Consider the following 56,728-nt stretch of genomic DNA (forward strand, 5'->3'; position numbering starts at 1 on the left):
TTACTCAAGCCTTGGCCGATGAATGGAGTAAAGATGCAATCAGAGTTAATTGCATCAACCCCGAAAGAACACAGACTCCTATGCGCATCACAAACTTTGGCTTGGAAGATCCCGCCACGCTACTGAAAGCAGAAGAAGTTGCTGAGACAAGCCTACTACTCACTTTGACACGCAAAACAGGGATGATTGTCGACATCAAAAAAGAAAGCGCATTACTCATATAATTCTATTGAAAGCGGCCCTCTCACCTACAGGCGGCCACCCATTGCACCTCAAGAGGAAACTCCCATGCTTCCTTGCAAAACATACATATATATAGATTCAAAAATCACTGGCGCCATTCACCAGTTGGCAAACTTGTTTCACACTTGCGTTTTTGACAAAAACACAATAGTTCTCATAAAAAAATACAAGGAAATCAGTAAAAAATTTTCTGCCACCTTAGAGCATCTTGGCATTCCATATCAATGGATGGAAAAAAACAGCCAAATAGACTCATTAAAAGATGGAATTATATTTTATCCATTTAACGCGCAATCCAATTGTCGAGTTGTTGCCAATAGAAGCATGATACATATTTTTATAACGCATGGAGAGAGCAACAAAAAATCATCAATCAAACCAATCACAAGAATTTACGACTACATTATTGTCGCCGGAGAAGCCGGCATTGATCGTTATCTGCACAGCGGTATCTTCTCTTCACACGACAAGATGCAAGGACGCTTGATCAAACTGGGAGATACATTCTCGGGCCGTATAAATGCTTGCTTCACACTACCAAAGGATGGCGGCATGTTATTTTATGCGCCGACATGGGAGGGAGGGCTGGAGTCCGAGAACTATTCCAGCCTAAGCAATATAGATAATTTCATTAAATTAAAAAACCTAGCCAACAAGCTAGAGGTGAAGCGTATCGTTATCCAAATTCACCCGAATTTAGGGCATAGAAGAAAAAATCATATAAACAATCTATGGATTGGCATTTTCAAACTACTTCAGGCAGGTATAGAGGTAAGGTTAATCAATCCATTTTGCTCAACAAAGCTACCTATCAGGCTTTTTAATATTTTCGATAAATTCAAAATACTGCCAAGAGAGGAGAAGCTTGAAATTTCCATGGCGATTACTGATGTCTCCGCGATGGAAATACAATGCTTAGCCGCCGGCATTCCCGTCTGCGTACTGATTAAAAACGAACTCCGACCTGAGCCATTTTCCACACAACAAGAAAAGCATTACGCCACTTACGGAGTGAATAAAGAAGACGAAATCCCCTCCATCATCTCTCAAAAACCCCATACAAAAAATACGCTTGACATGAAAAATTACTATATCTCGTACGAGCATGATTTTTTAGCGGAAATGCCCATACCCTATAGAATGAGCTGGCTTAGAAAAGTAGTACGATCCAATATTGCAAGCGCCAGATTTCTAAATTATTCAATTCCAAACAAGCACCTATAAAAACATTGAATCATTAAAAGCACGTCAAGAAGAATAAAATTTCTAACTTATTCAATTGATTGATCTTGATGGCGCGCCAGGCGAGCAAGCATCACCCTAATTTAAACCACAACCCAGAAAGACAATCATGACCATTGCGTGCTCCCCTAGCCTCTATCGCCTTCCTCATCTCCCTCAACTCCTTGGCCGCGCCATCGTTTCTATCCCCGTTCGGGCGCCAAAGACAGTCAATGCCGTAGCGGTTTGGGGTCATCGTCCAAGCGCTCGCTACGGTGAAGATTTGGCCATGCGGCTCAATATCCCCGTTCTACGGTTGGAAGACGGCTTCATCCGCTCGCTCGGACTGGGTGTAAAGGGACATCCGCCTTTATCGGTCGTCATGGACAACACCGGCATCTACTATGACTCGACCCGCCCATCTCAGCTGGAACAGCTGATCCTCGGCAGCGTCCTCTCCCCGACAGAACAAACCCGCGCCGCGCTTGGACTATCGTGGATAAGGCAGCATCGCCTGTCCAAATACAACCATGCGCCGGCTCTGGCCCTGCCTCCGAAAAACGGACGCGCGCGCGCGCTGGTGCTGGACCAAACCTCAGACGACGCGTCGGTACGGTTGGGCGGCGCGGACGCACACACTTTTCAGGCCATGCTGGAAGCCGCCAGTCGAGAGCATCCAATGGCGGAAATCTGGGTGAAAACCCATCCCGACGTACTCGCCGGCAAAAAACGAGGTTTTCTGCCGCACCCGCCTCCCAACGTCAAATTGATCGCCGAAGACGCCTGCCCCCAATCGCTGCTGGCCCAAGTGGACGTGGTTTACACCGCCACCTCCCATATGGGCTTCGAAGCCTTGATCGCCGGCTGCCAAGTGGTCTGTTTCGGCATGCCCTGGTATGCGGGCTGGGGACTGACCGTTGATCGCCATCCGGAAATGCCGACATTAAAGTTGCGCCGAAGCCGCCGGCGGACCTTGGAAGAACTGTTTCACGCTGCCTACCTGCGCTATGCCCGCTACATTCAGCCGGAAAGCGGCGAACCCGGCACCTTCTTCGACGTGGCCGAGTGGATTCATCTGAACCGGAGCTTGCGACAGCAGACCAACGGCGTATTGTGGTGCATCGGCATGAGCTGGTGGAAACGCGCGGTGGTGTGGCCCTTCCTGAAGCACCCCGACAACCAGGTCCGATTTATCTCCCAGCCAGGCAAGCTGCCGCAGCAGCCTCCTCCCAACAGCAAGCTGGTGGCCTGGGGCATGGCGCAGGACGCCGCCGCCCTGGCGGCGCGGCGCGGCCTGCCCTTGCTCAGGATGGAAGACGGCTTTGTGCGCTCGTTGGGACTGGGCTCCGATCTGCTGCCCCCCATATCCGTGGTGGTGGACGATGCCGGCCTCTATTACGCGCCGACGCCCCGCTCGCGCCTGGAACGATTGCTCGGAGAACTCCGGCTGGAGCCGCAGCAGATCCTCCGCGCCCAGCGCCTCAGACAACGGCTGCTTGAGCTGCGAATCAGCAAATACAATGTGGGCGACGCATTCGAGCTCGCCGCCGGGGCCGCCGGGAAAACCATTGTTCTGGTTCCCGGCCAAGTGGAAAACGACGCCTCCCTCCGTGAAGGCTCCCCCCGGCTAAAAGACAATCTGTCGCTGTTGCGCGAAGTGCGCCGACTACGGCCGCATGCCTGGTTGGTCTACAAACCGCACCCCGACGTCGCGTCCGGCAACCGTCGGGGCGCCGTCGCCGACCGGGAGATCGCGCGCTTGGCGGACCAAGTGGCGAACAACGCCGACATCCTCGCCTGCCTGGCCGTTGCCGATGAAGTCCACACCATGACCTCCCAGACCGGATTCGAAGCGCTGTTGCGCGGCAAGCCGGTGCACTGCTACGGCATGCCCTTCTATGCAGGCTGGGGCCTGACCTGCGACCATTCGCCCCTGCCCGGCAAGCAGCGACGGCTCACACTGGAACAACTGGTCTATGGGACGTTGATAGCTTACCCGCGCTATGTGATTCCGGGCCAAGCGGGATTCGCCAGGGCCGAGGCCGCGATCGAGCACTTGTGGCGGCACAAACAGCAGTTCAAGCCAAGCCAGACCCGCTCGCACTGGCTGGCGAGACAGTGGCGCAAGGGCCTGGGCCTGTTGCGCACACTGCGTTGAGCACGCGTCCATGCTCGCCGCTCAAGCCCTGCTCTCCCATCACCGCCTGCTGCTATTGCAAGGACCAATGGGTCACTTCTTCAACCAACTGGCAGCTTGGTTGCGCCGCCATGGCGCTCACGTGGCCAAGATCAATTTCAACGGCGGGGATCGGCTATATCACCGGCATCTGGACGCCACCGACTACCGTGGACGCCCTGAGGATTTCACCCCTTGGCTGCGAGCGTTTCTACAGGCTCATCGCATCGACGCCGTCGTCTGCTTTGGCGATTGCCGCCATTACCACCGCGCGGCGGCCCAAGTCTGCAAGGAACAGGCCATGGCTTTCTATGCCTTCGAGGAAGGCTATCTGCGGCCCGACTACATCACCCTGGAGCAAAACGGGGTCAATGCCCATTCCCGCTTGGCCTCCGATCCAGCCGCCATGCTGCGTTATGAGGCCGACAAGCTCCCCACCCCCATCCCCACCAGAGCCTCTTTTCGCCGGATGGCTTGCAGCGCCGCTGCCTATTATGCCGCGGGCTGGTTTTGGCGCACGCGCTACCCGCACTATCGTCATCACAAGGACTTTTCGCCTTTTCGCGAGTGCTTCTGCTGGCTGCGCGCCGGTTGGCGCAAAGCGCTGTATCACGCGCTAGAGCACAAGCTGCGCCGCCGTATCCTGCGGGAATGGAACCAACGCTATTTTCTAGTGCCTTTGCAAGTCTTCAACGATAGCCAGGTACTGCATCACAGCCCTTATCGGGATGTGCGCGACTTCATCGCGGAAGTGATCTTTTCTTTTTCGCAATACGCTCCCGAGCATGCAGCTCTGGTGCTGAAACACCATCCTTTGGACCGCGGACACAGAAACTACGCCACCTATATCCGTGGGCTGGCCCGTCAAAATCATGTCGGATCCCGCGTGTTCTACATCCACGACGGCCATTTGCCCAGCCTGCTGAAACATAGCCTGGGCGTGGTCACCATCAATAGCACCGTCGGCTTGTCCTCCTTGCATCACGACAAGCCTTTGATCACCATGGGACGAGCGCTATACGATATTCCGGGCCTGACTTGCCAAACCGAGCTGCATCGATTCTGGCGCAAGCCAACGCCTCCCCAAGCCCGGCTGTACCGGAAACTGCGTTCCTACCTCGTCAAACATACCCAGTTGAACGGCGCTTACTTTGGCCATTCGCCCTGGCTGAAGCAACGTTTTTCCCCTGACCCGCTCGCGGCAGTGAATCAAACCGTCCGCTAGCGCCGCCCAAGGCTTGGCGGTGTAAACGCCGCTTATTCATACCCCGCCCCAAACCGCTGCCTTTTACAAATCGTCGGCCGGCTTTGCCCACACAGCGCATCACAGAAAACGTATTGAACTCCAGGGGCTTTAAACTCAGAATTGGCAGTTGAGGGACGATAAGGTCAAAAACGCTACCCGGCCTTACAAACAGCCGCCCTCTCTAATATTTATTTTTGAGCACGCAGCAATACTGAAAGAACAATATGAGCATTTTGGTAACCGGCGGCGCCGGCTTCATCGGCGGCAATTTCGTGCTGGACTGGCTGGCACAGAGCGATGAACGCATCATCAACCTCGACGCGCTGACCTACGCCGGCAATCTCGACACTCTGAAAACGCTTGAACAGGACTCGCGCCACGTCTTCGTGCGCGGAGACATCGGCGACCACGCGCTGGTCAGCGCCCTGCTGGCAGAGCACCAGCCGCGGGCGGTGATCAATTTCGCCGCGGAAAGCCATGTCGACCGCTCCATCCACGGGCCGGGCGACTTCATCCAGACCAATGTGGTGGGCACCTTCAATCTGCTGGAGAGCGTGCGCGGCTACTGGACAGGGCTGGCGGACGCGGACCGCACCGCCTTCCGCCTGCTGCACGTGTCCACCGACGAAGTCTACGGCACGCTGGGACCCGACGACGCGCCCTTCTCCGAGCGCCACCGCTATGAGCCCAACAGCCCCTACTCGGCGTCCAAGGCCGCGTCCGACCACCTGGTGCGCGCCTGGCACCACACCTACGGCCTGCCGGTGCTGACCACCAATTGCAGTAACAACTACGGCCCCTATCATTTCCCGGAAAAGTTGATTCCGCTGGTGATCCTCAACGCCCTGGCCGGCAAGCCGCTGCCCATCTACGGCGACGGCTGCCAGGTGCGCGACTGGCTCTACGTCAGAGACCATTGCTCCGCCATACGCCGCGTGCTGGAAGCCGGCGCGCCGGGCGAAACCTATAACGTCGGCGGCTGGAACGAAAAAACCAATCTGGACGTAGTGAAGACCATCTGCGCGCTGCTGGACGAACTGGCGCCGCACGCCAACCCGGCTCGCCGCTACGCCGAGCAGATCGCCTTCGTCGCCGATCGCCCCGGCCACGACCGCCGCTACGCGATAGACGCGCGCAAGCTGGAGCGTGAATTGGGCTGGAAACCACAGGAAACCTTCGATAGCGGCATTCGCAAAACCGTAGCCTGGTATCTGCAACATCAAGACTGGGTGGCCAACGTCAGCAGCGGCGCCTATCGCGACTGGGTGAACCAGCACTATGGCTGAACGCGCTCCCACCATACTGCTGACCGGGGTCAACGGCCAGCTCGGTCATCAGCTGCGGACCGCGCTGGCGCCGCTGGGCAATATCGTCGCGTTGAACCGGACCGAACTGGACCTGAGCCAGGCCGCCAGCATCCTCCAGGCACTGGAGCGCCACCAGCCCGACATCATCGTCAACCCCGCCGCTTACACCGCAGTGGACCGCGCCGAGAGCGAGGTGGAGCAAGCGCATGCGGTCAACGCCGCCGCGCCGGGGCTGCTGGCGCAGTGGGCGGCGCGGCGACAAGCGCTCTTGCTGCATTACTCCACTGACTATGTGTTCGACGGCGCTGGCGAACGGCCTTGGCGCGAGGACGACCCGGCCCGGCCGCGCTCGGTCTACGGCCAGAGCAAATGGGAGGGCGAGGAGGCGGTGCGCGCCGCCGCGCCTCGGCATTTGATCCTCCGCACCAGTTGGGTATTCGGCGCCCATGGCGGCAATTTCCTGAAGACCATTCTGCGCCTGGCCCGGGAGCGCGACAGCTTGCGGGTGGTCGCCGATCAGATCGGCGCGCCCACCTCCACCGCGCTGATCGCCGACGTGACCGTGGCGCTGCTGCGCGACTATCTGCGCAAGCCGGCCGACTTCGCCTACGGCAGCTACCACCTGGCGGCGCAGGGCGAAACCAGCTGGCACGGCTATGCCCGCTTCCTGGTCGCCGAGGCGGAAAAACTGGGCTGCACGCTGCGGCTGTCGCCCGCCGACATCGCACCCATCGCCACCGCCGACTACCCATTGCCGGCTCCCCGCCCCGCCAACTCCCGGCTCGACTGCGCCAAGCTGCAGCGGACCTTCGGCCTCGCGCTGCCATGCTGGGAAAGCGGCGTCGAACAAGTGCTGGCCGAACTCGCCGCCCAGCCGCAACAGAAAGAGATCCAATGACTCAGGCACGCAAAGGCATCATCCTGGCCGGCGGCTCCGGCACCCGGCTCTACCCGGCCACCATTTCGGTCAGCAAGCAATTGCTGCCCATCTACGACAAGCCGATGATCTACTATCCGCTGACCACGCTGATGCTGGCCGGCATCCGCGAGATCCTGATCATCTCCACCCCACAGGACACGCCGCGCTTCGAACAGCTGCTGGGCGACGGCGGCCAATGGGGCATCCAGCTGCAATACGCGGTGCAGCCCAGCCCGGACGGCCTGGCCCAGGCCTTCATCATCGGCGAGGATTTCCTGGCCGGCGCGCCGTCCGCGTTGGTGCTGGGCGACAACATCTATTACGGCCACGACTTTTCCGCCTTGCTGCAGGACGCCAACGCCAAGCGTAGCGGCGCCAGCGTGTTCGCCTATCGCGTCAACGACCCGGAGCGCTACGGCGTAGTGGCCTTCGACGCCGACGGCCAGGCCCTGTCCATCGAGGAAAAGCCGGCGCAGCCCAAATCCAATTACGCGGTAACCGGCTTGTACTTCTACGACGAGCAGGTAGTCGACATCGCCAAGTCCATCAAACCCTCGCCGCGCGGCGAACTGGAGATCACCGACGTCAACAACGTCTATTTGCAACAGGGACAGCTATCGGTGCAAACCATGGGCCGCGGCTACGCCTGGCTGGACACCGGCACGCATGAATCGATGCTGGAAGCCAGCCAGTTCATCGCCACCATCGAAAGTCGCCAAGGCCTGAAAGTGGCCTGCCCGGAAGAAGTGGCTTACCGCTCCGGCTGGATAGGCGACGAACAGGTACGCCAGCTAGCCAAACCGCTGCAGAAAACCGGCTACGGCCGTTATCTGTTGGCGATGCTGGATCAGCCAGTCTATTGATACCGACGAGCAACGCATGAATATCATCAACACCGTCATTTCCGACGTCAAAATCATCGAGCCCACCGTGTTCGGCGACGAGCGCGGCTTCTTCTTCGAAAGCTTCAATCAGCAGCGCTTCGAAGCCGCCGTCGGCTGCTCAGTCCACTTCGTTCAGGACAATCACAGCCGTTCGGCCAAAGGCGTGCTGCGCGGCCTGCACTATCAATTGGCGCCGCACGCTCAAGGCAAGCTGGTTCGGGTGATCGAAGGCGAGGTCTTCGACGTCGCCGTCGACATCCGCCGCGGCTCGGCCAGTTTCGGCCAATGGGTGGGCGCGCGCCTGTCCGCCGCCAACAAGCGTCAGTTATGGGTGCCGCCGGGCTTCGCCCACGGCTTTCTCACCCTGTCGGACAGCGCCGAGTTTCTGTACAAGACCACGGATTATTGGTTCAAGGATCTGGAACGCGCCATTGCCTGGAACGACCCGGAGCTGGGCATCGCCTGGCCGCTGGACGAAGAGCCCCAACTGTCGCCTAAGGACGGCGCCGCGCCTGGCCTGCGCCAGGCCGAACTGGGCTGAGCTGGATCCAAGCCCGGAAATGAAAACAGCGCCGCTTGCGGCGCTGTTTCTCTATCAAACGGCAAGACGCTAATGTTTGCGGCCGATCGCGCGCGCGCCTATGTCGCGGCGCAACTGCTTGCCGGCGAACTGAATCTGGTCGGCCAACACGTAAGCCTTGCCCTGCGCCATCTTGACGCTGTCGCCCAGGCCTACCGCGCACAGCACGCGCCCGCCGTTGCTGCGCAGCTGCTTGCCCGCGTCCAGGCTGACGCCGGCGTGGAACACCATGCCGTCCTCGCTCTCCGGCGGAAGACCGCTGATCAGATCGCCCTTGCGCGGCGCTTCCGGATAGCCTTCGGCCGCCAGCACCACGCCCAGCGCCACGCGCCGGTCCCATTCCGCCTCCACCTGGTTCAGGCGGCCGTTGACGCCGGCTTCCAGCAGCACGGTAAAATCAGACTTCAGCCGCGCCATGATGGGCTGGGTTTCAGGATCGCCGAAGCGGCAATTGAACTCGATGGTATAAGGATTGCCCTGGGCATCTATCATCAGCCCGGCATAGAGAAAACCGGTATAGCTGTGGCCGTCCTTCTTCATGCCCAGCACCGTGGGCAGGATGATTTCGCGCATCACCCGGTTGTGCACCGCCGGCGTCACCACCGGCGCCGGGCTGTACGCGCCCATGCCGCCGGTGTTCGGGCCCTGATCATTGTCCAGCAGCCGCTTGTGGTCCTGGCTGGTGGCCATGGGCAGCACGTGGTCGCCGTCCACCATCACGATGAAGCTGGCCTCCTCGCCTTGCAGGAAGTCCTCGATCACCACGCGCGCGCCGGCGCTGCCCATCTTGTTGCCCACCAGCATGTCGTCGATGGCCGCGTGCGCCTCGTCCAGCGTCAAGGCCACCACCACGCCCTTGCCTGCGGCCAGGCCGTCGGCTTTGATCACGATGGGCGCGCCCTTGGCGTCGACATAAGCATGGGCGGCGGCAGCGTCGCTGAAGGTTTCATAAGCGGCGGTGGGGATGCCGTGGCGCTTCATGAAGGCCTTGGCGAAATCCTTGGAGCTTTCCAACTGCGCGCAGTATTGAGTGGGGCCGAATATCCGCAGCCCCTCGGCGCGGAAGGCGTCCACCACGCCGGCCGCCAACGGCGCTTCCGGGCCCACCACGGTCAGCTCGATTTTCTCCTGCTTGGCGAAAGCCACCCATTCCGCCACGCTGCCGAGCTCGACGTTGGTCAGATTGGGGTCCAGCGCGGTGCCGGCGTTGCCGGGCGCGACGAAGACCTTGGACACCCGGCGCGACTTGGCGATGCGCCAGGCCAGCGCGTGCTCGCGCCCGCCGGAGCCGATTACCAGTACTTTCATGTGCAATGCTCCACTCGTTTTTGCGGCGCGCCTCGGCGCACCGGATTTCTCATTCGATCACAATTGCCAACGCAACCAGGCAAACAGGACATTGCCGTTGTTATGCCCGCCCGGGATATAAGTGGCCTGCAAGGCCAGGCGGCGGTATTCCACCGACACCAGCGGCAGCACCGCCGGCAGCGGCGCATAACTGTAGTCCGAGCGCGCGGTGACGCCGGCGGTAAAGCCCGCGCCCAAGCGCCAGCCATCCAGCGGACGCCACATTTTTTGGAAGGCGTAGCCCACGAAGGGCTCCACATCCTTATGCGAATCAAGGAAGGCCATCGCGTACACCGCGTGCCAATCGCCGTCGGCGTCGTAGCGATAACGTCCCGCACCCAAGCCCCACGGCCGTTCGTTGAACTGCTTGATCTTCTCTCTATCGTAGAAGGCCCGGTTGTGCCACGTCACCGCCGGCACGTACAGCTCGTACTGGTCGGAACGCCAGGCCGCCTCGATATTAGCGCGGCCGCGTTGCCAGAAACCTTGCGATTCGGCGGCCGGCTCTTCGGCCCGCGCCGCCAGGCTGCAGGACGCCAACAAGCCGGCGCCCAGCCAACAGACAATTGCTCTCATCAGAAAAACAACAAATCCATGCAAAGAAGCCGGCATGCCGGCCTCCTCCGGTTAATCGGAAAAACTCAGTGGCGGAAGTGACGCACTCCGGTCAGCACCATCGCGATGCCATGCTCGTCGGCGGCGGCGAAGACTTCTTCGTCGCGCATCGAACCACCCGGCTGGATGATGGCCTTGATTCCCTGTTCGGCGATGACGTCGATGCCGTCGCGGAAGGGGAAGAAGGCGTCGGACGACGCCACCGCGCCCTGCAGGCTCAAGCCGGCGTCCGCCGCCTTGCGCGCCGCGATGCGGGTGGAGTCCACGCGGCTCATCTGACCGGCGCCGATACCGGCAGTCTGACCATTTTTACAGAAAACAATTGCATTCGACTTCACATATTTCGCCACGCGCCAGGCAAACAACAGGTCGGACAGCTCCTGCGGCGTCGGTTGACGTTGGGTCACCACGCGCAACTCGTCCAGGCCCACATTGCGGATGTCCGGCGTCTGCACCAGCACGCCGCCGCCAACGCGCTTCAGTTCGAAGCGGTTGGAGCCGGCTTCCAACGGAATTTCCAGCACGCGCACATTCTTCTTGGCGGCGATGACGGCCTTGGCTTCCTCGGTGAAAGCCGGCGCGATCAACACTTCCAGGAACTGGCCGGTCACCGCTTCCACCGTGGGGGCGTCCACCGGGCGGTTGAAGGCGATGATGCCGCCGAAAGCGCTGGTGGTGTCGGTGGCGAAAGCCAGCCGATAGGCGCTTAGCGTGTCGCCCGCCACCGCCACGCCGCAGGGGTTGGCGTGCTTCACGATGACGCAGGCGGTATCCTCGAAGGTCTTCACTGCCTCCCAGGCGGCGTCGGCGTCGGCGATATTGTTGTAGGACAGTTCCTTGCCTTGCAGCTGGCGGTAATTGGCGATGGAGCCGGCGGCCGGGTCCAGATCGCGGTAGAAGGCGGCCGCCTGGTGCGGGTTCTCTCCGTAACGCATGCCCTGAACTTTGACGAACTGAGCGTTGAGGCGTTTGGGGAAGGCCACGCGTTCCGGCTTGCCCGCCAGCGCGCCGTCGGCCAGGCTGGTCAGATAGTTGGAAATGGCGCCGTCGTAGGCCGCGGTGTGAGTGAAGGCCTTCTTGGCCAACTCAAAGCGAGTGGCCTTGGACAGCGCGCCGCCGTTGGCGCGCATTTCCTCGGCCAGCGCCGCGTAATCGGCGGCGTCGGTGACGATGGCCACGTGCGCCCAGTTCTTGGCGGCGGAACGCACCATGGTCGGCCCGCCGATGTCGATGTTCTCAATCGCGTCTTCCAGCTCGCAGTCCGGATTGGCGATGGTGGCTTCAAACGGGTAGAGGTTGACGCAGACCAGATCGATGTTGCCGATATCGTGCTCGGCCATCTTGGCCACGTGTTCCGGCAGATCACGGCGGCCCAGGATGCCGCCGTGCACTTTCGGATGCAAGGTCTTGACCCGGCCGTCCAGCATTTCCGGGAAGCCGGTGTAGTCGGACACCTCGGTCACCGACACGCCGGCGTCGGCCAGCAGTTTGGCGGTGCCGCCGGTGGACAGGATGTGCACGCCTTGGGAGGCCAGGGCCTGGGCGAATTCCAGAATGCCGCTCTTGTCGGAGACGCTGATCAGCGCGCGTTCGATTTTGCTCATGGTTCTCTACCGCGTTAACTAAAAAGGAACACAAAAAAAACCGGCCACCCTATTCGGTATGGCCGGTTTGTCTTCATATCAAATCATAAGACTTCATCTTTTTGCGCAGGGTGTTGCGGTTCAATCCCAGCAACTCCGCCGCCCGGGTCTGATTGCCCTGGGTGTGTATCAGCACCACCTCGAGCAATGGCTTTTCCACGCAAGCCAACACCATGTCGTAGATGGCGGAGGGGTTCTCGCCATCCAGGTCCCTGAAATACTGTTCCATCGCCAGCCGCACCGACTGCGAGATATGGTCATTGTTCTGCATGGTTATTATTCTGTCCAAGTCTGATTGGAATTAGCCATCCACCACCGTCTCCAGGTCGTGGTCCAACGCTTCCCCAGCGCCATCCAAATACACCAGCCGTTCGGAGTCCCCCGCCAAACGGTCGAAGTAAGCCGCCACGGCCAAGCGCTGTTCCGCCGTGGACTCGAGTTGGTACATCTGCTGGCGGAACGCATTTCCGCCCTGCAGTCCCTTGGTGTACCAGGCGATGTGCTTGCGGGCGATGCGGCAGCCCGAGTATTCGCCGTAAAACTGGTATAGCTCATCCAGATGCCCCAGCAAGAGCTGGCGGATCTCGCTCACCTCCGGCGGCGGCAGGCATTCGCCGCTATCCAGAAAATGCTGAATTTCGCGGAAAATCCACGGCCGGCCCTGGGCCGCCCGTCCTATCATGATGGCATCGGCGCCGGTATGTTCCAGCACCCACTGTGCTTTCTGCGGGGTATCGATGTCGCCGTTGGCGATCAACGGAATCCGGATCTGCCGCTTCACCTCGCGTATCGTGTCGTACTCGGCCGCGCCGCGATACATATCCTCGCGGGTGCGGCCGTGCAAGGCCAGCGCGGCAATGCCGCAATCCTCCGCCAGCCTGGCCACCCTCAAGGCGTTACGGTGCTCAGGGCTCCAACCGGTACGCGTCTTCAGCGTCACCGGCACGTCCACCGCCTTGACCACCGCCTCCAGGATGCGGCCCACCAGCGCCTCGTCGCGCAGCAGCGCCGAACCAGCGGCCACATTGCACACCTTTTTGGCCGGACAGCCCATATTGATGTCGATGATCTGCGCGCCGCGCTCCACGTTGAGCCGCGCCGCCTCGGCCATTTGCGCCGGATCGGAACCGGCGATCTGCACCGAGATCGGCTCCACCTCGCCGGCGTGATCGGCGCGGCGCAAGGTCTTGGCCGTGGTCCACAGCGCCTTGTTGGAGGTGATCATTTCCGATACCGCCATGCCGGCGCCCAATTGCTTGCACAGCATGCGGAACGGTCTATCCGTCACCCCGGCCATGGGCGCCACGATCAGCCGGTTTTTCAATGTGTACGAACCAATGCGCATGCTTGCAAAACTCTGGGATAGCTGACTGAAGGGCCGGTATTGTAAAGCTTTTTCCCTGGGACGTGGATTTTTTTTGCTTATTTTTTGAGCAAACCCCATAGCGTCAAGCCATGGGATCGCGGGGATGAGGTGGAAGTTGGCCGATAAGCCGGGTCTTGTCGTTGGACAGTCATTCCTCTAGGCCTGCCGTTACCGACAGGCTCAAGCGACCTACCCGGGGATATACGCGAGCAACGTCAATTCCCCCTATTTGGTCTTGCTCCGGATGGGGTTTTGCCTGCCGTCCGTGTTACCACGTCCGCGGTGCGCTCTTACCGCAGAATAGGGCACCACACCCTACCTGTCCAACCGGACTCTCGCCCGGCCAGTACACCTTTTCACCCTTGCCTGATCCGTCCCGCCGCTTGCGCGGCGAAATAAAGAATCCACGCCCTTGCGGGCGCTTCTTCCGGCCATCGGCGGTTCAGCTCTCTGCGCCACTTTCCATCGCCTCACGGCGTCCGGCCGTTAACCGGCATCCTGCTCTACGGAGCCCGGACTTTCCTCCCCGCTCCTTCTTGCGAATTCGCGCGGCGACTGTCTGGCCAACTTCCGGCCGCCATTCTACCCGATTCCGCCCCGGCCGGCCCGACATTTTGCCATGACAAACGCGATAATCCCTTATACTGGCGGGTCCACCGAGCGATAACGACAAAAACATGGAGCTGAATCAGGCCAAGCTGTCCCGTCTGCAATTGTTTGGCACGCTCGCCATTGTGTTCATGCTGGCGCTGACCTTGTCCAGCTACTTCCTGCTGAGCAGCTGGAACGACTTCCAGACCCGCCAGCACACCATACGCCAGGACGCTTACGCCCGCGCGCGCGACTACCTGCGCTCCTACGCCGACCACGCCGCTCAAACCCTGTCCGCGCTGCGCGAACGCACCAACGACACCCTGAAGCAAAGGCTGCGCGAACAGGTGGACCAGGCCTGGAACCTGGCCGACGCCATCTGGCGCCAGGAACGCCTGCACCGCCCGCCTCATCAGGTGCAGCGGCTGATCGCGGAGGCGCTGCGGCCGCTGCGCTATTTCGACGGTCGCGGCTACTTCTTCATCGACGGCCTGGACGGGCGCTGCGTGCTGCTGCCCACCGCGCCGCAGTTGGAAGGCGGCTCGCTCCTGGCCAACCGCGACGACCAAGGCCGCTATATCATGCGCGCGCTGATCGAATCCGTGGACAACCCTCAACAGCGCGGCTTCAGCTCTTACCGCTGGTACCAGCCGGGCCGAGGCGAGATGAGCGAGAAAGTCGCCTACGCCCGCCGTTTCGGGCCCTACAACTGGCTGATAGGCAGCGGCGAGTATCTGAACAACGTCGAAACCGATATGCAGAAGCAAGGCCTGGAGATGCTGGCGCGGATGCGCTTCGGCCACGACAGCGGCGACTTCATGATCATAGACCGCCACGGAGTGATCTTGCTGGACCCGTCCAATCCGACGATGAACGGCAAGCACTACTCCGCCCTGCCCGGCGCCGACCGCGGCCGCATTGCTGAACTGATCCGCCGCGGCAAGCAAGGCGGTTTCATGGAATACCTGATCAGCAGCCTGGACGCGCCGCAAGGCGAGCGCTATCTGTCCTACGCGCGCCAACTGCCGGGCTGGGACTGGACCCTGGTCACCAGCCTGCGCGTGCAGTCCATCGAAGACAGCAGCCAACGGGCGCGACAGGAACTGGAGCGCAGTCTGCGCGAACGCATCGTCGCCACCTTGCTGCTGACCCTGGCCGCCCTCTTGGTCGCCGCGGCTTTCTGCTGGTTCTTCCTGCGCTGGCTCAACGCGCTGGTGCAGCGCTACCGCCAGGACCTGCAGCAAAGCCACCTCTCGCTGGAACAGCGCTCGCGCGACCTGCGCCTCAGCCACTTCATGGTGGACAACGCCACCGATCTGATCGCGTTGCGCAACGCCGCCGGCGACATCGTCTACTGCAATCAAGCGGCGCGCCAACGATTGGATTGCGGTTGTGACGCCGCAACGCTGACCCGCGCGCTGTTCCGTCCGGCCACGGACGCCCTGCCCCGCACCTTCGACACCCGGCTGCAGTGCTGCGGCGAAGAGCAATGGCTGGAGGTTACCGTCAGCCCGCTCAACTACCAGGGCGAAGACTATCTGTGCGCCACCGGCCGCGACATCACCGCCCGCCGCCAGACCGACCGCCAACTGCGGCTGGCCGCCAAGGTGTTCGAATCCAGCAACGAGGCCATCCTGGTCACCGACCCGGACAACCACATCCTGGCGGTCAACCGCGCCTTCTGCGCGATCACCGGCTACGAAGAGAGCGAGGCGCTGGGCCAGACTCCCGCCCTGCTCGCCTCCGGCCGTCACGAACCGGCCTTCTTCGAAAACATGTGGCAGCAGCTGACCCAGCGCGGCCAATGGTCCGGCGAGATCTGGAACCGCCGCAAGAACGGCGACATCTTCCCGGAATGGCTGAACATCAGCGTGCTGCAAAACGAACAGGGCGAAATCAGCCATTACGTGGCGCTGTTCACCGACATCTCCGAACGCAAGGAGCAAGAGGCGCGGGTCCAGCACCTGGCCGAGTACGACGCGCTGACAGACCTGCCCAACCGCGTGCTGATCAACGACCGGCTGCAGCAGGCGATCCGCCAGGCCGAGTTGCGTCAGGGCCAGCTGGCGGTGCTGTTCGTCGATCTGGATCACTTCAAGAACATCAACGACACCCTGGGCCACGGCTTGGGCGACGAGCTGTTGAAACAGGCGGCCGGCCGCCTAGGCGCCGCGGTGGGCGCGCTGGACACTGTCGGCCGCACCGGCGGCGACGAGTTCGTGCTCATCCTGCCGTCCATCGATCAGCCCGGCGAGGCCGCGCAAGTGGCCGAACGCGTGCTGGCCGCGATGCAACGCCCCTTCGACATCGGCGCCCACCAGCTTACCGTCAGTTGCAGCATAGGCATCAGCCTGATGCCGGACGACGGCCGCGACCTGCAGAATCTGCTGATGAACGCCGATCTCGCCATGTACCACGCCAAGGCGCACGGCCGCAGCACCTTCCGCTTCTACACCCGGGAAATGAACGTGGAAGTGGCCGAACGGCTGCATCTGGAAACCCGGCTGCGCCGCGCCATCGAACATGGCGAGCTCTATCTGGTTTATCAGCCGCAGTTCAATATGAGCGGCGAGCGCCTGCTCGGCTGCGAGGCGCTGGTGCGCTGGCGCGATCCGGAACACGGCTTGATCATGCCCTCGCGCTTCATTCCCATCGCAGAGGACACCGGCCTGGTGGTGCCGCTGGGACGCTGGGTGCTGGGCGAAGCTTGCCGCCAGGCGGCGCAATGGTACGACAGCGGCCTGCGCCCGGTGCGCATGGCGGTGAATGTCTCGGCGCGGCAACTGACGCGGCCGGACTTCGTCGACGACGTGCGCGACGCACTGCAAAGCAGCGGTTTGCCCGGCTACTGCCTTGAGATCGAAGTCACCGAAAGCACGCTGATGGAGGACGCGGATTTCGCCGCGCGCCAGTTGGCGGTGATCAAGGCGATGGGCGTGCGCTTGTCGATAGACGATTTCGGCACCGGCTACTCCAGCCTGGCCTATCTGAAGCGCTTTGCGCCGGACACCATCAAAATAGACCGCTCCTTCATCATCGATCTACCGCAGGACGAGGAAAACGCGGCCATCGTCTCCGCCATCGTTCACCTGGCCAACGCGCTGGGCATGGACACGCTGGCCGAGGGCGTCGAACACCCGCAGCAGCAAATCTACCTGGGCAAGCTGGGCTGCTCGGCGATGCAGGGCTATCTGCTGGGCGCGCCGCTGTCGGCCGAGGCGATGGAACAACGGATGGACGCCTTGCGGCAGCGACTGTCCGTCTGAATCCAGGCCGGCGCATGGCGGGGCCGGATTCAGACGAAGGCCGCCAGTCTCAATCCAGCGGCCGGTTCGCCGTTTCCGGCACCATCGCCAGCCCAATCAACGACGCCAACATGCATAGCCCCGCGTACAAGGCCGGCGCATTGGGATCTCCGGTCAACTTGATCAGACCGGCGGCGAAAAACTGAGCGAAACCGCCGAAAATCATCACCCCCACGCAATAAACAATGGACATGCCGCTGGCGCGGATGCGACGCGGAAACAGCTCCGGCAGCAAGGCGATGCTGGGCACCGAGGTATACACCAACGGCAAGGTCAATATCGCCACCACCAAGAGCAGCACCGGCCAGCTAGACGCCGCGTTGACCAACATGAAGCCCGGATAGATCAACAGCAGTAGCAACAAGCGCGGCCACAGGATGGACTTGCGCCGGCCGATGCGGTCGCTCCAGCGCCCGGCCGGCACCGACAACAGCACTTGCAGCAAGGCCGCGGTCGACGCGGCCCAGATCGCCACCGCCAAGGGCATGCCTAGCACCGTCACCGCGTGGTTGGCCAGATAATGGCCGACGATGAAGGTAGGCGCCGTGCCGCCTATGGTCAACAACACCCCAGCCAGCAGTTGCCGCCAATGCCGCCGCAACAAAGGGCCGGCCGGCTCCACCGCCGCCCGCGGCGCAACCGCCGACGACGCGGTCTCGTCCAGTTGGTGGCGAATGTACTCGCCCACCGGGATCGCCAACACGCCGATGGCGAATACCAGCCGCCAACCCCAGGCATCCATCGCGGCCGTGGACAATATGCCGCTAAGCAAACTCACCGTCAGCGTGCCGGCCAACACCCCCAGCCCCTGGCTGAACAACTGCCAGCTACAGTAATAGCCGCGCGACCTATCATCGGCGTACTCCATCAGCATGGAGGTGGCCGCGCCTACCTGGCCGCCGACGGCGAAGCCCTGCACCAGCCGCCCCAACACCACCAGCACCGGCCCAAGCAAGCCGGCCTGCGCATAGGTGGGCGCCACCACGAACAACAGCGAGCCTATCGCCATCAACCACAGGCTGAGCCGCAAAGCCGGCTTGCGTCCCTTGCGGTCCGCGTACAGGCCGATGACGATGCCGCCTATCGGCCGGCTGATGAAACCGGTACCGAACACCGCGAAGGACAGCATCAGCTGCAACAACGGCTCGTCGCTGAACGGAAAAAACAAGCGCCCCATCAAGGTGGCCAGCGCGCTGTAGACGATGAAATCGTAGAACTCCAACGCATTGCCCACGGTGATGGCGATGATCGCGCGCCGGCTGGGCGCGGCCGGCCGCGCGGCCGCCCATTGCGCCGCCGTCATTGCCCATCCCCAGCCGCGCCGCCCAAATAACGCTCCACCAGTTTGACCCAGTAGCTGGCTCCTACCGGCAAGACATCATCGTTAAAGTCGTAGCCTGGGTTGTGCACCATGCAGCCGCCCTCTCCATCGCCGTTGCCGATGATCAGATAACAGCCCGGCACCTGCTCCAGCCAGAAGGCGAAATCCTCACTGCCGGTCAGCGGCGGCATCTCCGCCGCCACCCCATCCTCGCCCAGCCAGTCCAGCGCCACCTGCCGCGCCAGCGCGGTGGCCGATGCATCGTTGATCAATACCGGATAGCCATATTGATAATCCACCTCGGCGCGCGCGCCGAAACCGGCGGCCTGCGCTTCGGCCAACGCTTCGATCCGCTGCCGCAGCAAAGCGCGCACCTCCGGCCGCAAGGCGCGGACGCTCAAACGCATTTCCGCGCTCTCCGGAATCACGTTCGGCGCCTCCCCGGCCAGGATCGCCCCCACCGTCACCACGGCCATGTCCAGCGGAGGCACATTGCGCGCCACCACGCTTTGCAAGGCCATCACCAGCGAAGCCGCCACCACGATGGGGTCCACCGCCTTGTGCGGCATCGCGCCGTGACCGCCGGTGGCGTGGATGCGAATCACCGCGGTGTCGGTGGAAGCCATGAACGGACCGGGCCGGAAACCCAGCTGCCCCACGGGAAAGCCCGGCATATTGTGCATGGCGAAGATGGCGTCGCAGGGGAACAAGCGGAACAGGCCGTCGTCCAGCATGCGCTTGGCGCCGGAGCCGCCATGCCCCTCCTCCGCGGGCTGGAAAAAGAGATGCACGGTGCCGCTAAAGCTGTCGCGCCGCGCCAGCTCGCAGGCTGCGGCCAGCAGCATCGCGGTATGGCCGTCATGGCCGCAGGCGTGCATTTTTCCCTCGACGTGGCTGGCCCAGGGCAAGCCGGTGCTTTCCTGGATCGGCAGCGCGTCCATGTCCGCGCGCAGACCTATGCGCGGCCCCTCGCCGCGGCGCAGGGTGCCGACCACGCCGGTGACGCCCAATCCTTCGTGGATCTCGTAGCCCCAGTCGCGTAGACAGCGGATCACCCGGCTACGGGTTTCCACCTCCTCGAAGCCTAATTCGGGGTGGGCGTGAATGTCGTGGCGCAGCGTGATCATCGCCGGGGCGATATCGCGGATGCCGGGCAGAATGTGAGCGTTCATGGCGTCGTCTCCTTATGGTGTCTATGGGCCTCTTGTCGCACACTGTCTTGGCGGCGATGGACGCGACGCCGCGACAGCGATCACAGACTAGCGGCAATAGTTAACAGGTGAATAGACTTGAGAAAGTGGTCGAGAACACTTCTGGTTGTCCACTTGGAGAAGAGATGAAACTGCAGCAACTGCAAGCGCTGATCGCGCTGGCCGACGGCGGCGGCATTCGCGCCGCCGCGCGCATGTTGGGTCTGTCCCAGGCCGCGGTCAGCAAGACGCTGCGCGAGCTGGAGCAAGAGCAGCGGCTGCCCCTGTTGCAGCGTCACGCCAGCGGCGCGCGGCTGACCGAGGCGGGTCAGGCGCTGCTGATCCATGCTCGCCAGGTGGCGATGCAGCTGGAGCGCGCCCACGGCGAAATGGAGGCGATGCGCGGCCAACGCGACGCCAGGCTATGCATAGGCGTCACGCCCTGGCTGGTGCCCACGCTATTGCCGGAAGTGGTGTTGCGCTTTCGCCAACGTCTGCCGGAAATCCGGCTGGAATTGTTCGAAGGCTTGCTGGCGGTGGCGCTGCCGCGCTTGCGCGACGGCCAGATGGATTTCGCCATCGGTCCGCTGTTCGAGCCGCTAGCGCAGGAATTCCATTGCCAGCCGCTGTTCAGCCATGGCGGCCGAGTGTTCGCCCGCAACGGCCATCCTGCCTTGCGCGCGCAGTCCTTGTCCGCGCTGCTGGAGCAGGATTGGGTGGTCAATTACAGCCCGGCCAGCTACCGCCACGTGCTGGACCGTCTATTCACCCGCCACGGCCTGGCAATCGCGCCGGAACGGCTGATCTGCGCGCAGTCGATGGCGCTGCTGGCCGGCCTGGTGCAGGCCGGCATGCTCAGCTACGGGCCGGAGCCCTTGTTGCTGTGTCCGGAATTCGCCGGCAAGGCCCAGGCCTTGTCGCTGCGGGAAGACATGGAGGAGATCGTCATCGGCGTGATCAGCCTGCAAGGGCAGGCTCACGGCTATGCCGCGCGCGGTTTCATCGATTGCCTGCGGCAGACGCTGCGCCAACGCATGCGCTCGGCCCAGCCGGAAAACCGGGCTTTGGCGCGGATGCTGACGCTGCGGTTTTAGAAGCGGTTCAAAACCGCTGCGCTCCGTCGATACGGCGTTGACCGGCGATTGCGTCGCTCAATCAAAGCGCAAGGTGTAACGCGACTCCACCGAGGCGTCGGTGCCGGCCCGCAACACCATCGACCAGCCCTTGCTCAGTTGATAGGCCAGCTTCACCGCCTGGTTCGCGCTGGTTACGCCGTACTCGAAGCCCAGATACAGTTCGCGGGTCAGCTGACGGCCCACCGTCACCACCTGCTCCGCCGGGCTCACCGTGCCGTTGGCCAAGGTTTTTTCCTTGCGGCTGGACACGCCCAGGTCGTCGAACAAGCCGATCTGGTCGTTGAGCGAACCAGCCAACATCATGCCGGCGGAGGCCGCCAAATCGTTGTCGTCGCGCTCGCCACTCGCCGCCCGGCCCAAGACCAGCCAGGCCAGCTTGTCCTTTTCCGACATCGGCTCGTCCGCGATCAGGCGCACCTTGGGCACCGACACCGAACCGCTGACCTCCACGCCGGCGCCCACCGGCGACAGGCGGCGCTTGGCGCGCACATTGAGCAGCGGATTATCCAGCGGGCCGTTGAAGGTGATGGCGCCGTACTCGATGTCCAGGTCCTGGCCGTAAGCCTTGTAACGGCCCTTGACCACGCGCACCTGACCCTTGGCGCCCGGCGCTTCGCCCGGGTTGGCGCTAACCCGCACCGAGCCGGTCAAGTCCACGTTCAGGCCCTGACCGGAGAAACGGAAGTGATCGCCCAGATCCAGATCCAGCGCCACCGTCAGCGGCATGCTGGCGAAGGCCGACGGCTCCGGCTCCGGCCGGCCCTTGACCATCACGTCGTCGCTCAAGCTGGGCGCGCCGAACTTGGGCAGGCCGATACGGCCTTGATCCGCGCGGAGATGGCCGGTCAGCGACAATTTGCCGGCCACCATCGCCAGCTCCGTGCGGCCGGACACCACCAGACGGCGGTTGGGACGGTCGAACACGCCGAACTTGCGTAACTCCACCGCCACCCGCGCATCCGGGGTGTCTCCGCTGAGATCCAGCGCTCCGTTGGCCGCCACCTCGCCTTCGCCGCCGGCGAAACGCAAGCGCTCCAACACCAGCTTGCGGCCGTCCAACCGCGCCAGCAGGCTGCCGTCGCCCAGGCGGATGCCGGTGCGGCGGTCGGCCAGCAATAATTTGTCGCCGCGTATCGTCCCTTGCGCCATAGGCTGGCTCAAGGCGCCGGTCAGCGCCAGATTGGCGCCGATCTGACCGCCCAGTTCCAAAGAAGGCCCAGCGAAGCTGGCCAGCGTCGCCAGCGAGGGCACGCTGGCGCTGACGGTGGCGTTGAGCGGGGTTTTGGCGTCGATGGCGCCGCCGTTCCACGGCACGGAACCTTTGCCTTGTAACTGGGCATAGCGGCTGTCCAGATTCAGGTCGAACAAGGCGCGGCCGCCGTCCAACGTCAGGGTGGCGACCGCGGTCTTCAAGCCCAGCGCCACGTCCTTGCCCTTGTCTCCCGGCAATTGCACATCGCCGCCGGCGCGGCGCAGCACGAATTGGCCCTTGGCGTTGGCCGCCAGATTCAGATTCCAGTCCGAGTCGAAGCTCAGATCCTGCTTCACCGGCAGGCTGAGCAAGGGGCCCAGCTCCGCCAGCCTCAAACCACGCGCGGAGCCGCGGGTGCTGAGCGCTCCGTTGGCCCCGCGGTTGAGTTCCGCCAGGGTAATGCTGCCGCCCAGCGCGGCCAAGCGGGCGTTGCCCACCTTGATCTGCTCGCCCAGCTCCAGCGCCACCGGTGCCAGCAGGCTGAGGCCGGGACGACCGCTCAACTCCAGCTTGCTCAAGGTGCCGGCCCAAGGCCCGGCCTCGCCGCGCAAGCCGCCGCTGGCCGCCAGTTGCAGCGCGTAGGGGTGATCGGCCAGTCGGAAACGTCCATCCAGCTGCAGGGCGTGGCGCGCGCGGGTGCCGTTGGCGCTGGCGCGCAATTGCTCGGCGCGGAAACCGCCGGCCTGCAGCGCGGCCACATCCAGTTTGAGCTGGAACGGGCTGTTCTGGTCGGCTTTGACGTTGCCGCTGAATTGCATGCTCTGCACAGCGATATTGCCCGGCAGCTTCAGACGGTCGGCTTGCAGATTGGCGCTGATCAACGGCGCCTTGGGCGTGCCAGCCAGTTCTCCCTGCCCCTTGACCACACCGGAGAAGCCGGGGCCGATCAGACCGAGGTTGGGCGCGTCGATCAAGAGTTTTAACTTGTCGCCGGCGGCGCCGTAAGCGCCGTTGGCCTGCAGCCGGTTCTGCGCCAGCCTCAGGTCGGCGCTGAGCGATTTCAGGCGTTCGCCCTGCAGTTGCAGGTCGGCGGCGCCGCTTAGCGGCGCGCCGGACAGCTTGCTGGGGGCGAATTGCAGCTTGGCCGCCACATTCAGCGGGCTGGCCAGTTGGCCCTTGGCCTGCAGACTGGCGTTGAGGTCGCCGCTGGGCAGGCCGGGCTTGAGCTTGGACGGGTCTGCGCGATTGAGCTTGCCGTTGAAATCGAACAACTGCTTGCCATCCAGCCCCAATTGGCCGGATAGAGCCAGGCTGCCCACGCCGGCGGTCAATTCCGCCTGCCGGATCAGCAGCGCCGGGTGCGGCGCCGGCGCAAAACCGACATTGGCCTTGGCCTGCAGGGTTTTGCCCTTGAGCTGGGCCAGGATGTTCGGACCGCTCAGGGGGCCGTCCAGCGTCACTCGGCCGTCCAGACTGTCGTCCGGCGCGTCGGCGTGCAATTGCCGCAGGCCCAGTTTGGAAATATCCAACGCCAGCTTGAGCCGGTCCGGCCGCACCTGGCCGGCCAGGCCGATTTCGCCGCCGGCGATCCGGGCGTGGGTGTTGAACAGCTCCAGCGCCTTGTCGTCGGCGCGGAACTCGCCGGCCAACAAGGACAGCGGCAAGCGCTGCTCGGACAAGGGGCCGGCCTGCTCGTTGAGCAGGGTCAGCCCGCCTTTGACGCGCTGGCCGGCGTCCGGCTCCGCAAACACCGCCAAGCTGAGTTTGGCGCGCGGCCATTCAGGCAGGATGGCTTGCGGATTGATGCCGGCCATGCGCGCGTCCAGCCGGGTGAAGCTGTTGAAGGGGTTGCTGGCGAAGGGCAGCAGGCCGCCCTTGACGTCGGCCACCAGGTCTTTGCCGGACAACTCGCCGTCAAAGCTCAGGTGCAGCAGATCGCCGCCCAGCGCCAGCCGCGCCTGATAGGGAATCTTGTCCAGTTCGCCGTCGGCGCTGAGCTTGCCCTGCAGCGCAAAGGGCTTGGCGTCGGCCAATTGCAGCGCCGCCGCGGCCTCGCCCCAGGGCGAACCCAGGCGCTTGAGCTTGAGATCGTGGCGCCGGCCGTCGTAGACGTAGCCGGCTTCCAGGCCGTAAAGCCGCAGCTTGGCGGGCTCCAGCGTTACGCTGGCCACGCTCAGCCGGTCCAGACGGATGCCCAGGGGCAAGGCTAGAGACTCCGGCGCACCGCTGGGCGGGGCGGCCGGCGTCGGTTTCACCGCCACCTTGACGTGGCCCACGGCCAATTGCCGCACCCACAATTGGCGCTGCCACAAGGCGCCAGGCCGCCAGTCCAGCTGCACGGACTCGATGTCCACGTCGCTGCCGGCGCTGCGCACGCGCACCTCGCTCAATTTGAAGCCGTCCCACAGCGTGCCTTCGGCGTGCTTGACGCTGACGGTGTTGCCGCTGAGGCCGCCCAGCGACTGCATCAGCCAGGCGAAACCGGTGCGGCTGCCGGTCAGCCAGGCGCTGGCGGCCAGCAGCAGCGCGACCAGCAACAAGGGCAGCCACAGCAGCCAGCGCCAACGACGGCGCTTGGGCTTGGCCGGCGGCGGCGGGGCGGTGTCGGGAGTGGGGGAGGTGTCGGTTTCGCTCATGAATGCATTCGGGTCAGAAGGCCAGGCCCAGGCTGAGGTTCCAGCGGATTTTGCCGTCGCGCTCCGCCTTGGCGAAGTCGAAGGCCAGCGGGGCCACCGGGCTCATCCAGCGCACGCCTACGCCGTTGGCGCGCTCCACCTGGAAGCCCTTCCAGCTCTGGCTGGCGTTGCCGGCGTCGGTGAACAACGCCAGATACCAGTCCGGCTTGATCGGGATTTGATACTCCAGGCTGCCGGTGGCCACCACGCGGCCGCCCAGCACCGAGCCGTTGGGGCCCGGCAGGCCCAAGCTCTGGTAATCGTAGCCACGCACGCTGTTGGCGCCGCCGGCGCGGAATAGGATGGAGGACGGCACCGCGTCCTTGTCGTTGGCCCACACTTGGCCCAGCTCCAGCCGGCCGACAAAGGTGCCGTACTTGGGAAACGGCGACCAGTATCCGACGGTGCGGGCGTAGCCGCGGACATAGGAGGTGGAGGACAGGGCGCTGCCGACCGTGCCGGAAAGCTGGAAGTCCAGCAAGACGCCGGAACGCGGCCGCATCAAATCGTCCACCGCGCGCTGGGTCCAGCCGTAGACCAGCTGCAAGGCGCGGGTGTCCTTGTTGGACACGCCGCCGGCCTCCTCGCTTTCCATCAGGTACTGCAGGCCGAGGCGCGCCTCGATATTGCCGCGAGTACGGGTGCGCCAGCCGCCCACATCGCTGCTGCGGGTTTTCAGGCCCTGCACGTCGTCGGTCTTGAAAGCGCTGGTGATGGAGTGGGAATAGCCGTCGGACTGGCGCGGAAAGCCCAGACCCAACGACAGCGATTGCTGGTTTTTCTTCCAGTTGGTCACCAGCGAGCCGGTGTAGCCGCGGCGGAAGATATTGTAATGGTCGTAACCGACGCGCACGCCAGGGCCGTCGCCGGAGTCGTAGATCAAGCCCAGCTCCAGCTTCTGGCGCGGCATTTCGGTGACGTCCACTTCCACCGGCACCCGGTGGGTCTCCGGGTCGATACGGGCCATGTCGGCGCTGACCACCACATTGGAGAAATGCGGCGCCTGCTCTAGCGCCGACTGGTAATCAAAAATTTTCTGCAGCCGGTAGGCGGTGCCGGGGGAGAAATCCGCCAAGCCGGTGGCGATCTTTTCCGGATAACGCTTCATGCCTTTGACGGTGATGTCGCCGAACAGGATCACCGGGCCGCTGTCGATGTCCACCACCAGTTGCGCGCGGCGGGTGGCCGGATCGATTTCCGCCACGCTTTTGCTGATCTGCGCTCTGGGGAAGCGGTCGGCGGTGATCAGACGCATCACCGCGCGCTTGCTGCCGTCCCAGTCGGATTGTCGATAAGGCGCGCCCATCGGCAGCGACCAGGCCTCCAGCACCGCGGCGAAGCGTTGCTGGAAATCGCCTTCGTCGCGTATCGGCCCGTTCAGGCGAATGGTGACGTCGTCGATCAGCGTGGGTTCGCCGGGCTTGACCTCGATCACGTACTGCCGGGCGCTTTCTTCGCGCACAGTGACGCGCGCGTCGAAGTAACCCTCGGTCTCCAGCAGCTTGCGCGCGTCCTCCGGGGTGCTCCGCACCAGTTCGGTCAGCAGCGTTTCGTCCATTTCTTCTTCCAGACGGCTGGTGACCAATTCCAGATTGTCTTGCAACAAGCCGGCCAGGCCGGAAGGCGCGTCGACGCGCACGCTGTAATCGAGCTTGGCCCAGGCGGGCGCAGCCGACAGCAATAAGATCAATGAAATAAGCAGGCGGGAGCTTGGCATGGTCCGATTCGTTTGGTGTCGAGGCCATGGTAACGAAACTTGCGGCGGCTGGCGAGAAGCGGCTGGGCGGCTTCAAAATCGCGGGGACAGGCCGGCGTTTTCTTAAACCAAAAGCTTAATTTATATTCAATGTAAATTTAGATAAACGGCGCGCAGGCATTCGCTTTGCTCATCGCAACCCGGCCACGCGCGCCAATCAGGCGCAAGGCGGTATGACTGGCCGCGCGGACAATAGTTTTGCCCTCAAGCGTTTTTTATAGCGCTCGCTCAAAATGGGCAGGCGTAAAAAAAGGGCAAACCCGGAGGTTCGCCCTTTTCCTTTCCGAGCCGCGCTTACTTCTTGCGCTGCGGCGGCAAATCAGTGCAAGTGCCGTGCGCCACTTCCGCCGCCATGCCGATGGACTCGCCCATGGTGGGATGCGGGTGGATGGTCTTGCCGATGTCGGTGGCGTCGCAGCCCATTTCGATGGCCAGGCAGACTTCGCCTATCATGTCGCCCGCATGCGGACCGACAATGCCGCCGCCGATGATCTGGTGGCTTTCGGCGTCGAAGATCAGCTTGGTGAAACCCTCGTCGCGACCGTTGGCGATGGCGCGGCCGGAGGCGGCCCATGGGAACACGCCCTTCTCGATCTTCAGGCCTTGCTTCTTGGCTTCGTCCTCGGTGACGCCGACCCAAGCCACTTCCGGATCGGTGTAGGCCACGCCCGGAATCACGCGCGCGTCGAAGTAGGACTTCTGGCCGGCGCAGTTTTCCGCCGCCACATGGCCTTCATGCACGCCCTTGTGCGCCAGCATCGGCTGGCCGACGATGTCGCCGATGGCGAAGATGTGCGGCACATTGGTGCGCTGCTGCTTGTCCACCGGGATGAAGCCGCGATCAGTCACCGCGATGCCGGCGTTCTCGGCGCCCAGCAGCTTGCCGTTGGGCGCGCGGCCGGTGGCGTACAGCACCAGGTCGTAGCGTTGCGGCTCTTTCGGGGCTTGATCGCCTTCGAAAGTCACCCACACGCCGTCGTCCTTGGGCTCCACGGCCACGGTCTTGGTGTTCAGCATGATGTTGTCGAAACGATGGGCGTTCCACTTCTGCCAAACCTTGACCAGGTCGCGGTCCGCGCCCTGCATCAGGCCGTCCATCATTTCCACCACGTCCAGGCGCGCGCCCAGCGTGGAGTAGACGGTGCCCATTTCCAGGCCGATGATGCCGCCGCCGATGATCAGCATGCGGTTGGCCACGCCCTTCAGCTCCAGCGCGCCGGTGGAGTCCACCACGCGCGGATCATCCGGAATGAACGGCAGCTTCACCACGCGGGAACCGGCGGCGATGATGGCGTTCTTGAATTTGACGATTTTCTTCTCGCCGCTCTCTTCGCGGCCCTTGCCGGTGGTGGCGGACACTTCGATGTGGTGCGGGTCGATGAAACGGCCGTTACCGCGCACGATCTCCACCTTGCGCGCCTTGGCCATGCCGGCGAGGCCGCCGGTCAGCTTGGCGATTACTTTTTCCTTGTAACCGCGCAGCATGTCGATGTCCACTTCCGGCTTGCCGAACTTGATGCCGTTGGCGGCCAGATGGCTGACTTCGTCGATCACCGCCGCGTTGTGCAGCAGCGCCTTGGACGGGATGCAGCCCACGTTCAGGCAGACGCCGCCCAGGGTGGAATAGCGCTCGACGATGACCACTTTCAGGCCCAGGTCGGCCGCGCGGAAGGCGGCGGAATAACCGCCGGGACCGCCGCCCAACACCATCACGTCGCATTCCACGTCGGCGCCGCCGCTATGGCTGGCGGCCACCGGAGCGGCCTGCGGCGCGAAGCCGGCTTGGGTGGTAGCGGACGCGACGCCGGTGGTTTCCACCGGCTTGGGCGCAGCCGGAGCCGCGGCGGCTGCGCCGGCGGCTTCTACGATCACGATCACATCGCCTTCGGAGACTTTGCCGCCCACGGCGACGCGCACTTCCTTGACGGTGCCGGCGGCTTCGGCCGGCACTTCCATCGTGGCCTTGTCGGTTTCCAGCGTGATCAGGCTGGCTTCTTTCGCGATCACGTCGCCCGGCTTGACAAAGACTTCGATCACGTCCACGTTGTTGTGGCCGCCGATGTCCGGGACTTTCAGTTCAATCAGATTGCTCATGGTTTTCCATCCGCAACGTAAGGCGGAAGCCCGGAGGCCTCCGCCGATATTCAGCAGAATCGTTCGCTTGAGCGGCGCGCTCCGGCTAGACCGGAGCGGCCGTTCTGCTGGCGATTACAGAATCAGGCGGCGCACGTCGGACAGCAGCTTGCCCAGATGCACGGTGAAGCGCGCGGCGGCGGCACCGTCGATCACGCGGTGATCGAAGGACAGCGACAGCGGGCACATCAGGCGCGGCGCGAATTCCTTACCGTTCCACACCGGCTTGATCTGCGACTTGCAGACGCCGAGGATGGCCACTTCCGGCGCGTTCACGATAGGCGTGAAGCTGGTGCCGCCAATGCCGCCCAGGCTGGAGATGGTGAAGGTCGCGCCCTGCATGTCGGTGGGCTTGAGCTTGCCTTCGCGGGCCAGCTTGGACAGGTCGGTCAGTTCCTGAGCGATCTGGCGCAGGCCCTTCTTGTCCGCGTCCTTGATCACCGGCACCACCAGGCCGTTAGGCGTGTCGGCCGCGAAGCCGATGTGGTAATACTGCTTCAGCACCAGGTTGTCGCCGTCCAGCGAGCTGTTGAAGGTCGGGAAGGCCTTCAGCGCTTCGGCGGCCGCCTTGATGATGAAGGCCAGCGGGCTGATCTTTAGGCCGGACTTTTCCCACTCCTTGCCCACGGTCTTGCGGAAGTCTTCCAGCTCGGTGATGTCGCACTCATCGTTGAAGGTTACGTGCGGGATCATCACCCAGTTGCGCGACAGATTGGCGCCGGAAATCTTCTGGATGCGGGACAGCGGCTTGGTTTCGATCGGGCCGAACTTGGCGAAATCGACTTTCGGCCACGGCAACAGGTCCAGACCCGCGCCGGAGCCCGCCGGCGCGGCGGCCGGGGCCAGCGAGGCCGGGTTCTGCATCACGCCCTTGACGAAGGCTTTGACGTCGTCTTCGGTAATACGGCCCTTGCGGCCGTTGCCCTTGACCTTGCCCAGGTCCACGCCCAGTTCGCGCGCCAGACGGCGCACGGACGGACCGGCGTGGGCTTTGGAGAAAGAGGCTTCGTCGATGGCGGCGGCGGCCTTGGCAGGAGCGGCGGCGGGCGCGGCAGCCACCGGGGCCGGGGCAGCCGAGGCGGCGGCAGGAGCCGGGGCGGTGACAGCTGCGGCTGCCGGAGCGGCGGCGGCGGCAACGGCGCCTTCGACCACCACGATCAGATCGCCTTCGCTGACCTTATCGCCCACTTTCACTTTGACTTCCACCACGCGGCCGGCGGCGGAGGCCGGCACTTCCATGGTGGCCTTGTCGGTTTCCAGCGTGATCAGGCTGTCGTCGACCGCGATGTCATCGCCTACCTTGACGGTGACTTCGATCACGTCGACGCCGTTGTGACCGCCGATGTCCGGCACGCGGATTTCGCTGCGGCCGGAGGCCGCGGGCGCTGCGGCCGGAGCTGCTGCCACCGGAGCCGGAGCCGCTGCTGGCGCGCCGGCGGGAGTCGGGACTGCGGCGGCCGGGGCCGGTGCGGACGCTGCGGCGCCCACTTCCAGGATGGCGATCACGTCGCCTTCGGAGATCTTGCCGCCGACGACGGCTTTGACTTCCTTGATCACGCCCGCGGTTTCCGCCGGCACTTCCATGGTGGCCTTGTCGGTTTCCAGCGTGATCAGGGAATCATCCACGGACACGGTCTGGCCCGGAACGATGAATACTTCGATGATGTCTACATTGCTGTGACCGCCGATGTCGGGCACTTTCAATTCGATCAGATTGCTCATGAGCTTTCCATTCGTAAGGCGGAAGCCCCTCTCGGGGCTTGCCGCCGGATATCCGCTACAGATTCGCTTGCCATGCAAAGGCGGAAGACCCCGGCCTCAACCGGGGCTTCCGCTCTGCGATTACACCTTCCAGCTAGGCAGCTTGTCGGTCTTGATGCCGTACTTGGCGATCGCCTCGGCCACCTTGGACGCTTCGATCTTGCCGTCGCGCGCCAGAGCGGACAACGCCGCCAGAGCCACGTGGTAGCGATCCACCTCGAAGAAAGAACGCAGGTTGGCGCGGCTGTCGGAACGGCCGAAGCCGTCGGTGCCCAGCACCACGTAACGGCCCGGAACGTATTCGCGAATCTGGTCGGCGTAGTTGCGGATATAGTCGGTTGCGGCCACTACCGGGCCCTGACGGCCGGACAACTGCTGCGCCACGTAGGAGGCGCGCGCTTCGGCGGTCGGGTTCAGCAGGTTGTGACGCTCGGCTTCCATGCCGTCGCGGCGCAACTGGTTGAAGGAGGTCACGCTCCAGATGTCGGCGCCGATGCCGAAATCAGCCTTCAGCAAGTCGGCCGCGGCCATCACTTCGCGCAAAATGGTGCCGGAGCCCATCAACTGCACTTTCACCTTGGCGTCGCCGCCGTCCTGCAGCAGGTACATGCCCTTCAGGATGCCGTCTTCCGCGCCCGCCGGCATGGCCGGGTGAACGTAGTTTTCGTTCATCAGGGTCAGATAGTAGAAGACGTCTTCCTGCTCGCCGTACATGCGGCGCAGGCCGTCCTGCACAATCACCGCCAGTTCATAAGCGAAGGTCGGGTCGTAGCTGATGCAGTTCGGAATCAGGCCAGCCTGGATGTGACTGTGACCGTCTTCGTGCTGCAGGCCCTCGCCGTTCAGCGTGGTGCGGCCGGCTGTGCCGCCCAGCAGGAAACCGCGGGCGCGCATGTCGCCGGCGGCCCAGGCCAGATCGCCGATGCGCTGGAAGCCGAACATCGAGTAGTAGATGTAGAACGGAATCATCGGCTGGCTGCTGTTGGCGTAGCTGGTCGCCGCGGCGATCCAGTCGGCCATCGCGCCCGGCTCGTTGATGCCTTCCTGCAGGATCTGGCCGTCCTTGGATTCCTTGTAGAACATTAGTTGGTCATGATCCTGCGGCACGTAGTTCTGACCCTGAGTGGACCAGATGCCGTACTGGCGGAACATGCCTTCCATGCCGAAGGTGCGGGACTCGTCCGGCACGATGGGAACCACGCGCTGGCCGATGTTCTTGTCCTTCATGATGGTGCCCAGCATGCGGACGAAGGCCATCGTGGTGGAGAACTCGCGGTCGCCGGACGCTTGCAGCTGCGCGTCGAACACGGACAGTTCCGGGGTTTGCAGCGCGGTGGTCACCGGCTTGCGCGCCGGCAGGTAGCCGCCCAGCGCGGCGCGGCGTTCACGCATGTACTTCATTTCCGGGCTGTCTTCGGCCGGCAGATAGTACGGCACGTTCGGCAGCTCTTCGTCGGACACCGGAATGCCGAAACGGTCGCGGAATTTGCGCAGCGAATCCAGATCCATTTTCTTGGCCTGGTGCGCGATGTTCTTGGCTTCGCCGGACGCGCCCATGCCGTAACCCTTGATGGTCTTGGCCAGGATCACGGTCGGACGGCCGTTGGCGTTGTGGGACGCCTCGTGGTAAGCGGCGTACACCTTGTGCGGATCATGGCCGCCGCGGTTCAGCGCCCAGATCTCGTCGTCGGACATATTGGCGACCATTTCGCGCAGCTCCGGGTATTTGCCGAAGAAGTGTTCGCGAACGTAAGCGCCGTCCTTGGATTTGAAGGTCTGGTAATCGCCGTCCACGCACTCGTCCATGCGCTTCTTCAGCAAGCCCTTGCTGTCCATCGCCAGCAGCGGATCCCAACGCGAGCCCCAGATCACTTTCAGGACGTTCCAGCCGGAACCGCGGAAATCGCCTTCCAGTTCCTGGATGATCTTGCCGTTGCCGCGCACCGGGCCGTCCAGACGCTGCAGGTTGCAGTTGATCACGAAGATCAGGTTGTCCAGGCCTTCGCGGGACGCCATCGAAATCGCGCCCAGGGATTCCGGCTCGTCCATCTCGCCGTCGCCGCAGAAACACCACACTTTGCGACCCGGAGTCTTGGCCAGACCGCGGCTTTCCAGGTACTTGAGGAAGCGGGCCTGATAGATGGCCATCAAGGGGCCTAGGCCCATCGATACGGTCGGGAACTGCCAGAAGTCCTTCATCAGCCACGGGTGCGGGTAAGAGGACAGGCCGTTGCCGTCCACTTCCTGACGGAAGCTGTCCAGTTGCTCGGCGGACAGGCGGCCTTCCATGAAGGCGCGTGCGTACACACCCGGGGAAATATGGCCCTGGAAGTAGATCAGATCGCCGTCTTGCTCATCGTTCTGAGCGCGCCAGAAGTGGTTGAAACCCACGTCGTACAGGGTGGCGGAGGATTGGAAGGAGGCAATGTGGCCGCCCAGCTCCAGATCCTTCTTGCCGGCGCGCAGCACCAAAGCGGCGGCGTTCCAGCGATTGATCGAGCGGATGCGGTGCTCCATCTCGTGGTTGCCCGGCGACTTGACTTCTTTGCCGAGCGGAATGCTGTTCTGGTATGCGGTAGTGGCGTCAAACGGCAGATGGGCGCCGCGGCGGCGGGTGCGCTCGACCAGTTTCTCCAACAGGTAATGCGCGCGTTCCGGGCCTTCGGCGTCCAGCACCGACTCCAGCGCTTCAGTCCATTCCTGGGTTTCCAACGGATCGATATCGTCAGGGAAAGTTGCAGCCATCTCTGGTCCTCACAGCAAGGTGGATCGGGGGCCGTATGTAGCAATGCGCGGCCCCGCGTTATTGCAATCGGCTCGAATTCGAACCAATTTATTAGCTTCAGATTATAAACGAACGCAATCGCAAATAAAAATGTTCATTTACGAAAAGAGCGCCGTATCTTGAGCAAGTGTACGTCTTCCCGCTTTCACAAAGGAATAGGTCAAGCGTACTAACGCTTGTTTCGGGGTGGAAAACAGCGGTTATTGCAGCGCACCATGTTGTTTTTTTGCGATTTTCTGTCGCAAATTGAAACATTCGTTTCAGTTGCGCGCTTACTTCTTCCTTTCGTCCCTGACCAGCCTATCCAGTTCGCGGATGCGCGCTTCGATTGAGGAGCGCAGGTAGAAATCGTCGCCCTTGGCCTTGCCGGCCAGTTGGAACTGCTCCATCGCCGGCTGGTAACGCTGTTCATAATAGAAGGCGTTGCCCAGCGCCGCGTGGTAACGCAACGGATCGCGGTCGGCGTACAAACTGGCCTGACGCCGATACAGGCCCGCGTTGTTCGGATGGCGGCTCAACTGAGTCTTGATCAGGCTCAACGCCCCCTGGCTGTCCCCGCTGGCGACGGCGACGTCGATGTCCAGCAGTTGCAGCGACAAGCTCTGCGGAAAACGGGCCAAACCTGCGCGCGCCGCGTTGCGGGCGGCCGGCCAGTCCTTGCGTTCGCGCTCTATCGCCACGTCCAGCCCCCGCAGCATCGGATGGTCCGGCAGCTTGGTCCGCGCCTTGGCCAGCGCCTGACGCGCGCCGGCGATATCGCGCTGACGCAGCTTGACCTGAGCCAAGCCATACCACTGCGCGCCCTCGTTCAGGTACAGGCCTCGGTCCAACGCCGCCTCGTAATAACGCAGCCCCTCGTCCGGCGTCAGCGTCGCGGCGCGCAGCTTCTCACGCACCAGCAGGTAGTCGACACTGTCCGCGCGCATCCTCACCGGGTAATCCAACGCGCGGTTTTCCGCTTCGCTGATGCGCTCCAGCGTCACCGGGTGGGTTCGCAGAAAGGCCAGCGCCGCGTTGTCGCTGTAACGCTCGTTCTGCTGCAGCTTCTGGAAGAAGGCCGGCATACTGCGCACGTCGAAACCGGCCTGGCTCATGTATTGCATGCCGACGCGGTCGGCTTCGCGTTCGAAATCACGCGAAAACGCCAGCTGATTGGAAATCGACAGGCCCATGCCGGCGGACACCACGCCCATCGCGCCCTGGCCGCTGCCGGCCTTGGCCGCCAGCGCGGCGGCGATGATGGTGCCCAGCAAGAGCAAGGGGCTGGTGGCGCTGCTGGCCGCCTTCATCCGCGCAATGTGGCGCTGGGCGACGTGGGCGGTTTCATGCCCCAATACCGAGGCGAGTTCGCCTTCGCTCTGGGTCGCCAGCAGCAGGCCGATATTGATGCCGATATAACCTCCGGGCATGGCGAAGGCGTTGATGCCGGTGTCGTTGACGCAAAAATAGGTGAAACCGACGCCGGGCAGCTTGACGCCGCTGGAGAGCCGGCCGCCGATGTCGTTGAGGTAATCGTTGACCTCCTGGTCGTCGACGATGTCTCCCGCCTCCAACATCGCGCGCCAGGCCTGCCGGCCAATGCGGTTCTCATCCGCCAGCGTCAGCGAGGCGTCCGACACCTCGCCCAGATCGGGCAAATCGGCATAGCTGACGGACGGGTGCAACAAGCTCAGCGCCAGCACGCCGGCCAGCAGGGTCTGTTTGGTCATCCGGCTATGATAGCCATGATCCGCCACAAGTTGCATGAGGCGGCGCAACATCAACTGTCAAAGAGTATGAGCTTCCCCGCCTCCCCGCCGCGCCGCGGCCAGCGCTTCCCACGCCGCTTGCGCGCTCAAATGCACGCGGCCGGCGAAGCCGGCCAACAGGCCGCCGCCCTCCATGCGCTGCGCTACCGGCCCCTTGATCTCGGCCAGGTGCAGCGTCACGCCGCGCGCCGCCAGCTCCGCGTCCAGCCGCGCCAGCATCAGCAAGGCGCTGGTATCCACGCGATTGACCGCGCTCATGATCAACACCAGCCGCGTAGTCCCAACCTGAGCGGCCAGCCGGTGCAACGCCTCGCCTCGCACCTGGCGGGCGTTGCCGAAGAACAGGCTCTCGTCCACGCGCAGAAACAGCGCGCCGGGCAGGCTCTCCACCGCAAAGCGCAGCCGGTTGCGGAAATGATGGCTGCCCGGCAGCCGGCCCAGTTCGGCGATGTGCGGCCGGCTGCTGCGCCACAACATGGCCGCCAGCGACATCAGCACGCCGGCGACGATGCCGGAGTCCACTCCCAGCCACAGCACCAGAACAAAGGTCAGCGCGAAGGCCGCCGCGTCGGCGCGGTCGACTCTCCAAGCCAGCCTCAGGCTGTCAAAACGTATCATGACGCTGACCGAGGCGATGATCATCGCCGCCAGCACCGCTAGCGGCAGCAAAGCCAGCGCGCCGGCGGCGAAGCTGGCCAAGAGCATGATGCCCAGGGCGGCTACCACCGAGGCCAGCTGAGTCTGGGCCCCGGCCTCGGCGTTGACCATGGAACGCGTGAGTCCGCCGGTGACCGGAAAACCGCCGGACAGCCCCGCGCCGATATTGCACAGGCCCAGCGCCAACAACTCCCGGTCCGGATCCACCTCGTCGCCGCGGCGCTGCGCCAACGCCTGAGCCACCGCCAGGCTCTGCACATAATTGATCAAAGCGATGAAAAAAGCCGGCAGCGCCAACTGTGACCACTGATCCAGGCTCAAGCCCGGCCAGGTCGGCGCCGGCAGGCCCGGCGGAATCTCGCCTACCACCGGCAAGACGGACCGCAAACCCAGGCCCGCCACCAGCGCCATGCCCAACAGCACCGCCAGCAGCGGCGCCAAACGCAGCCAAAGTTGTCGCGTCGGTCCGCTTAGGCCGCAGCGGCGCAAAAACGGCTCGCCCAGCCAACGTGCCAACAGCAGCATGGCCAGCGCCGTAGCGCCAAACATCAGCGCCAACGGATTGAGCCCGTCGGCCGCCTTCCACAGCCCGGCCAGCAACTGAGGCAAGGATGCGCCGCCGGCCTGCACGCCCAGCAAGGGCCCCAGCTGCGACAGTACGATCAGCAAGGCCGACGCCGAAGTGAAGGCCGCCAACACCGGTTCGGACAACAGGTCGGCGATGAAACCCAGCCGCAGCAGGCCAAGCGCCGCCAGCATCGCCCCGGACAACAGCGCCAGACCGATGGCCAGCGCCAGATAATCGCCCGAGCCCGGTTCGGCCAGCCGCGCCAGCGTGGCCGCCACCAATAAGGAAGTCATCGCCATCGGCCCCACCGACTGCGCGTGGCTGCGTCCGGCCAAAGCGTAAATCAGCAAGGGCGCGATGCTGGCGTACAAGCCCGCCTGCGCCGGCAAACCGGCCACCAGCGCGTAAGCCAGACCTTGCGGCGCCAGCAGCAAGGTCACCACCAGACCCGCTCCCAAATCCCCCGGCAAGTAGGCGCGCCGGTAGCTGCGCAGCCAGCCCGGCAACCAAAGCCTCATCCGCGCCGCCCCCATCGTCCGGCCAGCCACAGGCCGGCCGCCATCGCCGGCAAAAACCAAGCGCTCTGCGGCGACAACATGCCGCCCAACAGCAAGGCCGGTCCCGGACAGATGCCGGCCAAACCCCAACCCACGCCGAACAAGAGGCCGCCGCCTATCAACCGACGCGTCAGCGGCGTCTTGGCCGGCAACTGCGTCGGTTCGCCCAGCAGCGCGCGCGGGCGGCGTTCGGCCAGACGGAACGCCGGCCAGGCCATGGCGACGGCTCCGGCCATCACCAGCGCCAAGCTGGGATCCCAAGCGCCGCCCAAGTCCAGGAAAGCCAATACCTTGGCCGGATTGCCCATGCCGGACAGCAACAAGCCTAGGCCGAACAACAGGCCCGCGCCCGCCATAGACAATAAACGCTTCCACTCCGCCGTCATCTTCACGCCCCCCAATGCCGAAGCGCCGCCACCGTAACGAAGCCGGCGAGCATAAAGGCCGCCGTCGCCGCCAGCGAACGAGGCGACTGCCGCGCCAGACCGCAAACGCCGTGGCCGCTGGTGCAGCCGGAGCCCAACCGCGCGCCGATGCCCACCAACAAGCCGGCGGCCAACAAGCGCATGCCGCCGGCCTCTACGCTGATGGCCGGCCATTCGCCGACGCCCAGACGCCACAAGGCCGGCGCCGCCATCAAGCCCAAGAGAAAAACCAGCCGCGCGCGCCAGTCCGCACGCCTCTCCAACAGGCCCGCCGCCATGCCGCTGATGCCGGCGACGCGGCCATGCAGTAAGACAAGCCAGCCCGCCGCCCCTCCGATCAATACCCCGCCCAACAAAGCAGGCCACGGCGTGAACGCCGCCCAATCCACGGTCATCGCGCCTCTCCCGCAGCTTGGTCGGCGCAGAACAGCGCGTGCAAGGCGTTCAGCAAAGCCAAGGCGTCAGCGCTGGCCACGCTGTAATAAACCCATTTGCCTTCGCGCCGCGTCGCCACCAGGCCTTCATTGCGCAACACGCCCAACTGCTGCGACAAGGAGGGCTGTCGGATGCCGGTCAAACGCTCCAGTTCCGACACCGACTTTTCCCCGTCCACCAGTTGGCACAGCAGCAGCAGCCTGTCCTCGTTGGCCAGGCCCTTCAACAACAAGGCGGCGCGGCCGGCATTGGCGCGCAGCATGTTCAAATCCATATTCCTTCTCCCGCCGCCGGCATCCGGCGTCGCAAACATTATGTTTTATAATATAATGTAAATCAACCAACTGTTACCGCCGCGCCACACTGTTCACACACCGTCACATGGCCTATCAGTCACCATCGCGCCGGGAAAAACTGTTGTAGACTCAAGGCCATGAACCTATTTCCAGCCGCGGCGCCGGCCCGGCCTCCCAGCGCCATGCCCTCGACTCGACTCCCGCCCGCCCCCAGGCAACTGGTGCACGAACGCGGCATTCCCGCCTTCGGCGTGTATCAGGGCATCATCGACCGGCTGGACTGGCGCGCGCTGAAAACCACGCCCTATCAACGGCTGACACGCCGGCTGCATCACAAGCGCTGGCAATACGCGGCCATCGCCCACCCCGCCTTTTTCATCGGCGTCGCCATCGTCGACGTCGGCTGGACCGGCACCGCCTTCGCCTATCTGTTCGACCGCAAGAGCGGCGAGGTCATTGCCGCCGCCAGCGCCAACGGCCTGCCGGGCCTCTCCACGCAAATAGAGGACCGCGCCTTCGGCGACGCCGCCTTCCAGGCCGGCCGCTGCCGGCTGAGCTTTCGCCGCGACGGCGAACGGCTGGAACTGGCGGTGGACTCGCCGCAATTGAAAGTGGCCGCGCATATCCAATTGGCGGACATGCCGCCGGTGCTGGCGGTGATTGCGCCGGCCAACTGGCTGGCCCATTCCACCCATAAAAGCGGCGGCCTCAAAATCAGCGGCTTCGCCGATTGCCAAGACCGGCGCTATTCGCTGGACGGCGCGGTGGCTTCGCTGGACTACTCCAACGGCTTGCTGGCGCGGGAAACCCGCTGGCGCTGGGCCAGCGCGCATGCTCTGGACCTGGGTTTCAATCTGCAGCAAGGCTATATGGGCGACACCGAGAACGCCGCCTGGTTGCGAGGCAAGCTGATCCGGCTGGGACCGGTGAGCTTCGACTACCAACCGGACGACCCGCTGCAAGGCTGGCGCATACGCAGCGACAACGGCTTGTTGGACCTGAACTTCGCCCCGGAGGGCGCGCGGCGCGAAGACAAGAATCTGCTGATCGCCGCCAGCCGCTATGTGCAGCCCATCGGCCGCTTCAGCGGCCAGATCCGGGATCCGGACGGCGGCGCCGTCCATGTGGTGAGCGACTTGCTGGGCGTGACCGAGGACCATCTGTCGCGTTGGTGAACGTAGCCCGCTCGATGCGGCACGCCCGCCGCCTTTCGCCGCCATTAACTGGAGTTCATCGCCATTCCCTGCCGTAAGCAGGGAAATTCCTAGTTTGCAAAAACACAAGACCGGCTGGAGCAACAGTGGTAGGATGCGCCCGCAACCGAGTATTCTCTCTAAACGACCAAACCAAACAAACCTTCAGAGCCTGTCCATGATCCTTTTGCGTCTGTGTGCCAGAACGCTCATGAACAGACTCTCAGTAGGAGATTGCCATCATGGATAGATTAAGCGCTTTGCTCGAACACAATCGCCACTTCGTGGAAAACCGCGAATACGAGCAATTCAAGACCGACAAGTTTCCCGGCAAGGGTCTCGCCATCCTGGCCTGTATGGACGCGCGGATGGTGGAACTGCTGCCCAAGGCCATGGGCCTGAAGAACGGCGACGCCAAGCTGATCAAGAACGCCGGCGCGCTGATCACCCATCCGTGGGGATCGGTGATGCGCAGCCTGATCATGGCGGTGTACGAACTGCGCGCCGACGAGATCTGCGTGGTCGCCCACCGCGACTGCGGCATGCGCGCAGTCGACCCGCAGCGCGTGCTGGACCACGCGATGGAACGCGGCGTGTCGGAAGACACCATCGCCACGCTGCGCGCGGCCGGCATTGACCTGGACGGCTGGCTGAAAGGCTTCGACAACGTGTCCGACAGCGTGCGCCACACCGTGCAGACCATCCGCAACCATCCGCTGATGCCCAAGGACGTGCCGGTGCACGGCATGGTGATCCATCCGTCCACCGGCCGGCTGGAAGTCATCGTCGACGGCTACCAGAACGACGACGCGCAGGAGTAAAACAGTGCGGCTGGGCCTGTTCGGCGGCACCTTCGACCCCATCCACAACGCCCACCTGCGCATGGCCGACGCCTTCGCCGCGGAGTTGGCGCTGGATCGGGTCAGACTGATTCCGGCCGGCCGGCCTTATCATCGCAGCCAGGGACCGTACGCCGCCCCGGCGCAACGCCTCGCCATGACGAAGCTGGCGGTGGCGGACCATCCGCGGCTGACGGTGGACGAGCGCGAAGTGCGCCGCCCCGGCGCCGCCTACACCATAGACACGCTGGAAGAGCTGCGCGCCGAACTGGGCCCGGACGCTGAACTGTGGTTTTTGATCGGCGGCGACTCGCTGGCCGCGCTGCACACCTGGAAGCGCTGGGACGAACTGTTGCGTTTCGCCAACCTCGCCGTGGCCCTGCGCCCCGGCTTCGATCCGGCCCGGCTGTCCGCGCCGGTGCAAGCCTTGTGGCGCGCCCGGCAAGTCTCTGATTTTTCAAATCGAACCGCATCCGGTACAATCCGCCCCTTGGCCTTGCCGCCGGTGGACATCGCGGCCACCGACATCCGCCAGCGCCTGGCGCGCGGCGACGCGGTGGACGATGTGCTGCCGCCCGCGGTGCTGGCCTATATCCGCCAACACCGGCTATACCAGACAGTGTAGCCGCCGTGTCCGGCCACTTTCCGCCAGGCCGTCAGCAGACGGCCGGCTGCGATTCACTTTAAAGCAATACGGCAGGCCTGCCGGTCGCGCTGCGCGCGCCGGCCCCGCCCGCCATTTTGCGGCAGCTTTGCGCCGGCCCGGCCGACGCGAACCCCGCATAGGAAAAGGACATTATGGAAGTGCAAGACATTGCCAAGCTGGCGATCGAAGCCCTGGAAGACGTCAAGGGCAAGGACATCATCGAACTGGACACCAGCAAACTGACCTCGCTGTTCCAATGCATGATCGTGGCCACCGGCGACTCCAACCGCCAGGTCAAGGCGCTGGCCAACAGCGTGCACGTCAAGCTGAAGGAAGCCGGCGTGGACATCGTCGGCAGCGAAGGCCATGAAAGCGGCGAATGGGTGCTGGTGGACGCCGGCGACGTGGTGGTGCACGTGATGCTGCCCGCCGTGCGCGACTACTACGACATCGAAGCGCTGTGGGGCGGTCAGAAGCCCAGCTTCCTGCCGGCCGGCGGCCGTCCGTGGTCGGCGACCTGATCCGGCTGCGCTAAGAACGTGTTTACGATCTCGCGAGCAAGAGCGAGACAAGGCGAAAACGGCTGAGAAAGCGGAATGGTCAAGTGGTACATGAGCATTTCGAGGACGGTTTCAACGCCGTATCGCCGACGCGTAGCAGATCGTAAACAGGTTCTAAGCCGCCATCAAGAACGGGGACGCAAGTCCCCGTTTGCGTTTTACTCCCTGGCTCACACACGATGAAAATCACTATTCTCGCCGTCGGCACCAAGATGCCGCGCTGGGTCGACGAGGCTTACGGCGATTACGCCAAGCGCTTTGGCCGCGACATCACGCTGGAGCTGAAGGAAATCAAGCCGGAGAAGCGGGGCGGCGGCGTCACCGCCGAAAAAGGCATTGCCGCCGAGCACGAACGCTTGCTCGCCGCCATTCCGCCGCGCGCAAGGCTGGTGGTGATGGACGAACGCGGCAAGAACTGGACCTCGGTGCGGCTGGCCGAAGGCATGAAGGAATGGATGGCCGGCGGCGACGACGTAGCCTTCATCATCGGCGGCGCCGACGGCCTGGCGGCGGAATTGAAGCAGCGCGCCGACGTGCTGCTGCAGCTATCGGCGATGACGCTGCCGCACGGCATGGTGCGGGTGATGTTGGCCGAGCAGATCTACCGCGCCTACTCCATTCTCAACAACCACCCCTACCACCGCGAATAAGAACCGGCGCGCGGCCGGATCAAGCTGGCTGCGACGGCTGCGCCGCCGTCGGCGGCAAGGGCGGCTGCGCCAGTCCGGCCCATTCCACCGCCACCGTATCGTCGCGCAAAGGCAGCGCCGAGTCCTCCGCGCGCGCCAAGCTGGCCAGCCAGTTTTCATTGCCCGAAAAAATCATGACAGCTTCCTCCAGCCCTCATGTTGCAAACGCCGTTCCACCGCAGTGGCGGAACGGCGGCAGGCCACCACCGGGATGCCCAGCGCGTGAGCGCTGTCCCGGTAATTGCGCATCACATTGTGTCCCAGGAAATCGGTGAGCAGGATCAATAGATCCGGCTTGCCCGGCAGCGGCGCCTTGCGCTGATGCGCGACGTTGCGCCCGCAAATGTGACGGGCGATCCGGATATCGTAGCTTTTCAGAACCGCCGGAATATTTCCCAGGCTGTCCGCGCCTATCAACAGGGCGTTCATCGGCCACCTCCTCTCTCGCGACGCGGAACGCCGCCTTGACATGCACCCACTCTAAGCCGATGAAATAACACAGTAAAGATATATAAAATTAGTTTTTTATTTCCAATAAGTATATAAATACCAAAACGGCCACGCCTCGCTCCTTCCTCCGGCTACAAATCGGCAAGTCTTTGAAATTACGGCTCAAAGCAAGCCCCCATCCTTACAGCGTCGGCCGGCGCCCCACCACAGCCGTCCACCCTTAGTTTCAAGCAAGACTATCGACAGAAAAACCGAAACCCGCTACGCTGCGCGCCCTCGGCATCCTCGCCCAACCTATTGATCTGTATATACAAATGAACGCAGTTCTTCTGGCCGTCATCGTCATGCTCGGGCTGGCGCTGTTGCGCACCCACGTCGTCATCAGCCTGCTGCTCGGCGCCTTGATCGGCGGCCTTGGCGGCGGCTTGTCCCTGTCACGCACGCTGAAAGCCTTCAACAACGGCATCACCGGCGGCGCCGCGGTGGCCCTGTCCTACGCCTTGCTGGGCGCCTTCGCGCTGGCCATCGCCAAATCCGGCCTGCCGCACGCGATGGCGGACCTGGCAGTGAAACGCCTGGAGCGCGACAGCGGCCAGAGCCGCTTGAAATGGGCGCTGATCCTGCTGCTGACCCTGGTAAGCATCGCCAGCCAGAACCTGGTGCCCATCCACATCGCCTTCATTCCCTTGCTGGTGCCGCCACTGCTCTATGTCATGGCGCGGCTGCATCTGGACCGCCGCCTGGTCGCCTGCGTGATCACCTTCGGCCTGGTTACGCCCTATATGGTGTTTCCCGTGGGCTTCGGCGACATTTTTCTGAAACAGATCCTGCTCGGCAACATCGCCAAATCCGGCATGGACGTGCGCGGCCTCAATGTGATGCACGCGATGGCGATTCCAGCGCTGGGCATGCTGGCCGGCCTGTTGTGGGCGGTGCTGGTCAGCTACCGCAAGCCGCGCCAGTACGCCCTGGGCAAGATAGAAAACGTCGAACGCACCCGCGCCAAGGTCAGCCGCAAGTCGCTGGCCACCGCCTTGCTGGCGATCATGCTGGCCTTCGCGGTGCAGCTGTACACCGATTCAATGATCATGGGCGCGCTGGCGGGCTTTCTGCTGTTCCTCGCCACCGGCGTGGTGAAATGGAAGGACGCTGATGGTCTGTTCAATGAAGGCATGAAGATGATGGCGATGATAGGTTTCACCATGATCACCGCCCAAGGCTTCGCCGAGGTGCTGAAGGCCACCGGCCAGGTGGGCGCGCTGGTGACCGCCAGCGCCGGCCTGTTCGCCGGCAATCAGGGCGTGGCCGCCTTCGCCATGCTGCTGGTTGGCCTGGTGGTGACCCTGGGCATAGGCTCGTCCTTTTCCACCGTGCCCATTCTCACCGCCATCTACGTTCCGCTGTGCATGCACTTGGGCTTCTCGCCGCTGGCCACGGTGGCCATTATCGGCACCGCCGGCGCCTTGGGCGACGCCGGCTCGCCGGCGTCGGACTCCACGCTGGGCCCGACTTCGGGCCTGAACGTGGACGGTCAGCACGACCATATCCGCGACACCGTGCTGCCCACCTTCCTGCACTACAACCTGCCGATGCTGGCGGCCGGCTGGATTGCGGCGATGGTGTTGTAGAATGGCTGGCATGGATGATCAAATTGATGCCCGCCTGGCCGAAATGGAAGTGAAGCTCGCCTTCCAGGACGAACTATTGGACGCGCTGAACGCCACCGTGGCGCGTCAGCAAAAAGACATGGAACGGCTGCAACAGCAAATACGCCTGCTATACCAGCAATTCCGTCAGGCCCAACCGGACGACGCCGCGTCCGGCCTCAGCCTGCGCGACGAGCTTCCGCCGCATTATTAAACCGACGGCGGCTTTAGAGCTTGTTTACGATCTCGCGAGCAAGAGCGAGACAAGGCGAAGACGGTTTCAACGCCGTATCGCCTACGCGCAGCAGGCTTTGAACAGGTTCTAGCGGCCGCCCTTGCGCCGCGACACCGTCGCCTCAATGTTCTTGCGGCCAATCAGCGGCGCCGGCTCCGGCATCTCCGGCGCGGCGTCTCCCAGCCACTTGTACATGACCAGACAGTCCACCAGCCCCAGCCGCGCGTGACGATAAGCGCGCGGCAAACGGCCCACCGGCTCATAACCCAGCTTGCGCCACAGCGCCACCGCCACTTCGTTGCTGGCCACGACCGAATTGAACTGCATCGCCAGAAAGCCGCTGTCCCGCGCCAATTTCTGAGAATGCTCGCACATCAGCCGCGCCACGCCTTTGCCGCGCGCCTCCTCGGCCACCATATAGCCGCAGTTGCAAACATGGCCGCCCGGGCCGGCCGCATTGGGTTTGAGAAAATACGAACCCAGCAGCGCGCCGTCCTCCTCCGCCACCAGCGTGTGCAAGGGCAACCGCAGCCACAGCTCTCGCGCCTGCTCCCACGTTATTTCCGGATCGAAAGCATAGGTCTCCCTAGCCGCCACCACCGCGTGGAACACAGGCCAGAAACGCTCGAAATCGCCGTCGTTCATCGGTCGGATCGTAATCATGCAGCCTCCTGTTTCAGTTGCGCCGTCCCCGGCTTCCTGGTCATGCGTCCGGACAACAAGCTGGCGCTGGCGATCAAGGCGCCGCCCGCCCATTCGCGCGGCGTCATCGCCTCGCCGGCCAACAGATAGGCCGACGCCGCCGCGAACAACAGCTCCATCAGCATCAGCGTCATCGTCTGCGTCGCCGGCAGAATGGACACGCCGTGCTGCGATATCACGCTGGTGCATAATAGGGTCACACCCAGAATGCCCAACACCAGCCAGCTTTGCGGCGGTATTTGCAGGATGCCGCCCAGCTGCCCGGCCAGCGCCAGTTTGATCGCGCCGATGGACGCCACGCCAAACCAGATCGACGCCGACTTGACCGGCACCGGGATGGACTGGGCGCCTCGGCTGATCACATTGCCCAACGCAAAGGCCATGCCGCCGGACAGCGCCAGCCATTCGTAGCGATGGCTGAGCGGCAGTTCGCCGGCGAACAGGCCGGGCCGATATATGAAGATGAAGCAGCCAAACAGCGACAAGGCCACCACCAGCCAGCCGCTGCGGGTCAAACGCTCCTTCAGGATCAGCCGCGACAGGAACACCGTCCACAACGGCGACAGGTAAAACAAGAGCAAGACCCGCATCACCTGCCCCTCGGACACCGCCCAGGTATAGCTGTAGTTGCACCAGCCGAACACCGCGGTCAGCACCAGCAGCACCGGCTGCAGCCGGAACTGGCGGCGATAGACGTCGAAAAAGGTGATCACGCCCAGGGTGATCGCCACCAGATACACCACCAGCGAGGTCATCGCCACGCTGACGCCGCTCTGATTGAGACTCCGGAACGGATACCACATCAGCCCCCACACCAGCGCAGTGGTCAGAATGCCGGTGGTGGCCAGAAACTTTTGTTTTACAGGTGTCATTGCTGTTCTTAAGATGTTCGCTGTTCGTTTGCTTGCGCCCGCTTTTCTGGAGATACCCGTGAACCCTCGCCTGGCCCAATTGCAGCCCTACCCGTTTCAACGCCTGCGCGCCCTGCTCGCCGGCGCGACGCCGCCCGCGGACAAGGCGCACATCAACTTGTCGATAGGCGAACCCAAGCACCCGACGCCGGCGCTGGTGGAACAGGCGCTGATAGCCAATCTGGGCGGCTTGTCGCAATACCCGGCCACGCTGGGCAGCGAAGCGCTGCGCCAGGCCTGCGCCGCCTGGATGCTGCGACGCTACGATCTGAACCTGGATGCGCAAAGCGAGATACTGCCGGTCAACGGCAGCCGTGAAGCCTTGTTTGCTTTTGTGCAGACAGTGATCGACGCAAGCGCGGAGCCGGCGCCGGTAGTGATATCCCCGAATCCTTTTTACCAGATTTACGAAGGCGCGGCACTGTTGGCCGGGGCCGAACCCTACTATGTCAACTGCCTGGCCGAACAGCGCTTCCAGCCGGACTGGAACCAGGTGCCGGAAACCGTGTGGCGGCGTACCCAGCTGGTGATTGTGTGCAGCCCCGGCAATCCCACCGGCGCGGTGATGTCGCTGGCCGACTGGGAAACCTTGTTCCAGTTGTCGGATCGCTACGGCTTCGTCATCGCCAGCGACGAGTGCTATTCCGAAATTCACTTCGGCCGGCCCCCGCTGGGAGGACTGGAAGCGGCGCGCAAGCTGGGCCGCGGCTTTGAGCGGCTGGCGATGTTCACCAGCCTGTCCAAGCGCTCCAACGTCCCCGGCATGCGCTCGGGCTTCGTCGCCGGCGACGCGGCGCTCCTGGCGAAATTCCTGCTCTACCGCACCTACCACGGCAGCGCAATGAGCCTGGCGATACAGGCGGCCAGCGTGGCGGCCTGGAACGACGAGGATCACGTGGAGTCCAACCGGGCTCAATACATCGCCAAGTTCGACGCAGTCACCCCGCGGCTGGCGATGGGGCTGGAGGTGCGCCGCCCGGACGCCAGCTTCTACCTGTGGGCCAAGGTGCCGGACGGGAATGATGTAGACTTCGCCAAGGCGCTGTTCGCCGAAGAACACGTCACCGTGCTGCCGGGCAGCTACTTGGCGCGCGACGCCCACGGCGTCAACCCCGGCGCCGGCTATGTCCGCGTCGCGCTGGTGGCCACGCTGGAAGAGTGCGTGGCCGGCGTCGAGCGCATCGTCGCCTTCGCCGAACGCAGACAGCGCCAGACCCCCTGAATCCACGCGGTCCGCCTCTGGCGCGGCCGCTTGAAAGCGAATTGAATGATGACTTCCATCCACATTGCTAAAGGACTGAACACCATGCACCCGATCCAGACCCTGATCGAAGAAGCGTTTGAGAAGCGCGCTGAGATCACGCCCGCCACCGTCTCCGCCGAACTCAAGGCCGCCATCGGTCAGGTGATCGCCGAACTGGACGCCGGCCGCCTGCGCGTGGCGGAAAAACAGGGGGCCGACTGGGTGGTGAACCAGTGGGTGAAGAAGGCGGTGCTGCTGTCCTTCCGCATCCGCGACAATGACATCTCCGACGACGGCGTCAATCGCTACTTCGACAAAGTCGACACCAAGTTCGCCGACTGGACCCCGGCCCGCTTCCAGGAAGCCGGTTTCCGCGTGGTGCCGGGCGCGGTGGCGCGCAAGGGCAGCTTCATCGCCAAGAACACCGTGCTGATGCCGTCCTACGTCAACATCGGCGCCTACGTCGACGAAGGCGCAATGGTGGACACCTGGGCCACCGTCGGCTCCTGCGCCCAGATCGGCAAGAACGTGCACCTGTCCGGCGGCGTCGGCATCGGCGGCGTGCTGGAGCCGCTGCAGGCCAACCCCACCATCATCGAGGACAACTGCTTCATCGGCGCGCGCTCTGAAATCGTCGAAGGCGTGATCGTCGGCGAAGGTTCGGTGATCTCCATGGGCGTCTACATCGGTCAATCCACCAAGATCTACGACCGCGAAACCGGCGAGGTCAGCTACGGCCACGTGCCGCCGGGCTCGGTGGTGGTGTCCGGCAACCTGCCCAGCAAGGATGGCAGCCACAGCCTCTACTGCGCGGTGATCGTTAAGAAGGTGGACGCTCAGACTCGCAGCAAAACCAGCATCAACGAGCTGCTGCGCGGCGTGTAACCTTCCTCCGTCCGCCGGCCCGGGCGGACAGTCGGTTCGCCCGCTGCCCGCCTTTCTCCCCTCCGTCGTCGCCTCTCGGCGTCTCCAACCGCATTGCGGTGCAGCATATTTGCATCGCGAATGCTGTTGAAATTTGGCTAGTCCACGACAAGTCTATAAAATCTCCAGTTCGAAAAGAATCGGCAAAAAAGCGGCCGCTCTCCAAGCACCGCTCAGCCCAGGCCGCGACGCGCCGGAAGCCAAGGCGCAGCGCAAGATCAGCGCTGGGGTGACGGGCTTCAAGAGCCGCTTTGCCTGAACGGCCCGCCATCGCACCGCTCCGGGTCCGCCGTTTCAACCGAAGCCGTCCGCGGCTTCACGCATGCTATCTGGAAACTTTGTGTCTTCTGACAATTTCATCGAATTCAGAAACGTCAGCTTCGCCTATGGCGAGCGGCCCATTCTGAAAAACCTCAACCTCGCTATTCCGCGCGGAAAGCTGGTGGCCGTCATGGGCGGCAGCGGCAGTGGCAAGACCACGCTGCTGCGGCTGATCTCGGGCCAGAACCGTCCGCAAAGCGGCGAAGTGCTGGTTGACGGCAAGAGCGTCGCCAAGATGAGCTCGGCCGAACTTTATCAACACCGCCGCCGCATGGGCATGCTGTTCCAGTTCGGCGCGCTGTTCACCGATCTGTCGGTGTTCGACAACGTCGCCTTCCCCATTCGCGAGCACACCAAGCTGTCGGACAGCATGGTCCGCGACCTGGTGACCATGAAACTGGAAGCCGTCGGCCTGCGAGGCACCCAGCAGCTGATGCCGGCCGAACTGTCCGGCGGCATGGCGCGCAGGGTGGCGCTGGCGCGCGCCATTGCGCTGGACCCCCAGCTGATGCTGTACGACGAGCCTTTCACCGGCCTGGATCCGATCTCGCTGGGCGTGATCGCCCACCTGATCAAAAAGCTCAACAACGCGCTGGGCACCACCGCGGTGATGGTCACCCACGACGTGCATAAATCGCTGGAGATCGTGGACCACGTGCTCTTCGTCGCCGGCGGCGAGATCGTCGCCCAGGGCACGCCGGACCAAGTTCGCAACTCGGATTCGCCATGGGTTCACCAGTTCATCTGGGGCGAGGCCGACGGCCCGGTGCATTACGCCTACCCGGCGGAGCGCTCGCTCGCCGAAGATCTGGGACTCAACGGAGGCCGCCATGCTTGATTTGATCGCCGCGCCCCTGCGCAAGCTCGGCCACCTCGCCATCAACGCCGTCTGGCGGCTGGGCTTCGCCTGCCGCTTCCTCGTGGCCATCCTGCGGGGCAGCGGCCAGAGCCTGCTGCGGCCGCAGCTGACCATACGCGAAGTCTATTTCGCCGGCGTGATGTCCTTGATCATCATCCTAGTGTCCGGCCTCTTCGTCGGCATGGTGCTGGGCCTGCAAGGCTACAGCACCCTCGCCAAGTTCGGCTCCGCCGACGCGCTGGGCGCGGTGGTGGCGCTGGCGCTGCTGCGCGAGCTGGGTCCGGTACTGGCCGCGCTCTTGTTCGCCAGCCGCGCCGGCAGCGCGATGACGGCCGAAATCGGCCTGATGAAAACCACCGAGCAACTGGACGCGATGAGCGTGATGGCGGTCGATCCCATCGCCCGCGTGGTGGCGCCCCGCTTCTGGGCCGGCGTCATCTCCATGCCCATCCTGGCCGCGCTGTTCAACGTGGTCGGCATCTTTGGCGGCTACCTGGTGGGCGTGGTGATGATAGGCCTGGACGTCGGCACGTTCTGGTCGCAGATGCAGGCCAACGTAGACCTGCATTTCGACGTGGTCAACGGACTGATCAAGAGCCTGTGCTTCGGCGTCGCCGTCACCCTGATCGCCGTGTTCGAAGGCTATGACGCCACTCCGACGGCCAGCGGCGTGTCCGCCGCCACCACCCGGACTGTCGTCACCTCCGCATTGGTCATCCTGGCGCTGGATTTCATCCTGACCGCCTTCATGTTCTAGGAAAAACCCGAATGAAACGCTCTACTATTGACTTGTGGGTAGGCATTTTCGTGGCGCTGGGCATTGCCGCCGTCACCTTCCTGTCGCTGAAAGTGGCCAACCTGGTCCCGCAAAGCGCCAACCAGACCTATGTGCTGTACGCCGACTTCGACAACGTCGGCGGACTGAAGGTCAAAGCGCCGGTCAAGGAAGCCGGCGTGGTGATCGGACGCGTAGCCGACATCCGGCTCAACCCGAAAACTTATCGCGCCCGCGTGACTCTGAATATTGACAAGGCCTATCAGATCAGCGACGACACCAGCGCGTCCATCCTGACCGCCGGCCTGCTGGGCGAACAATATATCGGCATGCTGCAAGGCGGCTCGGAAACCAATCTGGCCCCGGGCGGCACCATCACCATCACCTCCTCCGCCATGGTGCTGGAACAATTGATCGGTAAGTTCATGACGGGCTTTACCGATAGCAACAAGAGCGCTGACAAATAGCGCGGCACAAAGACGGGGCAGCCCGCAACAAACTGCCGGCCGGCGCGCCGTCCGCGCCGCCGGCTCACTCGCAATCGATTGGAAAAACGATGAAAAAACTGCTCGCATTCTGCTGTCTGCTGTTCGGCCTGTCCGCCGTGGCCCAAGCCGCCGGCGACGCCCCCACCGACGTGATCAAAGACGCATCCCGCCAGGTGCTGGAAGTGCTGAAACAGGACAACGGCAAGAACACCAAGCAAGTCCGCCAGCAGGCGGAAGCGGTGGCGGTGCCGATGTTTGATTTCCCGCGCATGACCGCGCTAGCCGTGGGCCTGGGCTGGCGTCAGGCCAGCGCCGAACAGCGCGCCCAACTGACTCAGCAGTTCCAGACCCTGCTGGTGCGCACCTATTCCGCCACCATGACCCGCTTCAAAACCGCCCAGGTAGATGTCAAGCCCAACCCTGTGATGAGCAACGGCGATCGCGACGCCACGGTGAAAACCACGGTAAGCCTGCCGGGCAACGCCAACCCGGTGACGGTGGACTACTCCCTAAACAAGGGCGCGCAAGGCTGGAAGATCTATAACGTCAGCGTGGAAGGCGCCAGCCTGGTCACCGTCTATCGCAACTCCTTCAATGAAGAAGTGCGCAAAAGCGGCGTGGACGGTCTGATCAAACTGCTGCAGAACAAGAACGCCACCCCGGTGGCCGTGGCGCCCGCAAGCAAGGGCAACAGCTGATGTTGGAACGCACCGCTCCCGGCCAAGCACGGCTCAGCGGCCGGCTGAACATGGACAGCTGCGGCCCCTTGGCCGCGCCGCTGGCCAAACTCGCCGGCGAAGCGCCGTTGCGGCTGGACTTGTCCGGCATAGCCGGAGCCGATTCCGCCGCCTTGGCTCTGCTGCTCGGCGCGCGCCGCGCCGCCGACGCCGCCGGCCACGCCCTGTCCCTGGAAAACTGGCCAAGCGGGCTCAGCGCCCTGCTCGACCTTTACTCGCTGGCGGAATTGTTGTCAGCCCCAGCGGCGGAATGATATGCGGAGAGGATTTATGTCGTCCCTGAAACCCGCGCTGACCGGCCTGGCGCTATCGCTGCTGCTGGCCGGCTGCGCCAGCAATCCAACGGTGCCTTACGACCGCTTCGAGCCGTACAACCGCGCCATGTACCAGGTCAACGACACCGCTGACCGCTACGTGATCAAGCCTGTGGCCGAAGGCTACAAGGCCATCACGCCGTCGCCGGTGCGCACCGGTGTCAGCAATTTCTTCGACAACCTCAAGGATGTCTACAGCGCGCTGTCCAACGCCTTGCGCGCCGAACCGGAAAAAGCGCTGAACGACGTAATGCGGGTGGCGATGAACACCGGCTTCGGTCTGTTCGGCCTGATCGACATCGCCAGCCAGGCCGGTCTGAAGAACAACAAGACCACCCTGGGCGACACTTTCGCCGCCTGGGGTTGGCACGACAGCAACTATCTGGTGCTGCCCTTCTTCGGCCCGTCCACCGTGCGCGACGGCGCCGGCCTGACCGCCTCGCTGGCCGGCCCCGGCCCGGAGAAGATATTTTACGACACCACCTGGCAAGCGGTGGGCTTTTACGGCCTGTACGGCGTGAACACCCGCGCCCGCTACCTGGGCGTGGAAGCCATGCTCAGCACCGCGGCGCTGGACCCGTACAGTTATACCCGCGACGCTTATATGCAACTGCGCGCGCAGCAACTGGGCCTGCCCAACCCGACCCAGGCTGCCGACAATTTCAACCTTGACGAGCTGGTCGACTCCCCGGCCGGCAAGCAGGACAGCTCGGCGCCTGCCGCGGCAGTCCCCAACGCCAAGGCCGCAGCCTCCGCCGCGCAGTAAATCCGCACCCTCCGCTGCCGGCCGTCTCAACGAGCCGGCAGCGTTCTTTTTCACTTCTCAACAGGAAACGCCATGAGCAATCTGCCAGCCTGTCCGCAATGCAACTCCGAATACACCTATCAGGATGGCGCGATGTATATCTGCCCGGAGTGCGCGCACGAATGGAACGAACAGGCAGCCCCCGCCGAAGAAGCCCGCGTAATCAAGGACGCCAACGGCAATGTGCTGCAAGACGGCGACAGCGTCACCGTGATCAAGGACCTGAAAGTCAAAGGCTCCTCGCTGGTGGTGAAAGTGGGCACCAAAGTGAAGAACATCCGCCTGGTCGACGGCGATCACGACATCGATTGCAAAATCGACGGCATCGGCGCGATGAGCCTCAAGTCCGAATTCGTTAAAAAAGCGTAACACCCGCTCCGCAAAGCAAAACGCCACGGCTCCAGCCGTGGCGTTTTTCATTACAAAAGCAAAGTTATCGCTTAGAGCCTGTTTACGATCTCGCGAGCTAGAGCGAGACCAGGCGTTGCGGCTGAGAAGGCGGAATGTACCATTTCGAAGGCGTACTCACCGTGTAACGCTCGACGACGCACAGCAGATCATAAACAGGCTCTTAGCTGATGCGTTCGATCAGCGCGCCTACCGCGCCCAGCTTTTTCTCGATGTATTCGTAGCCGCGATCCAGGTGGTAGATGCGGTCCACAATGGTTTCGCCCTCGGCCACCAGGCCGGCGATCACCAGGCTGGCCGACGCGCGCAGATCAGTGGCCATCACCGTGGCACCGGACAACTTCTCCACGCCCTTGATGATGGCGGTATTGCCTTCCACTTCAATGTTGGCGCCCATGCGGTTCAGCTCGGGCACGTGCATGAAGCGGTTCTCAAAAATAGTTTCGGTCACCACGCCGGCGCCCTCGGCCACGCAGTTCAGCGTCATCAGCTGGGCCTGCATGTCGGTGGGGAAAGCCGGGTAAGGCAAGGTGCGGAAGTTCACCGCCTGCGGACGGCGCTTCATGTCCAGCGAGATCCAGTCGTCGCCGCACTCCACCACCGCGCCGGTCTCCGCCAGCTTGTCCAGTACCGCTTCCATGCTCTTGGGCGCGGCGTTGCGCAGCACGATGTGACCGCGCGTCATCGCGCCGGCCACCAGGAAGGTGCCCGCCTCGATCCGGTCCGGCATCACCGCGTAATCGGCGCCGTGCAAACGCTCCACGCCTTCGATCACCAGCCGGTCGGTGCCGATGCCGCTGATCTTGGCGCCCATCGCCGCCAGACAGTTGGCCAGATCGGTCACTTCCGGCTCGCGCGCGGCGTTTTCCAGCACCGTGGTGCCCTCGGCCAGCGTCGCCGCCATCAACAGGTTCTCGGTGCCGCCCACGGTCACCATGTCCATGATGATGCGGGCGCCGCGCAGGCGGCGGGCCTTGGCCTTGACGTAGCCGTGCTCGATGCTGACCTCGGCGCCCATCGCCACCAGGCCCTTGATATGCTGGTCTACCGGCCGGCTGCCGATGGCGCAGCCGCCCGGCAGGGACACCGTGGCCTCGCCGAAGCGCGCCAGCGTCGGGCCCAGCACCAGAATGGACGCGCGCATGGTCTTCACCAGATCGTACGGCGCCACCAGGCTGTCCAGATGACCGGCGGTGATTTCCATCTCGTGCACATTATCGGTCATCACCCGCACCCCCATGCCTTGCAGCAGTTTCTGGGTGGTGGCGATATCGCGCAACATCGGCACATTGGTGAAGCGCATGGTGTCGCCGGTCAGCAGGCTAGCGCACAAGATGGGCAGAGCGGCGTTCTTGGCGCCGGAAACGCGGATCTCGCCGTTAAGCGGACCGTTGCCGATGATTTTCAGTTTATCCATGACGGATCAGCCTTGCAGTTTTTGCCATTCGTCCGGCGTGGCGGCCTTGACGATGGACAGAGCGTGAATTTCATTGCTGGCCAGGCGGGTGGCGATCACCTCCTTGACCAGGCGGTGGCGGTCAATCAGGCGCTTGCCCTCGAAAGCCGCCGACACGATGGTGGCGTAGAAGTGGTGGCCGTCGCCCTCCACTTCCAGATGGGTACAGGCCAGACCAGCCTCGATGTATTCTTTGACTTGTTGCGGAGTAATCATGAGAAATCCCGTGGATACGCGTTAATGGCGCAGTTTATAGCCAGATTTGATCAGCCACAGCGTCAGGCCCGACAAGACGGCGAAACTGCCGCCCACCACCCCGGCCGATAGCCAGGGACTGACATCGGCCTGGCCGAAAAAGCCGTAGCGGAAGCCGTCTATCATGTAGAACACCGGGTTGAAATGAGATGCGGCGTACCAAAACGGCGGCAGGCTGTTGATCGAATAGAACACACCCGACAGGAAAGTCAGCGGCATGATCAGAAAGTTCTGGAAAGCGGCCAACTGGTCGAATTTTTCCGCCCAGATGCCGGCCAGAATGCCCAGCGCGCCCAACACGCCGCAGCCCAGCACAGCAAAGACCAAGGCCCACAGCGGCTGTGCCGGCAGCGGCAGGCCGAACCAGCCGGTGATGAGCAAGACCCCGGCGCCGACGGCCAAACCACGCACAACGGAGGCCAGCAGATAGGCGCCGAAGAACTCCAGCGCGGTCAGCGGCGGCAGCAGCAAGAACACGATATTACCGGTGATCTTGGACTGGATCAGGCTGCTGGAGCTGTTGGCGAAGGCGTTCTGCGCCATCGACATCATCGCCAGACCCGGAATCAGGAAGGCGGTGTAGCTGATGCCCGGATAAGCTTCGACATGGCGCGATAGCACATGGGCGAAGATCAACTGATACATCAGCGCGGTCAACACCGGCGCGGCCACCGTCTGGAACGCCACTTTCCAGAAGCGAACCAGCTCTTTCTTGAATAGAGTCATGAAGCCGGTCATGGCTGCGGCCCTCCATTCATCATCTTGACGAACACGCTTTCCAGATCCGTCTCCACCACGTTCAATTCTCGTACTTCCACCGCCGCTTCTCGCAGCGCGGCCAGCACGGACTCCAGTTGGCCCAGATGCTCCAGCTGCAACACCACGCGGCGGTCCTCGTCGCGCAGCTTCAGGGGCAGCAGGGCCTCAGGCAAATCGCCGGACAACAGCAGCGCCACTTCGCGGCGCGCGCTGTGCGCCAGCAACTTATCCTTGCTCTCCAGCGCCACCAGCCGGCCCTTTTTCAGCATGGCGATGCGCGAGCACAAAGCCTCTGCCTCTTCCAAGTAATGGGTGGTCAGCACGATGGTGTGGCCGGCGCGGTTCAGTTCCTGCACGAATACCCACAGGCTCTGGCGCAGCTCAACGTCCACGCCGGCGGTGGGCTCGTCCAACACGATGACCGGCGGACGGTGCACCAGCGCCTGGGCCACCATCACCCGGCGCTTCATGCCGCCGGACAGGGCGCGCATATTGCTGTGCGCCTTGTCAGCCAGGCCCAGCTTGAACAGCAGTTCGTCTATCCAGTCGTCGTTGCGGCCCAGGCCGAAGTAGCCGGACTGGAAGCGCAGCGTTTCGCGCACCGACAGGAAGGGATCGAACACCAGCTCCTGCGGCACCACGCCCAGCGCCTTGCGCGCGGCGCGGAAATCGCCGACCACGTCGTGGCCCATGATGCGGATGGAACCGCTGTCCGGCCGCGACAAGCCGGCCATCGCGGAAATCAACGTGGTCTTGCCAGCGCCGTTAGGACCGAGCAGGGCGAAGAATTCGCCGGGGGCGACGGTGAAGCCCACCTGGTCCAGCGCCTGCAGCTGGCCATAGCGCTTGCTCACCGCTTGAATTTCAATAGCCTGGGGCATGAGAGAGGTAACACCGACAACGCCGCGCGGCAGTGGGCCGCCAATGGCGCTAATGGTTTGACAAAAAAGGTCAATTATAGCGCTGGGCTACGTTTGAGGGGAGAGTTCTTCCATCACTTCCGGCAAGAAAATTCCGCGATAGACATACTGCAACAGTTGCGTGGCATTCTCTCCCAAATTGGTCTGGCTGCCGTCCGCCAGCCAACGGTTGATCAGGCCATGGTGCATCGATTGCAACACCTCGGCCACCGTTTCCGGATTCACGTACGGCAAGGTCTGGCCGGCATCCACCGCCATCTGCACCACGAGGGTCAACTGCTCGCGGGTTTCTTGCATATGTGCAACACACTCGTCGTGAATGGGGGCCAGCTCACCGACATGCTCGCTCCGCATAAACAGAATGAGTAAAATACGACGAACCTGTGGGTTATCCCCAATCATGGTCAGCAGCCGGTGGCTATGGTTCCACAAGGCCAGTGCCGGACTCGAGTGTGCCGTTCTCAACAATTGCTCACAGATGTCATCAAACTGCCCGCCCATCCTGTCCAGCATTG

The 56,728-nt window shown here is 63.4% G+C and carries 52 protein-coding genes and 1 other RNA gene (2 of these 53 running past the window's edge); 26 read left to right on the forward strand and 27 right to left on the reverse strand.

Annotated elements, in window-relative coordinates; genetic code table 11:
- The 8 genes from B0T39_RS04235 to rfbC all read left to right on the forward strand — a co-directional run.
- A protein-coding gene (locus tag B0T39_RS04235) for a bifunctional cytidylyltransferase/SDR family oxidoreductase (RefSeq protein WP_081544946.1) crosses the window boundary here: on the forward strand, nt 1–224 show its 3' end. Its footprint begins 1,159 nt before the window's first position; only the last 224 of its 1,383 coding nucleotides appear in the window; the start codon falls outside the window, past its left edge; the stop codon is at nt 222–224.
- Nucleotides 225–288: 64 nt separating this feature from the next.
- Nucleotides 289–1,467: a hypothetical protein gene (locus B0T39_RS24810; protein WP_141111079.1), complete on the forward strand. Its 1,179-nt coding sequence runs from the start codon at nt 289–291 to the stop codon at nt 1,465–1,467.
- A gap of 127 nt (nt 1,468–1,594) precedes the next feature.
- On the forward strand, nt 1,595–3,622 hold the full coding sequence (locus tag B0T39_RS04240; protein WP_081544947.1) for a capsular polysaccharide biosynthesis protein: 2,028 nt from the start codon (nt 1,595–1,597) through the stop codon (nt 3,620–3,622).
- A 10-nt stretch (nt 3,623–3,632) separates the two neighbouring features.
- Nucleotides 3,633–4,865: a capsule biosynthesis protein gene (locus B0T39_RS04245; RefSeq protein ID WP_081544948.1), complete on the forward strand. Its 1,233-nt coding sequence runs from the start codon at nt 3,633–3,635 to the stop codon at nt 4,863–4,865.
- 245 nt (nt 4,866–5,110) lie between these two features.
- The gene (rfbB, locus tag B0T39_RS04250) at nt 5,111–6,172 is read left to right on the forward strand and encodes a dTDP-glucose 4,6-dehydratase (RefSeq protein WP_081544949.1); all 1,062 of its coding nucleotides are present in this window, start codon (nt 5,111–5,113) and stop codon (nt 6,170–6,172) included.
- A complete protein-coding gene (rfbD, locus tag B0T39_RS04255) occupies nt 6,165–7,091 on the forward strand; it encodes a dTDP-4-dehydrorhamnose reductase (protein ID WP_081544950.1) in 927 nt (308 codons plus the stop codon). The genes rfbB and rfbD overlap by 8 nt, the downstream gene beginning before the upstream one ends.
- Nucleotides 7,088–7,975 (forward strand): glucose-1-phosphate thymidylyltransferase RfbA, encoded by an 888-nt coding sequence (gene rfbA / locus B0T39_RS04260; RefSeq protein WP_081544951.1) that lies wholly within the window; start codon nt 7,088–7,090, stop codon nt 7,973–7,975. Before rfbD ends, rfbA begins: the two co-directional genes overlap by 4 nt.
- 16 nt (nt 7,976–7,991) lie before the next feature.
- Entirely contained in the window at nt 7,992–8,537 is a 546-nt protein-coding gene (rfbC, locus tag B0T39_RS04265; protein ID WP_081544952.1) for a dTDP-4-dehydrorhamnose 3,5-epimerase, read from the forward strand.
- A gap of 69 nt (nt 8,538–8,606) precedes the next feature.
- Here the strand turns inward: rfbC and purD are convergent, their stop codons facing one another.
- The 6 genes from purD to rnpB form a co-directional block, all read right to left on the reverse strand.
- Nucleotides 8,607–9,884 carry a phosphoribosylamine--glycine ligase gene (gene purD, locus B0T39_RS04270; RefSeq protein WP_081544953.1) on the reverse strand — a complete coding sequence of 426 codons (1,278 nt, stop codon included), beginning with the start codon at nt 9,882–9,884 and terminating at the stop codon, nt 8,607–8,609.
- A gap of 57 nt (nt 9,885–9,941) precedes the next feature.
- On the reverse strand, nt 9,942–10,499 hold the full coding sequence (pagP, locus tag B0T39_RS04275; RefSeq protein WP_081544990.1) for a lipid IV(A) palmitoyltransferase PagP: 558 nt from the start codon (nt 10,497–10,499) through the stop codon (nt 9,942–9,944).
- A gap of 65 nt (nt 10,500–10,564) precedes the next feature.
- On the reverse strand, nt 10,565–12,142 hold the full coding sequence (purH, locus tag B0T39_RS04280) for a bifunctional phosphoribosylaminoimidazolecarboxamide formyltransferase/IMP cyclohydrolase (RefSeq protein ID WP_081544954.1): 1,578 nt from the start codon (nt 12,140–12,142) through the stop codon (nt 10,565–10,567).
- Between the two features lie 73 nt (nt 12,143–12,215).
- Nucleotides 12,216–12,452 (reverse strand): DNA-binding transcriptional regulator Fis, encoded by a 237-nt coding sequence (gene fis / locus B0T39_RS04285; RefSeq protein WP_019100932.1) that lies wholly within the window; start codon nt 12,450–12,452, stop codon nt 12,216–12,218.
- Between the two features lie 30 nt (nt 12,453–12,482).
- Nucleotides 12,483–13,526: a tRNA dihydrouridine synthase DusB gene (gene dusB / locus B0T39_RS04290; RefSeq protein WP_081544955.1), complete on the reverse strand. Its 1,044-nt coding sequence runs from the start codon at nt 13,524–13,526 to the stop codon at nt 12,483–12,485.
- 128 nt (nt 13,527–13,654) lie between these two features.
- Nucleotides 13,655–14,118: RNase P RNA component class A (gene rnpB, locus B0T39_RS04295), an RNA gene on the reverse strand.
- A 106-nt stretch (nt 14,119–14,224) separates the two neighbouring features.
- On the opposite strand from rnpB, the gene B0T39_RS04300 reads away from it, so the two are divergent.
- Nucleotides 14,225–17,404 (forward strand): bifunctional diguanylate cyclase/phosphodiesterase, encoded by a 3,180-nt coding sequence (locus B0T39_RS04300; RefSeq protein WP_081544956.1) that lies wholly within the window; start codon nt 14,225–14,227, stop codon nt 17,402–17,404.
- Between the two features lie 49 nt (nt 17,405–17,453).
- Here the strand turns inward: B0T39_RS04300 and B0T39_RS04305 are convergent, their stop codons facing one another.
- Nucleotides 17,454–18,746, reverse strand: coding sequence for an MFS transporter (locus tag B0T39_RS04305; protein WP_081544957.1), 1,293 nt, complete (start codon nt 18,744–18,746; stop codon nt 17,454–17,456).
- The gene (locus B0T39_RS04310) at nt 18,743–19,936 is read right to left on the reverse strand and encodes a M20 aminoacylase family protein (protein ID WP_081544958.1); all 1,194 of its coding nucleotides are present in this window, start codon (nt 19,934–19,936) and stop codon (nt 18,743–18,745) included. Before B0T39_RS04310 ends, B0T39_RS04305 begins: the two co-directional genes overlap by 4 nt.
- Nucleotides 19,937–20,100: 164 nt before the next feature.
- On the opposite strand from B0T39_RS04310, the gene B0T39_RS04315 reads away from it, so the two are divergent.
- Nucleotides 20,101–21,048, forward strand: a complete 948-nt coding sequence (locus B0T39_RS04315) for a LysR family transcriptional regulator (RefSeq protein ID WP_081544959.1) — start codon at nt 20,101–20,103, stop codon at nt 21,046–21,048.
- A gap of 57 nt (nt 21,049–21,105) precedes the next feature.
- On the opposite strand, the gene B0T39_RS04320 is transcribed toward B0T39_RS04315, so the two are convergent.
- The 10 genes from B0T39_RS04320 to B0T39_RS04365 all read right to left on the reverse strand — a co-directional run bounded on the left by B0T39_RS04320 (nt 21,106) and on the right by B0T39_RS04365 (nt 38,056).
- Nucleotides 21,106–24,918, reverse strand: coding sequence for a translocation/assembly module TamB domain-containing protein (locus B0T39_RS04320; RefSeq protein WP_081544960.1), 3,813 nt, complete (start codon nt 24,916–24,918; stop codon nt 21,106–21,108).
- 13 nt (nt 24,919–24,931) lie between these two features.
- The gene (locus B0T39_RS04325; protein WP_039754324.1) at nt 24,932–26,674 is read right to left on the reverse strand and encodes an autotransporter assembly complex protein TamA; all 1,743 of its coding nucleotides are present in this window, start codon (nt 26,672–26,674) and stop codon (nt 24,932–24,934) included.
- Between the two features lie 333 nt (nt 26,675–27,007).
- A complete protein-coding gene (gene lpdA / locus B0T39_RS04330) occupies nt 27,008–28,807 on the reverse strand; it encodes a dihydrolipoyl dehydrogenase (protein WP_081544961.1) in 1,800 nt (599 codons plus the stop codon).
- A 114-nt stretch (nt 28,808–28,921) separates the two neighbouring features.
- A complete protein-coding gene (gene aceF, locus B0T39_RS04335) occupies nt 28,922–30,568 on the reverse strand; it encodes a dihydrolipoyllysine-residue acetyltransferase (protein ID WP_081544962.1) in 1,647 nt (548 codons plus the stop codon).
- Between the two features lie 120 nt (nt 30,569–30,688).
- Nucleotides 30,689–33,352, reverse strand: a complete 2,664-nt coding sequence (aceE, locus tag B0T39_RS04340; RefSeq protein WP_081544963.1) for a pyruvate dehydrogenase (acetyl-transferring), homodimeric type — start codon at nt 33,350–33,352, stop codon at nt 30,689–30,691.
- A 312-nt stretch (nt 33,353–33,664) separates the two neighbouring features.
- Nucleotides 33,665–35,101 carry a M48 family metalloprotease gene (locus B0T39_RS04345; RefSeq protein WP_081544991.1) on the reverse strand — a complete coding sequence of 479 codons (1,437 nt, stop codon included), beginning with the start codon at nt 35,099–35,101 and terminating at the stop codon, nt 33,665–33,667.
- A gap of 57 nt (nt 35,102–35,158) precedes the next feature.
- Entirely contained in the window at nt 35,159–36,883 is a 1,725-nt protein-coding gene (locus tag B0T39_RS04350) for a SulP family inorganic anion transporter (protein WP_081544992.1), read from the reverse strand.
- Nucleotides 36,880–37,308 carry a DUF6691 family protein gene (locus B0T39_RS04355; protein ID WP_081544964.1) on the reverse strand — a complete coding sequence of 143 codons (429 nt, stop codon included), beginning with the start codon at nt 37,306–37,308 and terminating at the stop codon, nt 36,880–36,882. The genes B0T39_RS04350 and B0T39_RS04355 overlap by 4 nt, the downstream gene beginning before the upstream one ends.
- 2 nt (nt 37,309–37,310) lie before the next feature.
- On the reverse strand, nt 37,311–37,742 hold the full coding sequence (locus tag B0T39_RS04360) for a YeeE/YedE family protein (protein WP_081544965.1): 432 nt from the start codon (nt 37,740–37,742) through the stop codon (nt 37,311–37,313).
- Nucleotides 37,739–38,056, reverse strand: a complete 318-nt coding sequence (locus B0T39_RS04365) for an ArsR/SmtB family transcription factor (RefSeq protein ID WP_019101321.1) — start codon at nt 38,054–38,056, stop codon at nt 37,739–37,741. The genes B0T39_RS04360 and B0T39_RS04365 overlap by 4 nt, the downstream gene beginning before the upstream one ends.
- 159 nt (nt 38,057–38,215) lie before the next feature.
- Between B0T39_RS04365 and B0T39_RS04370 the strand changes: the two genes are divergently transcribed.
- From B0T39_RS04370 to rlmH, 5 genes are all read left to right on the forward strand, one after another.
- A complete protein-coding gene (locus B0T39_RS04370) occupies nt 38,216–39,253 on the forward strand; it encodes a DUF2804 domain-containing protein (protein WP_206118729.1) in 1,038 nt (345 codons plus the stop codon).
- Between the two features lie 260 nt (nt 39,254–39,513).
- The gene (locus B0T39_RS04375) at nt 39,514–40,092 is read left to right on the forward strand and encodes a beta-class carbonic anhydrase (protein ID WP_081544966.1); all 579 of its coding nucleotides are present in this window, start codon (nt 39,514–39,516) and stop codon (nt 40,090–40,092) included.
- A gap of 4 nt (nt 40,093–40,096) precedes the next feature.
- A complete protein-coding gene (gene nadD, locus B0T39_RS04380; protein ID WP_217806190.1) occupies nt 40,097–40,735 on the forward strand; it encodes a nicotinate-nucleotide adenylyltransferase in 639 nt (212 codons plus the stop codon).
- 173 nt (nt 40,736–40,908) lie between these two features.
- Entirely contained in the window at nt 40,909–41,277 is a 369-nt protein-coding gene (gene rsfS / locus B0T39_RS04385; RefSeq protein WP_019101317.1) for a ribosome silencing factor, read from the forward strand.
- A gap of 218 nt (nt 41,278–41,495) precedes the next feature.
- Nucleotides 41,496–41,966, forward strand: a complete 471-nt coding sequence (gene rlmH / locus B0T39_RS04390) for a 23S rRNA (pseudouridine(1915)-N(3))-methyltransferase RlmH (protein WP_081544967.1) — start codon at nt 41,496–41,498, stop codon at nt 41,964–41,966.
- A gap of 19 nt (nt 41,967–41,985) precedes the next feature.
- On the opposite strand, the gene B0T39_RS25555 is transcribed toward rlmH, so the two are convergent.
- Nucleotides 41,986–42,141 (reverse strand): hypothetical protein, encoded by a 156-nt coding sequence (locus B0T39_RS25555; protein WP_176219478.1) that lies wholly within the window; start codon nt 42,139–42,141, stop codon nt 41,986–41,988.
- Nucleotides 42,138–42,434 carry a DUF2325 domain-containing protein gene (locus B0T39_RS04395; protein ID WP_081544968.1) on the reverse strand — a complete coding sequence of 99 codons (297 nt, stop codon included), beginning with the start codon at nt 42,432–42,434 and terminating at the stop codon, nt 42,138–42,140. The genes B0T39_RS25555 and B0T39_RS04395 overlap by 4 nt, the downstream gene beginning before the upstream one ends.
- 335 nt (nt 42,435–42,769) lie before the next feature.
- Between B0T39_RS04395 and B0T39_RS04400 the strand changes: the two genes are divergently transcribed.
- Nucleotides 42,770–44,083 carry a Na+/H+ antiporter family protein gene (locus tag B0T39_RS04400; RefSeq protein ID WP_081544969.1) on the forward strand — a complete coding sequence of 438 codons (1,314 nt, stop codon included), beginning with the start codon at nt 42,770–42,772 and terminating at the stop codon, nt 44,081–44,083.
- Nucleotides 44,084–44,093: 10 nt separating this feature from the next.
- Entirely contained in the window at nt 44,094–44,315 is a 222-nt protein-coding gene (locus B0T39_RS04405; protein ID WP_081544995.1) for a SlyX family protein, read from the forward strand.
- Nucleotides 44,316–44,423: 108 nt separating this feature from the next.
- On the opposite strand, the gene B0T39_RS04410 is transcribed toward B0T39_RS04405, so the two are convergent.
- Complete coding sequence (locus B0T39_RS04410; protein WP_081544970.1) at nt 44,424–44,999, reverse strand: GNAT family N-acetyltransferase; 576 nt, start codon at nt 44,997–44,999, stop codon at nt 44,424–44,426.
- Nucleotides 44,996–45,910 carry a DMT family transporter gene (locus tag B0T39_RS04415; protein WP_081544971.1) on the reverse strand — a complete coding sequence of 305 codons (915 nt, stop codon included), beginning with the start codon at nt 45,908–45,910 and terminating at the stop codon, nt 44,996–44,998. Before B0T39_RS04415 ends, B0T39_RS04410 begins: the two co-directional genes overlap by 4 nt.
- A gap of 58 nt (nt 45,911–45,968) precedes the next feature.
- Between B0T39_RS04415 and dapC the strand changes: the two genes are divergently transcribed.
- The 9 genes from dapC to B0T39_RS04460 all read left to right on the forward strand — a co-directional run bounded on the left by dapC (nt 45,969) and on the right by B0T39_RS04460 (nt 52,784).
- Complete coding sequence (gene dapC, locus B0T39_RS04420; RefSeq protein ID WP_081544972.1) at nt 45,969–47,171, forward strand: succinyldiaminopimelate transaminase; 1,203 nt, start codon at nt 45,969–45,971, stop codon at nt 47,169–47,171.
- Nucleotides 47,172–47,255: 84 nt separating this feature from the next.
- Nucleotides 47,256–48,077, forward strand: coding sequence for a 2,3,4,5-tetrahydropyridine-2,6-dicarboxylate N-succinyltransferase (gene dapD / locus B0T39_RS04425; RefSeq protein WP_141111081.1), 822 nt, complete (start codon nt 47,256–47,258; stop codon nt 48,075–48,077).
- 379 nt (nt 48,078–48,456) lie between these two features.
- Nucleotides 48,457–49,275, forward strand: a complete 819-nt coding sequence (locus tag B0T39_RS04430) for an ABC transporter ATP-binding protein (RefSeq protein ID WP_176219479.1) — start codon at nt 48,457–48,459, stop codon at nt 49,273–49,275.
- Nucleotides 49,268–50,053 carry a lipid asymmetry maintenance ABC transporter permease subunit MlaE gene (mlaE, locus tag B0T39_RS04435; protein WP_081544974.1) on the forward strand — a complete coding sequence of 262 codons (786 nt, stop codon included), beginning with the start codon at nt 49,268–49,270 and terminating at the stop codon, nt 50,051–50,053. Before B0T39_RS04430 ends, mlaE begins: the two co-directional genes overlap by 8 nt.
- Before the next feature lie 11 nt (nt 50,054–50,064).
- Entirely contained in the window at nt 50,065–50,538 is a 474-nt protein-coding gene (mlaD, locus tag B0T39_RS04440; RefSeq protein WP_081544975.1) for an outer membrane lipid asymmetry maintenance protein MlaD, read from the forward strand.
- Nucleotides 50,539–50,627: 89 nt separating this feature from the next.
- Nucleotides 50,628–51,257: an MlaC/ttg2D family ABC transporter substrate-binding protein gene (locus B0T39_RS04445; protein WP_081544976.1), complete on the forward strand. Its 630-nt coding sequence runs from the start codon at nt 50,628–50,630 to the stop codon at nt 51,255–51,257.
- Nucleotides 51,257–51,550 (forward strand): STAS domain-containing protein, encoded by a 294-nt coding sequence (locus B0T39_RS04450; protein WP_043636725.1) that lies wholly within the window; start codon nt 51,257–51,259, stop codon nt 51,548–51,550. Before B0T39_RS04445 ends, B0T39_RS04450 begins: the two co-directional genes overlap by 1 nt.
- Before the next feature lie 16 nt (nt 51,551–51,566).
- Nucleotides 51,567–52,376, forward strand: a complete 810-nt coding sequence (locus B0T39_RS04455) for an MlaA family lipoprotein (RefSeq protein WP_141111080.1) — start codon at nt 51,567–51,569, stop codon at nt 52,374–52,376.
- 72 nt (nt 52,377–52,448) lie between these two features.
- The gene (locus B0T39_RS04460; RefSeq protein WP_081544977.1) at nt 52,449–52,784 is read left to right on the forward strand and encodes a zinc ribbon domain-containing protein YjdM; all 336 of its coding nucleotides are present in this window, start codon (nt 52,449–52,451) and stop codon (nt 52,782–52,784) included.
- Nucleotides 52,785–52,986: 202 nt separating this feature from the next.
- Here the strand turns inward: B0T39_RS04460 and murA are convergent, their stop codons facing one another.
- From murA to B0T39_RS04485, 5 genes are all read right to left on the reverse strand, one after another.
- Nucleotides 52,987–54,240 (reverse strand): UDP-N-acetylglucosamine 1-carboxyvinyltransferase, encoded by a 1,254-nt coding sequence (murA, locus tag B0T39_RS04465; RefSeq protein WP_081544978.1) that lies wholly within the window; start codon nt 54,238–54,240, stop codon nt 52,987–52,989.
- Nucleotides 54,241–54,246: 6 nt separating this feature from the next.
- The gene (locus B0T39_RS04470; protein ID WP_019103821.1) at nt 54,247–54,495 is read right to left on the reverse strand and encodes a BolA family protein; all 249 of its coding nucleotides are present in this window, start codon (nt 54,493–54,495) and stop codon (nt 54,247–54,249) included.
- A gap of 21 nt (nt 54,496–54,516) precedes the next feature.
- The gene (locus B0T39_RS04475) at nt 54,517–55,272 is read right to left on the reverse strand and encodes an ABC transporter permease (RefSeq protein ID WP_081544979.1); all 756 of its coding nucleotides are present in this window, start codon (nt 55,270–55,272) and stop codon (nt 54,517–54,519) included.
- Nucleotides 55,269–56,174: an ABC transporter ATP-binding protein gene (locus B0T39_RS04480; protein ID WP_081544980.1), complete on the reverse strand. Its 906-nt coding sequence runs from the start codon at nt 56,172–56,174 to the stop codon at nt 55,269–55,271. The genes B0T39_RS04475 and B0T39_RS04480 overlap by 4 nt, the downstream gene beginning before the upstream one ends.
- Nucleotides 56,175–56,261: 87 nt before the next feature.
- Nucleotides 56,262–56,728 carry the 3' portion of a TetR family transcriptional regulator gene (locus tag B0T39_RS04485; RefSeq protein WP_081544998.1) on the reverse strand. The gene runs 181 nt beyond the window's last position, so only the last 467 of its 648 coding nucleotides appear in the window; the start codon falls outside the window, past its right edge; it ends in the stop codon at nt 56,262–56,264.

This window comes from Chromobacterium haemolyticum (genome assembly GCF_002081825.1).
In the GTDB taxonomy this organism is placed as follows: Bacteria; Pseudomonadota; Gammaproteobacteria; order Burkholderiales; family Chromobacteriaceae; genus Chromobacterium; species Chromobacterium fluminis.

Coding starts and splice junctions, on each gene's coding strand:
- B0T39_RS24810 (WP_141111079.1), top strand. CDS start 289: ATGCTTCCTTGCAAAACATACATATATATAGATTCAAAAATCACTGGC.
- B0T39_RS04240 (WP_081544947.1), top strand. CDS start 1,595: ATGACCATTGCGTGCTCCCCTAGCCTCTATCGCCTTCCTCATCTCCCT.
- B0T39_RS04245 (WP_081544948.1), top strand. CDS start 3,633: ATGCTCGCCGCTCAAGCCCTGCTCTCCCATCACCGCCTGCTGCTATTG.
- rfbB (WP_081544949.1), top strand. CDS start 5,111: ATGAGCATTTTGGTAACCGGCGGCGCCGGCTTCATCGGCGGCAATTTC.
- rfbD (WP_081544950.1), top strand. CDS start 6,165: ATGGCTGAACGCGCTCCCACCATACTGCTGACCGGGGTCAACGGCCAG.
- rfbA (WP_081544951.1), top strand. CDS start 7,088: ATGACTCAGGCACGCAAAGGCATCATCCTGGCCGGCGGCTCCGGCACC.
- rfbC (WP_081544952.1), top strand. CDS start 7,992: ATGAATATCATCAACACCGTCATTTCCGACGTCAAAATCATCGAGCCC.
- purD (WP_081544953.1), bottom strand. CDS start 9,884: ATGAAAGTACTGGTAATCGGCTCCGGCGGGCGCGAGCACGCGCTGGCC.
- pagP (WP_081544990.1), bottom strand. CDS start 10,499: ATGAGAGCAATTGTCTGTTGGCTGGGCGCCGGCTTGTTGGCGTCCTGC.
- purH (WP_081544954.1), bottom strand. CDS start 12,142: ATGAGCAAAATCGAACGCGCGCTGATCAGCGTCTCCGACAAGAGCGGC.
- fis (WP_019100932.1), bottom strand. CDS start 12,452: ATGCAGAACAATGACCATATCTCGCAGTCGGTGCGGCTGGCGATGGAA.
- dusB (WP_081544955.1), bottom strand. CDS start 13,526: ATGCGCATTGGTTCGTACACATTGAAAAACCGGCTGATCGTGGCGCCC.
- B0T39_RS04300 (WP_081544956.1), top strand. CDS start 14,225: ATGGAGCTGAATCAGGCCAAGCTGTCCCGTCTGCAATTGTTTGGCACG.
- B0T39_RS04305 (WP_081544957.1), bottom strand. CDS start 18,746: ATGACGGCGGCGCAATGGGCGGCCGCGCGGCCGGCCGCGCCCAGCCGG.
- B0T39_RS04310 (WP_081544958.1), bottom strand. CDS start 19,936: ATGAACGCTCACATTCTGCCCGGCATCCGCGATATCGCCCCGGCGATG.
- B0T39_RS04315 (WP_081544959.1), top strand. CDS start 20,101: ATGAAACTGCAGCAACTGCAAGCGCTGATCGCGCTGGCCGACGGCGGC.
- B0T39_RS04320 (WP_081544960.1), bottom strand. CDS start 24,918: ATGAGCGAAACCGACACCTCCCCCACTCCCGACACCGCCCCGCCGCCG.
- B0T39_RS04325 (WP_039754324.1), bottom strand. CDS start 26,674: ATGCCAAGCTCCCGCCTGCTTATTTCATTGATCTTATTGCTGTCGGCT.
- lpdA (WP_081544961.1), bottom strand. CDS start 28,807: ATGAGCAATCTGATTGAACTGAAAGTCCCGGACATCGGCGGCCACAAC.
- aceF (WP_081544962.1), bottom strand. CDS start 30,568: ATGAGCAATCTGATCGAATTGAAAGTGCCCGACATCGGCGGTCACAGC.
- aceE (WP_081544963.1), bottom strand. CDS start 33,352: ATGGCTGCAACTTTCCCTGACGATATCGATCCGTTGGAAACCCAGGAA.
- B0T39_RS04345 (WP_081544991.1), bottom strand. CDS start 35,101: ATGACCAAACAGACCCTGCTGGCCGGCGTGCTGGCGCTGAGCTTGTTG.
- B0T39_RS04350 (WP_081544992.1), bottom strand. CDS start 36,883: ATGAGGCTTTGGTTGCCGGGCTGGCTGCGCAGCTACCGGCGCGCCTAC.
- B0T39_RS04355 (WP_081544964.1), bottom strand. CDS start 37,308: ATGACGGCGGAGTGGAAGCGTTTATTGTCTATGGCGGGCGCGGGCCTG.
- B0T39_RS04360 (WP_081544965.1), bottom strand. CDS start 37,742: ATGACCGTGGATTGGGCGGCGTTCACGCCGTGGCCTGCTTTGTTGGGC.
- B0T39_RS04365 (WP_019101321.1), bottom strand. CDS start 38,056: ATGGATTTGAACATGCTGCGCGCCAATGCCGGCCGCGCCGCCTTGTTG.
- B0T39_RS04370 (WP_206118729.1), top strand. CDS start 38,216: ATGAACCTATTTCCAGCCGCGGCGCCGGCCCGGCCTCCCAGCGCCATG.
- B0T39_RS04375 (WP_081544966.1), top strand. CDS start 39,514: ATGGATAGATTAAGCGCTTTGCTCGAACACAATCGCCACTTCGTGGAA.
- rsfS (WP_019101317.1), top strand. CDS start 40,909: ATGGAAGTGCAAGACATTGCCAAGCTGGCGATCGAAGCCCTGGAAGAC.
- rlmH (WP_081544967.1), top strand. CDS start 41,496: ATGAAAATCACTATTCTCGCCGTCGGCACCAAGATGCCGCGCTGGGTC.
- B0T39_RS25555 (WP_176219478.1), bottom strand. CDS start 42,141: ATGATTTTTTCGGGCAATGAAAACTGGCTGGCCAGCTTGGCGCGCGCG.
- B0T39_RS04395 (WP_081544968.1), bottom strand. CDS start 42,434: ATGAACGCCCTGTTGATAGGCGCGGACAGCCTGGGAAATATTCCGGCG.
- B0T39_RS04400 (WP_081544969.1), top strand. CDS start 42,770: ATGAACGCAGTTCTTCTGGCCGTCATCGTCATGCTCGGGCTGGCGCTG.
- B0T39_RS04405 (WP_081544995.1), top strand. CDS start 44,094: ATGGATGATCAAATTGATGCCCGCCTGGCCGAAATGGAAGTGAAGCTC.
- B0T39_RS04410 (WP_081544970.1), bottom strand. CDS start 44,999: ATGATTACGATCCGACCGATGAACGACGGCGATTTCGAGCGTTTCTGG.
- B0T39_RS04415 (WP_081544971.1), bottom strand. CDS start 45,910: ATGACACCTGTAAAACAAAAGTTTCTGGCCACCACCGGCATTCTGACC.
- dapD (WP_141111081.1), top strand. CDS start 47,256: ATGCACCCGATCCAGACCCTGATCGAAGAAGCGTTTGAGAAGCGCGCT.
- mlaE (WP_081544974.1), top strand. CDS start 49,268: ATGCTTGATTTGATCGCCGCGCCCCTGCGCAAGCTCGGCCACCTCGCC.
- mlaD (WP_081544975.1), top strand. CDS start 50,065: ATGAAACGCTCTACTATTGACTTGTGGGTAGGCATTTTCGTGGCGCTG.
- B0T39_RS04445 (WP_081544976.1), top strand. CDS start 50,628: ATGAAAAAACTGCTCGCATTCTGCTGTCTGCTGTTCGGCCTGTCCGCC.
- B0T39_RS04450 (WP_043636725.1), top strand. CDS start 51,257: ATGTTGGAACGCACCGCTCCCGGCCAAGCACGGCTCAGCGGCCGGCTG.
- B0T39_RS04455 (WP_141111080.1), top strand. CDS start 51,567: ATGTCGTCCCTGAAACCCGCGCTGACCGGCCTGGCGCTATCGCTGCTG.
- B0T39_RS04460 (WP_081544977.1), top strand. CDS start 52,449: ATGAGCAATCTGCCAGCCTGTCCGCAATGCAACTCCGAATACACCTAT.
- murA (WP_081544978.1), bottom strand. CDS start 54,240: ATGGATAAACTGAAAATCATCGGCAACGGTCCGCTTAACGGCGAGATC.
- B0T39_RS04470 (WP_019103821.1), bottom strand. CDS start 54,495: ATGATTACTCCGCAACAAGTCAAAGAATACATCGAGGCTGGTCTGGCC.
- B0T39_RS04475 (WP_081544979.1), bottom strand. CDS start 55,272: ATGACCGGCTTCATGACTCTATTCAAGAAAGAGCTGGTTCGCTTCTGG.
- B0T39_RS04480 (WP_081544980.1), bottom strand. CDS start 56,174: ATGCCCCAGGCTATTGAAATTCAAGCGGTGAGCAAGCGCTATGGCCAG.